This is a genomic window from Microbacterium sp. F2 (genome assembly GCF_052274505.1).
Classification (GTDB): domain Bacteria; phylum Actinomycetota; class Actinomycetes; order Actinomycetales; family Microbacteriaceae; genus Microbacterium.
Window position 1 is genome coordinate 1 of record NZ_JBNVBV010000007.1, and the last position, 56972, is coordinate 56972.

The following is a 56972-nucleotide window of genomic DNA, read 5'->3' on the forward strand; positions in this document are numbered from 1 at the left end:
AACCCTGCCCTCGACGCGTCACCGCGCCCCGATCATGCCGCCCCGGCACACCCACGGCTCATCGGTGGATCGAGGCTTAGGCAGCGACGCGCCCGTAGCCTCGATGCGAGGCCTGACGCTTTGGACCCGGTGCGGAGACGCGACGTTCTCTGGTGACCGCCGCCCCCCCAACCCTCGAAACACCCACGAAACGTGATAGCCATGAGCAATCAATGATTGCCCCGTAGCATCGCGGTGTGACGAACACTGACGAGTTCATCCTGCGCCCGCGCGTGCAGGAGTTTCTGGCGTCGGGGCGCACGGAGCTACTGATCGACGGCGACTGGCTCCCGGCATCCGATGGCGCGACCTTCATCACGATCGACCCGGCCACCGGCGCAGCCCTCGCCGAAGTTGCTCGCGGCACCGCGCCGGATGTCGACAGAGCGGTCCGTGCCGCGAAGGGCGCTCTGCGCTCGTCGGCCTGGCGCGAGATGCGGCCCGCCGACCGCGGCGCGCTGCTGTGGCGCATCGCTGACCTCATGACCGAGCACCTCGACGACCTCGCGCAGCTCGAGACGCTCGACCAGGGCAAGTCGCTGCGCACCTCGCGGTTCGGCGAGGTGCCGGCGGCGATCAATCAGTTCCGGTACTACGCGGGCTGGCCGACGAAGATCCTCGGCGACACGATCCCCACGTCGCTCTCGCGCACCCCTCCCGGCAAAGAGGTCTTCGCCTACACGCGCCGCGAGCCGGTCGGCGTCGTCGGCGCGATCGTGCCGTGGAACTCGCCGCTCATCATGACGGCCATGAAGCTCGCGCCCGCCCTCGCCGCCGGCTGCACGATCGTGCTCAAGCCCGCCGAGAACACCCCCCTCACCGCGATCTACCTCGGCCAACTCATGCTCGAGGCGGGCCTGCCCGCCGGGGTGCTCAACATCGTCACCGGCTACGGTCACGAGGCCGGGCAGGCTTTGGCGGAGCATCCGGATGTCGACAAGATCGCCTTCACGGGCTCGACCGCCGTCGGCAAACGCCTCGTGCAGTCGGCCGGCACGCGGCTTGCCCGCCTCACCCTGGAACTTGGCGGCAAGTCGCCGTCGATCATCATGCCCGACGCCGACCTGCCCGCCGCGATCGAAGGCGTCTCGCGCGGCATCTTCGACAACGGCGGCCAGGTGTGCGTCGCGAGCGCCCGCATCTACGCGCACCGGGATGTCTATGACGACGTCATAGCCGGGATGGCCGACTTCGGCACCGGCCTGCACCTTGGCCACGGCCTCGCCGAAGGCACCGACCTCGGGCCCCTCGTCAGCAAAGCGCAGGCCGACCGGGTTGCCGGCTACGTCGACGAGGGCCGCGCCGAGGGTGCGCGGGTGGTGAGCGGCGGCATCCGTGAGGCCGACACCTTCTATACGCCCACCGTGCTCACCGACGTGACCCCGCAGATGCGCCTCATGCGCGAAGAGATCTTCGGCCCCGTCGCCGTCGTCACTCCGTTCGATGACCTCGACGAGGTGGTCGAGTGGGCCAACGACTCCCCCTACGGCCTGGCCGCGAGCGTCTGGACCGAAGGCCTCAGCAACGGCCACCGCATCGCCGCGCAGCTCGAAGCCGGCACCGTGTGGGTCAACTGCCACTCCTTCCTCGGCCCCGAACTCCCCAAGGGCGGCCACAAGGAATCGGGCTGGGGCTACGAGAACGGCCCGCAGGGCCTCGAGAACTATCTAGAGACGAAGACGGTGGTGATGGTGCTGTGAGCGCAGATTCCCCGAAGCGCATATTGCTCGGCGCGTTCGAGATGATGAACCCCAACAACGGGATGCCGACCTGGACCGACCCCCGCGGCCGCGGCGACGACTGGGACGACCTCTCCTACTGGCTGGGCCTTGCGACGATGCTGGATGCCGCCGGCTTCGACTTCCTCTTCTTCGCCGACACCTACGGCTACGCCACCCTCGACGGACGGATGCCTGACGAAGTCGCCGCTCACGGCATCCAGTTCCCGGCCCTTGACCCGATGCTCGCCATCCCGGCGCTTGCGCACGCGACCAGCCAGCTCGGGTTCGTCGTCACCTCGCCAACGACGGTCGAGAAGCCCTACGGCACCGCCCGGCGATTCGCGACCCTCGACCGGTTCACCGCCGGACGCATCGGCTGGAACGTCGTGACCGGCTCGTCGCAGGCCACGACCGACGAGCTGTTCGGCGTGACGCAGAAGCTCAGCCACGACGAGCGGTACGACGCCGCAGACGAGTTCCTCGACACCTGCCTGCGGTTCTGGGAGCACTCCTGGGACGAGGATGCCGAGGTTCGCGACCGCTCCCGCGGGGTGTATGCCGACCCGGGCATGCTGCACCGCGTCGAGGTCGACGGCACCTACCAGCGGGCACAGGGCATCTTCGCCGTGCCGCCGACCCCGCAGCGGACGCCGGTGCTGTTCCAGGCTGGAACCTCCGACCGCGGGCGCGCGTATGCCGCCCGCAACGCCGAGGCCGTCTTCATCCAGGGGCAGTCGATTCCGACCGCCGCAGCCCACGTCGCCGACATTCGCGCGCAGGCCATGGCACAGGGCCGGCGCGCCGAAGATGTAAAGGTCATCACGGGGATGACGGTCACCGTCGCCCCCACCGAGGCCGAGGCCCGGGCCCTGCGCGCCGAGTACGAGGCAGTGCTGGGCCTGGATGACGCGGCAGTCATGTTCGCCGGGATCACGGGGATCGACCTCACCGGCATCGACCCCGACACGCGCGTTGCCGACCTGCACACCGACCTCGGGCAGACGCTCATCAACCGGTACGCGCGCACCGATCCCGACATCCGGGTGCGGGCGGTGCTCGACCAGTTCCGCACCAAGGCGATCCGCGGGTTCCAGATCACCGGATCGCCCGAGCAGGTCGCCGACGAGATCATCGCGATCGTCGACGGATCCGGCATCGACGGCATCATGCTCGAGCCGACGTTCGGCGGGCCGGCGTCGTACCAGGCGTTCATCGACCTCGTGCTGCCGATCCTGATCGAGCGCGGTCGCGCGGGAACCCCGGAGGGGGCGACCCTGCGCGAGCGCCTCTCGGGCTCGCCGCGCCTCGCCCCCACCCATCGCGCCCACCGCCTCACCGCGAGCGCCGCGGATGCCTCAGCCGAGGCATCCGTCACCGACCCGCTCGCGGCGACTGCCCCATGACCCCCCCTTCGTTTGCCCCAAAACGCACCGCATCCCACCAGCACACGGCGTGTTGCGGCAAACGAAAGGGAACGACCGAGACCCCAGACCAGACAACCCACCTTCGTTTGCCCCAAAACGCACCGCATCCCACCAGCACACGGCGTGTTGCGGCAAGCGAAGGGGGGCTGCAGAAACACCATAACGCCGAGACGCCACCCCCAACCCGAAGGACTGCACGTATGAAAGCCGAAGCCGTCGAGGCGGTGATCCGTGGCCTCAAGCGCGCCGGGGTCTCCGTCGCGACCTACCTGCCCGACTCGCTCCTGAAGGAGCTGTACCCCGCGCTGGATGCCGACCCCGACATCCGGACGATCCCCGTCACCAACGAGGGCGAGGGCGCCGCGATCGCCGGGGGCGTGTTCCTCTCGGGCAAGCGCGCCGTGCTCGTCATGGAGAACTCGGGACTGCGCGCCGCGACCGAACACCTCGCGCGCCTGGGCCTGGGTGCCGGCATCCCGGTCGTCATGATCATGAGCTACCGGGGCGAGCTCGGCGAGAACAACTGGTGGGCGATCCCCCACGGCATCACGATGGAGCCGCTGCTCGGGGCCCTCCGCACCCCGTACCGCATCGTGCGCGAGGTCGACGAGATCGAGCAGGCGGTCGTGGATGCCTACGAAACCGCCTACTCGTCGTACTACCACGCCGCCGTCGTCCTGGGAGGAGGGCTCGTCCGATGAGCTACAGCAGATTCGAGGCCATGGAGCTTCTCGGCAAGCGCCTCACCGACGACGCCCTCGTCATCCTGTCCCTCGGCGGCGCCGTCGACGAGTGGTACAACGCCGCCCCGCACATGCGCGAGGCGAGCCTGTTCCAGCAGCAACTCGGATGCGTCAGCGGTGAAGCCTTTGGCCTCGCCGTCGGCCTTCCCCACCGGCAGATCGTCTCACTCGACACCGACGGCGGGCTGCTCTTCAACCTCGGCATCCTCGCGACCCTCGGTAACGAGAGACCTGCGAACCTCTTCATCGTCGTGTGGGACAACGAGCAGTACCAGTCGATCGGCGGGCCCGCGACCCACACCGCGAAGGGACGCGTCGACCTCGCCGCGATCGCCCGCGGCGCCGGTGTCGAGAACGCGTTCACGGCGCACACGCTCGAGGAGTTCGACGAGCACTGCGCCGCGGGCCTTGCCGCGACCGAGCCCTACATCGTGGTCGCGAAGACCGACGGCATCCTGCAGCCGGGCATCAAGCGCAAGCACTCGGACGGCCGCGAAGACAAGTACATCTTCGTGCGCCACGTCGAGAAGATCGAGGGCATCACGATCATGGGCCCCAGCGAGCACAACTGATGGGCCGCGGCTGATGGCTGTCGTCGCTGCCCCGACCGGCGCCTACGACTATCTCGTCGTGGGCGCCGGCGCTGCCGGATGCGTGCTGGCCGCGCGATTGAGCGAGAACCCCGACGCGCGGGTGCTGCTGATCGAAGCCGGTCCCGACCACCGGGGCCTTGCCGAGGTCCTGGATGCCGCGCATTGGGACGCCCTCATCGGTGGCCCCCTCGATTACGGCTACCGCTCGGCACCGACTCCGCACGTGCTGGGGCGCGCGATCGCGATGCCCCGCGGGCGCGTGCTCGGCGGCAGCTCGTCGACCAACGCGATGCTCTGGTACCGGGGCGCCCGCGCCGACTACGACGCGTGGGCGGATGCCGGCGCCACCGGCTGGGGCTACGACGACCTTCTCCCCTACTTCCGCCGCTCCGAGACCCGGCCCGGCGGCGACCCCGCCTACCGGGGCCTGGACGGACCGGTGCGCGTCGCTCCGCTGTCTCGCGTGCATCCGATCGCGACCGCGCTGCTCGACGCCGCCGCCGCCCGAGGACTGCCCGTGCTGGATGACGCCAACGGCCCGTCGAACGAAGGCGCCGTGTTCGCCGACTACAACGCGGTTGAGGGCCCCGACGGATCGTTCGAGCGTTGGAGCACCGCCCGCGCCTACCTCGAGCCGGCGCTGACGCGGCCGAACCTCGACGTGCTCGTCGACAGTCCCGTGCACCGGATCGACCTCGACGGTTCCCGCGCGACCGGCGTCACGCACCTCATCGACGGTCGCGAAGTGACAACGTCCGCCGACCGCATCGTGTTGACTGCCGGCGCCTTCGACACCCCGCGCCTGCTGCAGTTGTCGGGGATCGGGGATCCGGCGCGACTGGCTGCGGCCGGCATCCGTGCCCACCACGCCCTGCCCGGTGTCGGCGAGAACTTCCAGGACCACCCGCTCGTGCTGGGCGTGAACTTCCGCGCCCGCGACGGGCTCGGCCCCGTGATCGGCAACGGCGGCGGCACGATGCTCAATTGGCGGAGCTCCTACGCCGAGCGCGGACCCGACCTGCACACCGTCATCGCGCACGGCTCGCGGGGCGACGAGGCCCTGCACGCACGCTACGACCTCGGCGGCGATCGAATGTTCGCGCTCGTGCCGGGGCTCTACGGGTCGCGCTCGGTCGGGTGGGTGCGCGTGCGATCGGCTGATCCTGCGGTGCCGCCCGAGTTCCAGCCGAACTACCTCGCCGACCCGAAGGATCTCGTCGCGATGGTCGAGGCGATGGATGTCGCGCAAGAACTCGTCGCCGGCCCCGCGTATGCCGACCTGCATCCGGAGCCATTGACGCCTCCGCCGTCGATGACCGATCGCGCCGAGCGCGTGCAGTTCGTGCGCGAGAACGTCGGGAGCTTCTTCCACGGCGTCGGCACCGCCCGCATCGGCACCGACGAGCTGGCCGTGGTCGACCTCGGGCTGCGTGTGCGAGGACTCGAGGGCCTCTGGGTCGCGGATGCCTCGGTCATGCCGATCATCCCGACCGCGAATACGCAGGCCCCGACCGTCGCGATCGCCGAGCGCGCCGCCGAGTTGGTGGTCGCCGGGTGAGGTGTGACCCACCTCGTCCACGCGGGCGTACTCCGCACGAAACACCGGCGCGATAGCGTTCGTACATGATCCCGATCGAGAACCTGCTGACGTTCATGCTGACGTCATTGGTGATCATCGTGATCCCCGGGCCGAGCGTGCTGTTCGTCATCGGACGCGCCATCGCTCTCGGCCGCCGCGCCGGTGTGCTCAGCGTCGTCGGCAACGCGCTCGGCACGATCCCCGCGATCATCGCTGTCGCGTTCGGGGTGGGGGCGATCGTCGCGTCGTCGGTCGTCGCGTTCACCGTGATCAAGATCGTCGGTGCGCTCTACCTCGTCTACCTCGGCATCCAGGCGATCCGCCACCGTCATGCCCATATCCCCGGCATCCAGCAGCGCCCCGCACGCACCCGCACGCTCCTGGCCGAAGGCTTCATCGTCGGGCTCACCAACCCGAAGACGATCGCCTTCTTCGTCGCAGTGCTCCCGCAATTCGTCGACCCGGCGACGGGCCCGGTGTGGGTGCAACTCCTGCTGCTCGGACTCGTCTTCGAGGCGCTGGCGCTGGCATCCGACAGCATCTGGGCGCTTGCCGCGGGCACCGCACGCGCATGGTTCGCTCGCTCGCCCCGGCGCATCTCGACGCTCTCCGCGACCGGCGGCGTGATGATGATCGGCCTCGGCGGCGCGCTCGCGCTCACCGGTTCGAAGTCCTGACCGCGACAGGGTCGGCATCCGCGTTCAGTCGCGCCTTCATGTCACTCAGCAGGCGAGCCACCCGCAATACGGCGCGACCGAAATGAAGCACCCTCAGATCAGTCGCGCCTTCATGTCACTCGACACGCCAGCCACCCGCAATACGGCGCGACCGAAATGAAGGCGCGGGTTCGCAGGGCAACGGATGCTAGGCGGTAGCAGTGTCCAGCACGGCATCCAGCGCGCGGAAGGCTCCCCGGAACTCTGCGCGCAGCCGCTCCTTCTGCACCTCATCGCAGAACGCCGCGTCGATGCCGTTGAGGGCGATCTGCTTGGCCTCGTCGGGGGTCACGCCCATGAGGCGCAGGCCCTCGGTGTACTCGCGGCCGATGTCGGTGCGAAAGAACATCGCGTCGTCGGTCGAGACGTTCACCGCGAGCCCGGCATCGATCATGCGACGGATGCGGTGGGCTTCATCGATCGTCCACCCCGAGCAGATCGTCGTCGACAGGGGCGTCGCCGCGAAGCCGATTCCCCGTTCGCGGGCGAGGGCCACGATTGCCGGGTCGTCGACGATGCGGTACCCGTGATCGAGGCGGTCGCAGCCGAGGTCATCGATGGCGACGCGGACGGCATCCGGAGTCGCGTGATCGGTCTCGCCGACGTGCGCCGTCAAGAGAAAGCCGTGCTCGCGTGCCAGCGCGTACGCCGCGACGAATCGTCCTGGGTCTTCCGTGTTCTCGGGGGTCAGATCGTCCTGCCCGAGCCCGACCACCTCGGGCCGGGGATGCGCGATCATCTCGCGCACCAGGTCGACAGCGGATGCCGCGTCAGCGCGCCGATTGATGGCGACGACGATGCGGAACCCGACGCCGAAGTCTTTCTCGGCGCGCGCCAGCCCCGCGATGATCGGGTCGATCACCTCGGCATAGCTGAGGCCGCGATCGGCGAAGTACTGGGGGTTCACGTAGTACTCGCGGTAGCGCAAATTCCCATCGGCGACGGCTGACGCAACCCCGTCATAGGCGACGCGCTCAAAGTCCTCGGGATCACGCAGCACATCATGCGCGAATCGGAATGCAACGAGAAAGTCCACCAGGTCGGCGAAGTCGAACAGCGTGTCGGGGTCCGTCGTCGGCAGCTCGACACTGTGCTTCGCCGCCAGTTCGATGAACAGCTCGGCGCTCATCGTCGACGCGAAGTGGCAGTGCAACTCGGTCTTCGGTAACAGGCGCAGGTAGTCGGCGTACGAGATCACGCGGGCCCCTCTCCGGACGTGCGAGGCGCGGCGCGCCCCGGAACTTGCTTCACGACGAGCAGTCGATAGGGCTCTCCGTCGGCTGACCACCACCGGTGCGTGGTGCCGCCGGTGTAGTAGACCGATGCCCCCGGGTCGAGATCGCACGTCTGGTCGCCGAGTTCGATGCGCACGTGGCCTTCGATCACGTAGAGGAACTCGTCTTCGGCGTGGATGAATCGCTCGCCCGGCTCCAGGCTGTCAGAGACGACCTCCATCGGATGGAACGTGCGCGCGCGTTGCGCCAGCATCCGCGCCGTCCCCGATGCGAAGCCCTCGGGGATCTCCCCCTCGCCGGGGCGGCTCACCTCGACGAACGAACCCGACTCGTCTGGTGCGTCTGCCGCAGCGATCAGCTCGATCGGGCTCGTCTCCAGCGCAACCGCGATTCGTCGCAGCGACCCCAGGCTCGGCTGGGCGAGCCCGCGCTCGAGCTGGCTGAGGAACGGATGCGAGAGTTCGGTGCGCTCGGCCAGTTGCACGAGGGTCAGGCCGCGGGTCTTGCGCAGCATCCGGATGTGGCTTCCCAGACGAGCGCCTGCTGCACGCTCGTCGAGACCGTCGGGCATGCTCATGCGGCTGAGCGTACCCCGGCCGCACTCGCGTACTCATCGATCCGTGCGAGGTAGGCGGACCGGCGCGCGGGAGTGAGCCACGAGGCGTGGAACGAGTTGCGGGCGAGCTCCACGAGATCGGATGCCGAAAGCCCTGCCTGATCTGCAAGCGCGACGTAGTTGTCACCGACGTAACCGCCGAAGTAGGCGGGGTCGTCGGAGTTGATGGTCACTCGCACACCGGCGCGAAGCAGCGAGACGATCTCATCGGACTTCATCTGCTCGGTGACGAAGGAGTTCGATACCGGGCAGCAGGTGAGGCCGATGCCGCGCTCGAGCACTGTCGCGACGAGCGCGGGGTCTTCGACGATGTTGGTGCCGTGGTCGATGCGGTCGACGCCGAACTCCAGCGCTTGTCGGATGTGCTCGATAGACCCGGGCTGGTCGATGTCGCAGTGCATCGTGACGAGGAACCCTTCGGCCCGTGCCCGCTCGAACACTGCCGCGAACTTCGCGGGCGGGTTGTCGCGCTCGTCAGAGTCGAGGCCCACGCCGACGATCCAGTGCCGATACGGCAGTGCTTCGAGCAGTGTCGACATCGCGTGCTCGGCCGAGAGATCGCGCAGGAAGCACAGGATCAGCTCCGCCGAAATGCCGAGCTCAGCCTGAGCGCGCACGATCGCTCGCCGATAGCCACCGATCACCGTCCCGAACGGGATGCCTCTACCGGTGTGCGCCTGCGGATCGAAGAACAGTTCGGCGTGCACAACGCCCTGCTCCTTCGCTTTCAGCAGGTACGCCCAGGCGAGGTCATGGAAGTCGTCAGCGGTCTGCAGCACACCCATCGCGGGGTAGTACACCGCGAGAAAGCTCGTGAGATCGGTGAAGTCATACGCAGCCTTCACGGCTGCGACATCGCTATAGGGCAGGGTCAGGCCGTTGCGCTTCGCGAGCGCGAACATCATCTCCGGCTCGAGCGTCCCCTCCAGATGAAGGTGCAGCTCGGCCTTCGGAAGCCCGCGGGCAAAGCTCGCCAGCTCGGGTGGTGCCATGATGCGCTCAGATGCCCTTCTGCGGGTGCATCGCCATGCGTGCCAGCACGACATCCTCGACGATCTGGATGAGGTTGTAGAGCACGAGCGATGCGGCGGTGACCGCCACGACGGATGCCCACAACGCTGCGAACTGCGCCTGCGGGATGAATCCGCCGATCGATCCACCAATACCGCCGCCGACCGCGAGCCATTCGGCAAGCAGCGCTCCGGTGATGGCACCGGGAACCGAGATGCGCACGGCGGCGAAGAAGGCGGGAAGCGAAGAGGGGAAGGCGACCTTGCGGAGCTTCGTGAATGCTCCCCCGCCGTAGACATCCACGAGGTCATTCATCATCGGCGGCGCGGATTTGAGACCGAATGAGATGTTCACGAGAGCCGGGAAGAGCACGACGATGCCACCGATGACGGCCACCGTCCAAAAGTCACGTCCGAAGATCAGGATGATGACCGGTGCCATCGCGATCAGTGGCACAGACCGCAGAAGCATCGCGACTGGCATCAGAGCGTGCTCGATGCCCTTGTTCAGTTCGAACGCGACGGCCGCCACGAGGGCGACGACGAGGCCCGCAACGAACCCGATCGCGGCATCCCCGAGGGTGACCGCGAGGTTGCCCATGAGCATCGCGCGGTTGGCTTCGGCGGCCGGGACGGTGAAGAGGTAGTTCCAGACGTCGACCGGGCCCTTGGCGATCAGGGGTGAGAGCTGGAGCGCCCAGAGCAGCCCGACCCAGATCACCAGAACGGCGACGATCGTCAGGAGGAAGGTGAGAGTCGACCAGCCCAGTGCACGAAGCACCGCGCGGGTGGACTGGGAACGCAGCTTGGCGTTGAGCTTTGCTGCTTCGGTCTGGACGTCGGTAGCCCCGGTGAGAGTGATTTGCGCCATCGTCAACGTCCCTTCGACCAGGGGGCGATCGCCTTGGCGATCCACCCGACGAGCGCGAACCCGAGAAGCGCGACGCCGCCGCTGAGAAGCGCCAGCGCCCACACCTGCGGTCCATTCGAGGCCTGCTGGGCGAGGATCATCGCGAGACCCACGCCGACCTCGATCTTGCCGAAGAACTCACCGAGAACCGCGCCGAGGAAGGCGGCGGGCACCGCGATCTGCAGCGCGCTGAGCGTGGCCGGGAGCGCCGCGATCAGCCGCACTTTCACGAGTTGGGTGAACTTCGATCCGCCATAGACCGTGACAAGGTCGAGGCTCGACTTGTCGGCCGACTTCAGGCCGAGAAGTGCGCCGACGACCGTCGTGAAGAACACCGACAGCGCAGCGAGCAGGATCGCTGTGCCACTGGGCTCACCGACCTTGGGAGGAGTGATGACGATGACCGCGAGCATGCCGATCGCGACGATCGGGATGCAGTACGTGAGGATCGCGAGCTGCATAGCGACGCCCTCGAGCCGCGGCACGAGAAGCACGAACGCCGACAGCAGCAGGGCCAGTCCGTTGCCCCAGAGGTAGCCGATGCCGGCCTCGGCGAGGGTCACCGCGAAGTTGTTGAGGTAGTACTGCGGCCCCGTCTCGATCATGATCTGGATGACCTGGAACGGCGTGGGAATGGCGCTGGCGCCGGAGGGCCCAACGTTCGAGAAGACGGTGGCGGCAAGGATCCACCACAGCAGGATGATGCCGATGCCACCGATGACACCGATCACCCATGGGGGAAGACGGAAGTCCTCCCACTCGATCGCGCGCCCGCGCGTGGGGTTCTCAGTGGTCATCCGCCGCTGCTCCTCCGGCACCGAACAGCAACTCGGATGCCTGGTCGACGTAGGCGTGGAACTCAGGGGTGCGCATCATCTCGGGAGTGCGCGGACGCGGGAGGTCGATGGTCATGACCTCCTTGACCCGACCGGGGCGCGGGCTCATGACCGCGACCTGGTCGGAGAGGAAGATCGCCTCCGAGATACCGTGGGTCACCAGCAGCGTCGTCGCAGGTTTCTCGGTCCAGATGCGCAACAGCTCGAGGTTGAGCTTCTGCCTCGTCATGTCATCGAGGGCACCGAACGGCTCGTCGAAGAGCAGAACCTCGGGCTTCATGATCAGCGACCGCGCGATAGACACGCGCTGGCGCATCCCGCCCGACAGCTGTGCCGGCTTGGCCTTCTCGAAGCCCTTGAGGCCGACCAGGGCGATCATCTCGTCGACGTACGCCTTGTCGACGGAGGCCCCCGCGATCTCGAAGGGGAGCCGGATGTTCGACAGCACGCTGCGCCAGGGCAGCAGCGCTGAGTCCTGGAAGGCGATGCCGAGCTTGTTCTCTTTGCGCAGTTCCTTCGGGCTCTTCCCGTCCACGCGGGTTGTTCCGCTGGTGGGCTGTTCGAGACCGGCGAGGATGCGCAGGATCGTTGACTTTCCGCATCCTGAGGGTCCGAGGAGGGAGAGGAAGGTTCCCTGCTCAGTGTGAAGGTTGGCGTCTTGCAGCGCCGTGACGGTCTTTCTTCCGGTGGTGAAGACCTTGTTCAGTCCGGAGATCTGCAGGCCGGTGCCCAGGGACTCGCCCTGGGCACCGGTCTCGGCAGAGCCCGTCGTGAGTACTGAACCGGATGCGGTGGGTTCGGTCACGATGGATTCTCCTTGCGTGTTTCTGATCAGCCCGCGTAAGCGATCAGGTCGGGGTTCTCGGCGTAGACCTCTTCGAGCAGCGACAGGTCGAACAGGTCGGCTGCCTCGAGCTCGATGCCGGCGCCGGCGAGGCTGGCGAGGGTCGCTTCCTGCAGCTCCGGAGTGATCCAGAAGAGGCCGAACTCCTCGGTGTCGGGCGAGACGACGAGCTCCTCGGACTGCGCGATCGAACCGGCAATCGAGTTCTCGGGGTTCAGGTCGAGGTCGGCTCCGTAGATCTCGTAGGCCAGGCGAGCGCCCTCTGCGGGGTCGTTGACCGCGTCGGTCCAGCCCTTGATCTCGGCGACCAGGTACGCCTTGAGCTTCTCGCGGTCGTTCGCGATCATGTCGTCGGTCGTGGTGATGGTCTCGGCAACGAACGGCAGGCCGTTGTCAGCGAAGGGCAGGTTGGCGACATCGAAGCCGGACGCTGCGACCGTGATCGCCTCGTTGGTCAGGTAGGCCATGAAGCCATCGACCTCGCCGTTGGTCAGCGGCGCCGGGTCGTACTGCACGGGCACGATCTCGAGCTCGGACTCGTCGATGCCGTTGGCGGCAAGCAGAGCCTTGAACAGGGCGGTGTTGGAGTCCTGAACACCGATCTTCTTGCCCTTGAGGTCTTCGGGCGTGGTGATGTTGCCGCCGTCTGCCAGCGAAAGGATCGTGAAGGGGTTCTTCTGGTAAACCGAGCCGATGATCTTCAGCGGCGCACCTTCGGCTGCGACAACCGAGCCGATCGAGACGGCGTCGGAGAAGGCGACATCAGCCGTGCCCGAGATGAGCTCGGCAGCACCGGTCGAAGGACCAGGCGTGAGCGTGACCTCGTCGAATCCGGCCTCGGTGTAGTAACCGTTCTCCATGGCGAAGAAGTCGCCGGCGAACTCTTCGTTCTTGATCCAGCTGAGCTGAACGGCAAGGGTGCCGAAGCCTTCCGCAGCGTCGCCGCTGCTGGATTCAGCCGGGGTGGACTCGCCACCGCTGGCGCAAGCGCTCAATGCGAGCGCCGACACGGCGACGGCTGCGACGGCCATGGCTGACCGGCGCACGATTCGGGAGGAAAGAGATGTCATGTGCTGCGTCTCCTGATTGCGGATGAATGGGACACTCGGTGACGCACGACTACGGGACTCGTCGGGTCGTCGAGTCCGACCGTACGAGATGTAGATTTCATGAACACTCGCCGGACTGTTTCGTCCGCGTTACCGAATGCGCGGAAGCGGCGAACAGCTGCGTGATGCAGGCAGCGCGCTCAGCGAGGCACGACGGTACCGGCGCCGGGTGCGCAGGCGATGCCCTCTTCCGCGCCCGGCTGTGACCTCGGCACGTCGGGTGTTGACAGTGCGGGATGCACTGGCCCGGTCGCGTCCCGCAGAGCTTCACCGCGTCCACCCGAGCGCACCATCACGATCTCGGCCAGGATCGACAGCGCGGTCTCCTCAGGGGTGCGGCCTCCGAGGGCGAGGCCGATCGGGGAACGCAGGCGCTCGGTCTCGGCATCCGTTACTCCGGCTTCGGCGAGCCGGCGAGCGCGGTCGTCATGGGTGCGGCGGCTGCCCATCGCGCCAACATACGCGGCGGGACTGCGCAGGGCGATCGTGAGCGCGGGCACATCGAACCGAGGGTCGTGGGTGAGCACGCAGATCGCCGTGCGCGCATCGATCGGGGTGCGCGCGAGGTAGTCGTGAGGCCACTCGTGCACGACCTCGTGCGCGTCGGGAAAGCGCGTGGGGGCGGCGAAGGCATCCCGGGGGTCGCAAACACTGACCTCGAATCCGGATGCCGCGCCCAACCTGCTGAGGGCGACCGAGAACTCGACGGCCCCGATGATGATCAGGCGTGGTGCATGCGGGAACGGGACGCCCAGCACCTCGAGCGGGTCGACGTCAGTTCCGTACCGAAGGGTCAGGGCGTGGTCATCGGTGCGAAGGCGCGCCAGGTCGGCGACGAGAGCGCCACGGATGCCGGGATCGGTCACTGCGGCGGCATCCACGCTCTCGCGGGCAAGCAGAAGCTCACCGGTGCCGGGTCCGGCCGTGAAGATGCCTAGCGCGCACGGCTCGCGCCGCAGGATGGCGGCGTGAAGGTCGGTGATCGCCGCAGCTGCCGGCGTGCCAGGAAGAACGGGGAGCACCAGGACGTCGATGACGCCGCCGCAGCTCAGGCCCGCCTCGAACGCGGTCTCGTCAGAGATGCCATAGCGGACGCGGGTGGACTCGCCAGTCTCGATCGCCTGGACACATAGGTCGTGCACGTCGCCGTCGACGCAGCCCGCCGAGACGTTGCCGAAGACGACGCCATCGGCATCCACAACCATCGCGGCACCGACTTCGCGCGGCGAGCTCGCCTGTGCCGATACGAGCACCGCGAGCGCGAACTGACGCTCCTCGGTGACCCAGGCCGCAGCCGGATCGAGGATCTCTCGCATGCTCACCTCCCGGACTCCTGCCTATCATCCGGGTGTTTCTTCGAGATTGCGACAGCAGCTTCGGGCCGAACGCACGTCCGAACGTCGGTGGCGCGGCGTAGCCTCGGGGCGTGAATCGCACCGTGCTGACCGAGCGCCTGCGCGCCGTGGATGATCAGCTCGCGCGGCTCGACGCAGATGCCGCGTCCTTGCGCGCCGACCGCGCTGACGCGACAGCCGACGACGAGCACGACCCGGAGGGGTCAACGCTCTCGGGCGAGTGGCAGCGCGTGGAGGCACTCCGGGACGCGGCGGTGCGCGACCGCGCAGCGGTGATCGATGCGCTGGAGCGCGTGGACGCGGGCACCTACGGCAGCTGCATCCGGTGCGGGCAGCCGATTCCGGCGGCGCGGCTCGAGGTCATTCCAACGGCGACGATGTGCGTTCCGTGCGCCTCGGCCTAGCGCGGGCCACTCCGGCGCGGGCGGCTCAGCGCGGGTGTCCGAACTGGGTAGCGCGGGCCGGCAGGTCGGCGTGGATGCGGGCTGACGCCTCGGCAGCGAGCGGGTTCGTCGAGACGCCGTTCTCGCTCGCGAGCACCCCGCCGACATAGACCTGCTTCAGGTTGCGCAGGCTCATCGAGAGCACGTACGTGCGCACGGGGTGCCACAGCGGGCCGACATCCGGCATCCGTGGGTCGACAACGACGAAGTCGGCGAACTTGCCGACCTCGAGGCTTCCGACCCGGTCGGCAACGCCCAGAATCTCGGCGCCGCCCAGGGTGTGAAGACGCAGCACCGTCTCGGGAGTCATCGACAGCGGGTCCTTCGTGCGGGCCCGCTGCATGAAGATGCCGGCGCGCATGTTGCCCCAGGGGTCGGCGAGGTCGGTGCAGGCCTGGTCATCCAGGCCCATGCCGACACGGATGCCGAGCTCGAGCATCTCGGGAACGAGCGCGACACCCGACGCGAGTCGTCCGTTGGAGGCCGGCTGCCATGACATCGACGCCCCGCCCTCGGCCGTGGCGCGGATGATCTCGGGCGTGGTCTGGATGAAGTGACCGAACATCATGTCGGGACCGAGGGCTCCGGCATCCTGGTACATCGCAAACTTCGCCTGCTGCAGCGGCACGGCCTCAGGCGACTCGAGGAAGTGCGCCTGATTGGTCACTCCGAACCGGCGCATCGCCTCGACCTCGAGCTCGGCAGCCTCAGGGCGCGGCGACCACTGCACCTGGCCCATGATCGAGGCGCCAAGCGCGAGGGTCGGGTCCATCGCGCGGGTGTGGGCGACCTCGGCAGCGAAGCGGGCGAAGATCTCGTCGTCAGTGCCGGTGGAGACATCCATGCCGATCGCGTCGACGAACCGGAGGCCCGCGTCGCGGCATCCGTCAGCCTGACGTGTGTGGTACTCGACGGGCCGGAGCGGCGCGTTGCCGCCGAGGCGCTTGCCGCCGACCATCGATTCCCACGCCTGCAGCGGGTCGGTGAAGTTGTAGGCGGTCGTGACGCCGTTGGCGAGGAAGTCAAGCGAGCCGTGCAGGGTCGACCAGTACATGTCGTCGGGGGTCAGATTCGCGGTGAACCCGAGCATCGAGTCGCACCAGCCGTAGAGGGTCTCGTTCGCGCCGAGCCCGCGCAGTCCGCTCGTGAAGAGGTGGCTGTGGCTCGAGACGAACCCGGGAGCGACGAACGCGCCGGCGACGTCGAGGGTCTCGTCGGCGGTCGTTCCTGCGGGCGGCTGGCCTGCTCCGGTCGCGGCGATGATGCCGTCTTCGACGAGCATCCAGCCCTCGTCGAGGTAGCCGAGGTTGTCCGCGCCGGCGGCGACGGTGATGAGTCGGGCGCCTGTCACAAGTAGGGATGCCATAGGTTCTCCGGTGGTGCGAGGGTGTCGCAACGCTACAGCTCCCATGTTTCGCCGCTGCTACGCCCGCTGGCGCCAGCATCCGCGCAACCCTCGACTCGCCAGGCCATCCGTCCAGTCGCGCGTTCCCGCGGTTTCACTCGCCCAGAACCCACACAACGGCGCGACCGAACCGGACGGTGGCTCCGCATGCACGCAGGCCATCCGTTCAGTCGCGCGTTCCTGCGGTTTCACTAGCCCAGAACCCACACAACGGCGCGACCGAACCGGCGCGGGTATCTTCTCGAGCCGTGGGTACCCACGGACGCCGCGCCTCCGTCGACTCCTCCACAAACCGACTCTGCACGCATCTCTCCCCGATGGGATCGTGCGGCCACCCCGGCAGACGCCCGAACCTCACGGTTGAGAAGTGCGCCCCAGCGAATTGCCCATGGACCTTGGCACTGCGTTCTCGGTGAAGCATGCCCGCCAACGCGGAGTCACCCCGTCCCGCCTTCGCGCGTCCGACCTCGATATCCCGTTCCGGGGCGTTCGGCAGTTACGCGCCGACCCGCCCGACACGGTCGAGACCCGTCTGCTCGATTCGATGGATGCCTACGCGCAGCGCATGACCGAGCACGAGTTCTTCAGCCACATCTCGGCCGCCGTCCTGTGGGGGATGCCACTTCCCCGGCGGATGCTGCGCGCCAGCACGCTGGACGTTGCGGTGATCTGGCCGCGGCGAGCACCAGCGTCCCAGGGTGTGCGCGGACACGCGCTGCGTCCGTGGATGTGCGAAATCGTGCGACATCCGGAGTTCGGAGTCTCCGTGTCGTCACCAGCAGCGACCTGGGCCATGTTGTCTTCGCGCTACCGATCGGTCGATGATGCCGTGGTTGCCGGCGATGCGGTGATTCGCGACAAGATGCACCGTGATGATCCGCCCCCGCTGACCACTCTCACCTCCCTCCAGCTCGCGGCGGACGCGGGCCGGCGCATCAGAGGTGGCATCCTTCGCGATGCCCTGCCCCTGATCCACCCGCGCTCCCGGTCACGCCCGGAGTCGGTGATGCGCTTACTGCTCGGCCGTGCCGGTCTCAGCGGGTTCTTGCCGAACTTCGACGTGTTCGACGGAGATGTCTGGATCGCGCAGGTCGACTTCGCCCTCCCGCGCATCCTTCTCGCACTCGAGTATGAGGGCGAACACCACCTCACCGACCCCGTGCAGTGGGCAAAGGACATCGCGCGCGTGGAACGTCTGATCGAGCTCGGCTGGCGCGTCATCCGTGTAACCAAGGCAGACGTGTTCGGGGCCCCCGAGCTTCTCGTGCGTCGCATCCGTCGAGCCGTTGACCAGGGTCGCTGGCATACGTGACCTGCCTCGCTGCGCAGCTTCAGTCGCGCCGTCCTGCGCGCCCGTGGGGCGACACTCCACACCAAGACGCGACCGAACGTGTCAACCTCAATTTCAGTCGCGCCCTCTTGTGAGCTCACGTCCGCCAAACCCGCATATCGGCGCGACCGCAGCAGCACCCCGTGTTCGGTCGCGCCGAGATGCGAGTGTGAGCTGACGCGACCCGCAGGAAGGCGCGACCGAAAGTAGTGACCCCACTTTCAGTCGCGCCAAAAAGCGGGGTGGCGCTCGAGAAACCCGCAGAAAGGCGCGACTGAAAGTAAACCCGGACGTCAGGGACGATCGGCGGCCAGCTGGAGCACGGATTCGGTCAGGGCACGGATGCCGAGGGCAACGTCTGCCGCGCTCACTGCTTCATCGGGGTGGTGGCTCACGCCGTCGGGGTTCCGCAGGAACAGCATCCCGACATCCGTGATCGAGCCGATCGCCATGGCGTCGTGCCCGGCGCGGCTGAAGATCACGGGCGGCTCGTCGCTGCGGCGCGGGGCGGCGTGGACGATGCCCTCGCGCACGACATCCTGCAACAGGAGCCCACACCGCACGGCCGGCGCGTTGTGCACCTCGCGCGCCTGCCATCGCAACCCTCGGCGGCCCATGATGTCGTCGAGTTCGCGGCTGATTTCGTCCCAGACGCGGTCGCGTTCACCATCCAGCTCACCGCGAAGGTCGACACTCAGGTGCGCCTCCCCGGGCACGACGTTGACCGCGCCGGGAAACGCCTCAAGCTGGCCGACGGTCCCGATGATGTGGTGTTCGCTGCGGCAGATCCGTTCGACGGCGAGCGCGGCCTCGCTCGCACCGAGGAGTGCATCACGCCGCATGTCGTAGGGCGTGCCGCCGGCGTGGCGGGCTTCGCCCTCGACGGTGAGCTGGAAGCGGCGGGCGCTGGCGATCGATGACACCACGGCGAGCGGTTCGCCGGCGCGATCGAGCTCGGGACCCTGCTCAATGTGCGCCTCGAGGTAGGCGACGAGATGGTCGGGTCTGCGCGCGGCTTCGCCGATCCGACCCGGGTCGAGTCCGAAGTCGCGGAAGGCCTCGCGCAGGGTCACGCCGTCTTCATCGGCGAGCGTCCACCAGGCGTCGTTCCAGGTACCGGCAACGGCAGAGGATCCGAGCAGCGCCTTGCCGAACCGCGTGCCCTCCTCATCCGAGAAAGCAGCGACCTCGACAGCGAACGGCAGCGGCACCCGGGAGACCCCGTCGCTTTCCTGGCGCAACAGGCGAACGACTTCGAGGGCCATGAGCACACCGATGATGCCGTCGAACCGGCCTGCGTCTTTCACGGTGTCCAGGTGCGAACCGATCATGAGGGCCGGCGCTGAAGGATCGGGATCGGTGCTGCGCTCGATGCGGCCAAGCTGGTTGCCCGCGGCATCCTGCCAGGATCGCAGCCCGACCTCGCGCATCCACTCGGCGGCGAGCCGGTTGACCCGGGCATGCTCGGGCGAGAGGTACACGCGCTCGATCTCTCCCGGCTGCGCGCTCACGCGTGCCAGTTCGTCGCAACGCGCCATCACCCGGCGGGCGGCGGCGGCGATGCGATCGGGGGATGCTTCGAGGAGGGGCATGCGTCAGCTTCCTGCCAGAGCGTCGGATGCGGCATCCACGCCGGCACCGGACGGCACCGCGGCACCGAATCGGCGGAGTACGGCCTCGAGCGCGACGAGGGTTTGCAGTACGGCGTCCGGGCGCGCGTTGTAGCCCATCGTGCCGATGCGCCAGACCTTGCCGTGAAGCGGCCCGAACGAGGTGCCGATTTCGATCCCGAAGTCCTCGAGCATCGCGGCGCGCGCCGTGTCGCCCGGCACACCCTCGGGGATGTAGACCGCGACGACGTTGCTCATCTTGTGCGAGACGTCGCCGAAGACCCGCAGGCCCATCGCCTCAACACCGGCGAGCATCGCGGCCCCGACGCGGCGGTGACGGGCGATGACGGCATCGCGGCCCTCGAGCAGCAACAGGCGCGCGCACTCGCGGGCGGCGTAGAGCATCGAGGTCGCCTCGGTGTGGTGGTTCAGACGCCGTGGCCCCCAGTAGTCGAGGATCATGCCGAGATCGAAGTAGTTGGAGCGCACGAAGTCCGGCGACGACGGGTCACCGGGTTCCCGGATGCCGGCCTCCACCTTCTTGCGCGACGAGATCACCTCGACGGCGCGGTCACTGAGAGTGATCGGCGCCGACCCCGAGGGTCCGCCGAGGCATTTCTGCAGGCCCGCGGTCGCGGCATCCAGCCCCCACGCGTCGGCCTCGAACGGGTTGCCGCCGAGGGACGCGGTCGCGTCGGAGTAGAACAGCACGCCGTGGCGGGCGCAGATCTCGCCGATCTCATCGAGGGGCTGCAGCATCGTCGTGGACGTGTCACCCTGCACGAGGGCGAGGAGGGTGGGCTTGACCCGAACCACCGCTTCCTCGATCGCTGAGGGCGTGAAGACCTGCCCCCATTCCGTCTCGATCGTGTGCACCTCGGCCAACGCCCGCTCGGAGATCTCGGCGAGCAGGTGCCCGAACCGCCCGAAGATGGGGACGAGCACACGGTCCCCCGGACGAATGAGCGAGAGGATCGCCGCCTCGATCCCCGCGCGCGAGGTGCCGTCGATCAGCAGTGTCGCGTCGTTGGTCGTGCCCCAGACGCCGCGGTACAGCTCCTGGGTCTCGGTCATCGTCGCCGTCATGAACGGGTCGTACTGGCCGACCAGCGGCGCCGACATCGCGCGCAGCACGCCGGGGTAGGCATCCACGGGCCCGGGGCCCATGAGGAGCCGGCGCGGCGGGTCGATCGGTCCGGGGATGGTCGACAGGGGTTGGTCGGTCATGTCAGGGTCCTTTCGGCCGGGTCGGTCGCGACGAGAGCCGCAAGCCGCCGGGCCAGGCGAACAAGGGCGATATCGGTGCCCGCGCGCGAGATCAGGCACACCCCGACGGGCGCGGGGCCGAGGGGCGAGCGCACCGTGAGCAGCGGGATCGAGAGCGCAGGCAACCCCGCGACGGCGGCGGGGGTCGTCATCCGCAGGGTCGAGAGGCGCGTGGCGTCGATCTCGGCGGGAGCGGCAGTGCGTGCCGGCGCGGGGCCCGGGACGGTCGGCAGCAGCAGCACGGCGTCACGAACGAGGTGGTGCAGGCTCTCACGCAGCGGGGCGAGCGCCCCGCGAGCGTCGGCCTCCGCCGCGGGAGAGACCGACGCGGCAAGCCGAAAGCGCTCGGCGACGGCCGGTCCCACTGCGCCGGGATGCTCACGCAGCCACTCGCCGTTGTTGCGCCACGCCTCGGCGCCTTGCACCGTCCGGAAGGGTGCAACGTACTCGTCGAGGTCGCCGATCTCGACCCGCGCCAGACGCGGGGGATCATCGGATGCCGCGAGCCGCGCGACCAGAGAGTCAAAAGCCTCACGGGTCGGCGCATCCGCGGCATCCAGCACCTCGTCGGGCACGATGAACCGCCACGGCAGGTCATCGCCGGACTCGCCGTAGACGCTCTCGGTGGAATCCGACCCGTCGTAGCTCAGGCACCACTCGGCCACCCGCTGCAGGGTCGCGCCGTCGCGCGTCAACCACCCGACGGTGTCGAAGCTCTGCGCGAGAGGGAGCATCCCCTGCCGGGGCACGAGGCCGTGCGTCGTTCGCAGACCCCACAAGCCCTGGTACGACGCAGGGACGCGGATGGATCCTGCAGTGTCGGTCGCGAGGCCGACATCCGCCTGCCCGAGGGCCACGGCACTGGCCGGCCCGCTGGAAGAACCACCGGGCAGAGCCCCCGGCAGCGCGGCGTTCGGCGGCGTGCCGTAGTGGGCGTTGTCACCCGCGATCGAATAGGCGAACTCGTCGGTGCGCGCGAGTCCTCGGACCGACGCTCCGGCCCGGATGAGGTCGGCAAGCGCGGGAGCCGTGGTCTTCTCTGCCCGCGCCTCACGCAGGTAGGTGGGGTTGCCGGCGCCGATGCGGAAACCGGTCAGGGCGAAGAGATCCTTCACCGCCACGGTAAGGCCCGCAAGCGGCCCCTCCCACGCACCCTGCCAGAGCGGGTCGCCGACGCTGCGCCAGATCGACCGATCGAACGCGGGAGTGCGGGGCGTCACGTGGGCCGCCGTGATCAGCCACTGGCCGTCGATGCGCTGCCACACCTGGGTCTGGATGCCGCGCCCTCCGCCGTGAAAGCGGGATTCAGCGACCAGGAGCGCGATGCCGGGACCAAGCGGCCGGTACTCGAGGCGCTCGATCGTGCGCGGGGCGACCCCGCCACGGGTGACGCGGAACGCGCTGATGGCGTCGTGGCCGACGAGCAACCCGGCACCGTCAGCACGGATCGTCTCGGGACCCGGCGCGAACGCGGCATCGAGCGCGTCGAGGTCATTTGTGAGGATCGCGCGCTCATAGGCGTCGAAGGCGGTGAACAGGTCGTCGGGGATGTCGTCAGGAAAGCCGCTCGGCGGCAGGGTCGCCTCAGCCACGGTCCACCTTCGCGAAGTCGGCCTCACGGATGCGGGCATGCACCCCACACACGACATCCACGACCTGGGAGATGTCGAAGTCGGTGGCTGCCGACAGGTAGGCGTACGCGAGGTGTTCATCGAGCCCCCAGCGTGCCTCGATGAGACTGACCGCGGCGCGCACGGCGTTGCGCATCGCGACGTTGAGGTCGACATCCATGCCGGTGGGAACGAGATACTCGTCGGTGCGAACGAGGGGGCCAGCGAGCTGTCCGAACTCGGCGAGCGCGACCTCGCGCGGGATCACCTCGAATCGCAGCGTCGCACGCAGGGATGCCTCCAGCGCGGTGAGCGCGACCTCACCATCTCCCTGTGCGAAATGCGGATCACCGACGTACGCAAGCGCGCCCGGAACCTGAACCGGCAAGTAGAGCACCGACCCCTCGGTCAGCAGCTTGATGTCGATGTTGCCACCGTGCGGGCCGGGGGGAACCGAGTGTGGGCGCTCGTCGTCGGCGACCGCGACCCCCATGATCCCAAGGAAGGGTGCAAGCGGGAACTCGATTCGACCCTCGCCACCCTCGGTCACCGGGAGCACGCCGACGAGGCCCTCGGGCCGCTCTTCGACCGGAGTGAAGACGCTGACGTTGTGCGCGCCGCGCGGCAGTTCCCCGATCAGGGCGCCCTTGCCGTGACGGTTCGAGATCACGCCGTACGGCACGCGGGGTGCGAGGCTGACCACGGTGATCTTCAGCAGATCGCCAGGTTCGGCATCCGTCACCCGAATCGGCCCCGTCACGACATGCGGGCCGTCGGTGTCGGGGTTTCGCGTGAGCGCCGAGGCCACCTCGACGGCGTCGTCGAGCACCGCCTCGCGGGGGATGCCGTGGCTGCCGAAGTAGGCCACCGGGTCGGTGCCGTGGTCATCGAGGATGCCTTCGTGGCTGACCGTGTCGATGGTCACCGTCTCGCCGGATGCGACCGCGAGCACCGCGGTGTCGGTGACACACGGCAGGCGCCCCCACATCACGGTCTCGGGTGTGGAGCGCAGGTAGTGGTCACCGGGAATCTCGCCGACACCGGGTTGGAGGATCGGGAAGGGGAAGGTGGTCATCGGGCTCCTTCGTCCGAAGCGGGATTGGTGGCCAGGATCTCACGACCGTGACGGCCTGTGATCCCCCGGTTCGCGGTGTAGGCCGTCTCGCCGTGGACCCAGGTCGTGCGTACGGCGCCGCGCAGCAGCGCGCCGTCCCACGGCGAAAGCTTGTTGCGATACTCCAGGTCAGCGGCGCGAACGACGGATGCCGCATCCGGCGCGAACGCGACCAGGTGCGCGGGAGCGCCCTGCCGAATCACACCGCGGCTGCGGATGCCGGCGATTGCGGCAGGCCCGGTCGTGAACCACGGGATCACGGTCTCGAGCGGGATGCCTCGGCGGGATGCCTCGGTCCACACGGCACGCAGCCCGGTCTGCACCCCCGAGATCCCGCCCCACGCAAGGCCGAGGTCGCCGTCTTCGCGCTCCTTGAGATCGCGAGTTGCCGGGGAGTGGTCGCTGACGACCGCGTCGATCGTGCCGTCGAGCAGGCCTTGCCACAGCAGGTCCTGGTTGTGGCCGTCACGCACGGGCGGGCAGCACTTCACGGTGCCCGATCCGTCGGGAAGATCTTCGGCGCGCAGGGTCAGATAGTGCGGGCAGGTCTCGGCGGTGAGCCGGATGCCGGCGGCCTTCGCCTCGCGGATGACATCGAGCGCGTGCCCGTCCGAGACGTGCACGATGTGGGCGCGCGCTCCGGTGCGGCCCGCGGCAGCGGCGACAGCGGCGATCGCCGATTCTTCGCTGATCGGGGGCCTGCTCGCGAGGAACCGGGCATAACTGCGGCCGATCGCCGGATCGTCGTGCAGGTGCGCCGGGTCTTCGGCATGAACGATGAGCAGCCCGTCGAAGGCCGCAAGCTCGGTCAGCGCGGATTCCAGGGCGGCGGCATCCAGGTGCCCGAACTCGTCGATCCCCGAGGGCGAGAGGAAGCACTTCACCCCCACCACCCCGGCCGTGAACAAGGGACGCAGCGACCCGAGGTTCTCTGGCACGGCGCCACCCCAGTACGCGACATCGACGGCGAGCTTGCCGGCCGTCGCGGCGCGCTTGGTCGCCAGCGCCTCAACGGTCGTCGTGACCGGCAGCGAGTTCAGCGGCATATCGACGACGGTGGTGATACCCCCCGCCGCAGCGGCGGCGGTACCGGTTTCGAAGCCCTCCCAGTCGGTGCGGCCCGGTTCGTTCAGGTGCACATGCGAGTCGACGAGGCCCGGTAGGAGCACCTCGTCGTCAGAGAGGATGAGGTCGGCATCCGGGTCGTACGGAGCAATCCCCGCAATGAGGCCATCACGGACGAGGACGGTCGCGGCGGAGAAGCCGCCGTCAAGGAACAGCCGGCGTGACGCGAGGGCGATGGCCGGGGACGACATGCCGTCACCGTATGATCCGCGCATTTCTCGCATGTTACCTGTACCAACATTTCGGATCACGTCTGCCGTCGTGCCGGGTCGAGCGCGTTACGGTGTCCGCATGGAGCTGACGCACTTCAATGACCTGCCCGAGGCCGAGGCGATCGAGGTCGTGTCGGTGTGGGCGCGCGTCCCGGCCTGGGCCGAGGCCGTCGCAGACGCGCGCCCGTTCTTCTCCGTCGACGAGCTCGAGGCCACGGCAGCACGACTGGCCGGCACGTGGCGTCTTCCCGAACTGGATGCCGCACTCGCCCACCATCCCCGCATCGGCGAACGTCCGCGCGGCGAGGGCGCCGAAGCCGCCGCCTCGCGACGCGAGCAGTCAGCCATGACGGATGCCGCGGCATTCGTGGCCGAGCAGATCGCCGCCGGCAACGCCGAGTACGAGGCCCGGTTCGGGCGGGTGTTCCTCATCCGTGCCGCCGGGCGCACGCCCGACGACATCCTGGCCGAGCTGCAGCGGCGCCTGGACAACACCCCTGACGCCGAAGTCGATGAGGCTCTCGACCAACTGCGCCAGATCGCGATGCTGCGCCTTCGCGCCGCCATCGAACCCGACCCCTCGAGCGGAGAGTGACACCGTGACAGCGCACCTGACCACCCACATCCTGAACACGACCAGCGGAACCCCCGCTGCTGGCGTCGCAGTCACGCTGCGTGACGCATCCGGCGACACCATCGCTACCGCTGTGACGGATGCCGACGGTCGCGCGGGGCTCGGCCCCGAGCTGCTGGCTTCGGGAACCTACGCGCTCACCTTCGACACCGGCGCCTACTTCGCAGCTCTCGGCACCGACTGCTTCTATCCGAGCGTGACGGTCGACTTCACGATCACGGACGCCCGCCACTACCACGTGCCCCTACTGCTGAGCCCGTTCGCGTACTCGACCTATCGGGGCAGCTGAGGCCCCGTAACGCGGCCGTGACACACGCTCCCTAATGTTCGTCACATGAAGATCATCATCATCGGCGCAGGCATCGGCGGCGCCAGCGCCGGGATCGCGCTGGCACGACAGGGCCACGACGTCGTCATCTACGACAGAATGCGCGAGAACAAGCCGGTCGGTGCCGCGCTGTCGCTGTGGTCCAACGGGGTGAAGGTCCTCAATTGGCTCGGGCTTGCCGACGAGGTCGCCGCCCTCGGCGGCCGCATGGACGACATGGCCTACCTCGACGGACTCACCGGTGAGGTCATGTGCCAGTTCTCGCTCGAGCCGGTCACCGCACAGACCGGACAGCGCCCGTACCCCGTCGCGCGAGCTGAGCTGCAGGCACTGCTCATGGAGACCGTCGGGATGGACCGCATCCACCTCGGGCGCAAGGCGGTGTCGGTAGCCGACGACGGGCAGACCGTGACGGTGACCTTCGACGACGGCTCGACCGACAGCGGTGACCTGCTGATCGGTGCCGACGGTGCGCGCTCGATGGTGCGCGACTACGTGACCGGCGGCGGCATCGAACGCACCTACTCGGGCTACACGAACTTCAACGGCCTGGTAGCGCAGGATGCCGCGATCGGGCCCGCGAACCAGTGGACGACCTACGTCGGCGACGGAAAGCGCTGCGCCGTCATGCCGGTAGCCGGCGACCGGTTCTACTTCTTCGTCGACATCCCCCAGCCGGCCGGGCACGCCGCCGAGGCCGGTGAGCCCCTCGCCGCGCTGCGCGAAGCGTTCGGGCACTGGGCGCCCGGCGTGCAAACCCTGCTGGAGGCGATCGACCCGGCATCCTCACTCAACCGCGTCGAGATCTGGGACATCGACCCGTTCGACACGTGGGTGAAGGGTCGGGTCGCAATCCTCGGGGATGCCGCTCACAACACGGCGCCCGACATCGGTCAGGGCGCCTGCTCAGCGCTCGAGGACACGTTCGCTCTCGCGATCTCACTGGCAACGAACACGAACTCCGTCGAGGACGCGCTGCGCCGCTACGAGCGCTCGCGCACCGAGCGGGCGGGTGATCTCGTGAACCGAGCCCGCAAGCGTGCCGCCGAGACGCACGGATTCGTGCCCGGTGCGACGGAGGCCTGGTACGAGAGCCTGCGCGGCACAGACGGAACCGACATCATCCGTGGCATCGTCGGCAACATCGAGGGCAGCCCCATCAATCTCGGCGTCGGAACCCTCTGACCCGGGTCGGGCGGCGCGATCGCCAGCGCGAGGCATCCGGGCCGGATCATCCATCCGTTCAGTCGCGTCGTCGTGCGGGTGTGCGCGCGACCGACCCGCACGACGGCGCGACCGAAAATCCGGGCTCTCCTTTCGGTCGCGCCATTGCGCGGGTGACGGCGCCACACACCCGCAACACGGCGCGACCGAACAACTGGCCCGGGTCGGGCCACTGCGAAGAACTAGACGACGAAGAGGGAGTGGACCTCGCCCGCGACGGCGCGACCATTCAGCGCATCGAGCTCCATGAGCACCGTCGTGCCGATCACCTCGGCGCCCAGCGTCGTCATGAGCTCACGCGCGGCCGCGATCGTGCCGCCGGTGGCCAGCACGTCATCCACCAGCAGGATCCGTGTGCCCGGCGCGAGGTCGTCATGCGCTTCGATGGCAGCCTCGCCGTACTCGAGGGCGTACGAGACGGATGCCGCGGGCCGGGGCAGTTTTCCGGCCTTGCGGATCGGCACGAGGCCGACGCCTGCCTCGGCGGCGATGACACCCGCGAGCAGGAACCCCCGAGCCTCGATTCCGCCGACCACATCGAACCCGCCAGCGAACGGCTCGATGAGCGCACGCGTGACGGCGCGCAGGGCAGCGGCATCCGCGAGCAGCGGAGTGATGTCGCGGAACTGGATGCCGGGACTCGGGTAGTCGGGGATCGTCCGGATCAGGGACTCTGCGCGGTCGAGAGCGGCGGTGTCGGGCACGCGGACAGACTACGGCTTACGCGCGTCGCGCGCGTGTCCGACCGCCGCACGCGCGGGTCGCCCGAGATCAGCATGCAAGCGCTTACATCGGTGCAGTATGGTGTGCTCCATGACTTCTGCAGAATCCGTCGCTGCCCCCGCGCTCTCTCGCGAGGCGGCGCCCGGCGGCGAGTGGTGGCGCACCGCCGTTATCTACCAGATCTACCCCCGCTCCTTCGCTGACCAGTCGGGTGACGGCATCGGCGATCTGCGCGGGGTGACGAACCACCTCGACGACCTCGCAGCCCTCGGCATCGACGCCATCTGGCTGAGCCCCTTCCAGCGCTCGCCCCAGAAGGATGCCGGCTACGACGTCGCCGACTATTGCGACGTCGACCCGCTCTTTGGCACCCTTGCCGACTTCGACGAGATGCTCGCGCAGGCGCACGCGCGCGGCATCCGGATCATCGTCGACCTCGTTCCCAACCACTCATCAGACCAGCACGCCTGGTTCCAGGAGGCCGTTGCTTCTCCCGCAGGCAGTCCCGAACGGGCGCGCTACATCTTCCGTGACGGCAAGGGCGCGAACGGCGAGCTCCCGCCCAACAACTGGGAGTCGGTGTTCGGCGGCGGCGCCTGGACGCGCCTCACGCAGCCCGACGGCACGCCGGGCCAGTGGTACCTGCACCTGTTCGACGCCTCGCAGCCCGATTTCGACTGGTCGAACCCCGAGGTGCGCGAGGAGTTCCGCCGCATCCTGCGCTTCTGGCTCGACCGCGGCGTCGACGGATTCCGCGTGGATGTCGCGCACGGGCTCGTGAAGAAGGAGGGTCTTCCCGACTACACCCCGCCCAAGGATGCCGGCTCTATGGGTGGCGGCGAGAGCGCCGTCCCCTACTGGGGCCAGGAGGGTGTGCACGAGATCTATCGCGACTGGCACGCGCTGCTTGCCGAGTACGACGGCGACCGGGCCCTGTGCGCGGAGGCCTGGCTTCCCTCGATCGCCCAGACCGCGCTGTGGGTTCGGCCCGACGAGATGCACCAGGCGTTCAACTTCGAGTACCTCGAGACGCCGTGGGATGCCGAGAAGCTGCGCCTCGTGATCGCCGATTCGCTGGCCGGCTACGGCGCGGTGGGGGCCCCGAGCACCTGGGTGCTCTCGAACCACGACGTGGTGCGTCACGCATCGCGCCTGGCCCTGACTGCCGAGAATCCGCAGGGCGCCGGCATCGGTCCGAAGTCCCCGGGCAAGCCGATCCCCGAGGTCGGACTGCGCCGCGCTCGCGCTGCGACCACGCTGATGCTCGCTCTTCCCGGATCGGCCTACCTCTACCAGGGCGAGGAACTCGGCCTCCCCGAAGTCATCAACCTGCCCGACGAGGCACGCCAGGACCCGACCTGGTTCCGCACGAACGGTGAGCGCTACGGGCGAGACGGATGCCGCGTCCCGCTGCCGTGGACCTCGGACGGGCCAGCCTACGGCTTCAACGACACCGGCGAGTCCTGGCTACCGCAGCCCGCCGAGTGGGCTGGCCTTGCCCGCGACGCTCAGCGCGACGACCCCGATTCGACCCTCACCCTCTACAAGAGCCTGCTCGCCGAACGGCGGGCGCGCGGCCTCGGGGCGGGGGCCCTCGAGTGGGTCGACGGTCTCGGCCCGGATGTCGTGGCCTTCCGCAACGGCTCGATCACCGTGGTCGCAAACCTCAGCGACAAGCCCATCGAGCTTCCGTCAGGCATTGTCGTCGTTTCCAGTGGCCAGCTGACCGGCAGGATACTGCCGGTCGACCAGGCGGTGTGGCTGACCGGCGAGTAAGCCGCGAGGGTCGTCATGGTCGGAATCGATGAGGTAGCCCGCGCGGCAGGGGTGTCGACCGCGACCGTGTCCCGCGCGCTCAGTGGCAAGCACAACGTGTCGGACTCGACCCGCGAACGCGTCCAAGAGGCAGCGCAACGCCTGGGCTACGTCGTCTCCTCGTCAGCGTCGAGCCTGGCATCCGGGCGCACCCGCAACATCGGCGTCGTCATCCCCCACCTCGACCGGTGGTTCTTCAGCACCCTGCTCAGCGGGATCGCCGAGGAGGTGACGCGGGCTGGGTACGACATCACTCTCTACAACGTGACGCCCGACCGCGAGCACCGCCGACAGGTGTTCGACACCTTCCTGCGCCGGCAACGCGTCGACGGGGTGATCGCTGTTGCACTGGAACTCGGCGAGCACGAGTCGCGGGCGCTGCACTCGCTCAGGATGCCGGTGATCGCGATCGGCGGACCCAACGAGCTGCTTCCGACGCTCTCCATCGACGATGTGGGGCTCGGTCGCCTCGCCACCGAGCATCTGCTCGCGATGGGGCACCTCGATATCGGTCACATCGGAGCCGACCCCGAGTTCGACATCGACTTCCACATCCCGTCGAGCCGCAGGCACGGTTTCGAGTCCGCGCTGCGGGCAGCGGGCATCGATCCGCGACCGGAGCTGTTCGAACCCGGCGACTTCACGATCGAGGGCGGCTTCCGCGCAGCGAAGCAACTCCTGGGCAGGCCCGGAGCATCGCCCACCGCCATCTTCGCGGCATCCGATGAGATGGCTATCGGGGCGATGCTCGCCGCTCGCGACCTCGGATACCGCGTACCCACAGACCTGTCGATCGCAGGGATCGACGGTCACGAACTCGGCAGATTCTTCGACCTGACAACCGTCGACCAGTTCCCTGCGGGGCAGGGCGCGCGTGCCGCTGCGACGATCCTCCACGAGATCGAGCAACCGGCCGGTAGCGTCTCCGACCGGGAGGAACTGCCCTACGAACTCGTCGTCCGGGGCAGCACCGCACGCATCGGCACCTGACCGCGGGGCTTCTGCAGCTTGCGCGGGCGCCCGCGCAGGCGTAATCTCGCCCGCCGTGACACTTGACGCGCCCGAATCGGGCGTACCCGAGACGCCCGTCGCGAAGCGCATCCTCCTGGGCCAGCCGCTGTCCTCCGACGCGATGGACGAGCACCTTCTGCCGAAGAAGATGGCACTGCCCATCTTCGCCTCTGACGCGCTGTCGTCCGTGGCCTACGCGCCGCAGGAACTGCTCATGATCCTGCTGACCGGCGGGCTCGCGTTCCTGGCCTTCTCGCCGTGGATCGCCGCCGCCGTCGTCGTGCTCCTGAGCGTCGTCGTGATGAGCTACCGGCAGCTCATCAAGGCTTACCCGTCCGGTGGCGGCGACTACGAGGTGGCCCGCACCAACCTCGGCGAGGTGCCCGGTGTCGTCGTTGCAGCCGCCCTGTTGGTCGACTACGTCCTCACCGTGGCGGTGTCGGTGGCCTCGGGAGTCGACAACATCATCTCTGCCCTCCCCGGGCTCGACCCGGCGCGCGTCGAACTTGCCGTCGGCTTCGTCGTCGTGATCGTGCTCATCAACCTGCGGGGCGTGCGCGAGGCATCCCTCGTCTTCGCGATCCCCACCTATGTCTTCATCGGCTCGGTGGTTTTCATGATCGGCACTGGGCTCGTGCGCACCGCACTCGGCGACCCGCCGGTTGCGTCGTCCGCTGAGTTCGCGGTGCAGGCAGAGAGCCTGCCGCAGGCTGCCGTCATCCTGCTCGTTCTGCGCGCCTTCTCGAGTGGATGCTCGGCTCTGACCGGTGTCGAAGCGGTCTCCAACGGAGTCCCGGCGTTCCGTCGACCCAAGGTGCGTAACGCCCAGACCACCCTCACGATGATGGGCGGCGTCGCGATCCTGATGTTCGCGGGCCTCACGGCACTCGCCCTGGTCTCGGGAGTCCACTACGCCGAAGACCCCTGCACGCTCGTCGGGTTCGACTGCGAGAATCAGCCGCAGCCAAGCCTCATGGCACAGGTCGCTGCCGCAACGTTCGGCATGGGGTCGATCCCCTTCTACCTCATCCAGGCTGCTACCGCGCTCGTGCTGCTGCTGGCTGCGAACACCGCCTTCAACGGCTTCCCACTCCTCGGGGCGGTCCTGGCCCGCGACGGGTACGCGCCGAAGGCGCTGAACACCCGCGGCGATCGACTCGTGTTCTCCAACGGGATGCTGGTGCTCGGTCTCATCGCCATCGCCGTGCTGGTCATCTACCAGGCCAACCTCACGACACTCATCCAGCTGTACATCATCGGGGTCTTCGTCTCGTTCTCGATCGGCCAGATCGGCATGGTGCGGCACTGGCGCCGCACCCTCCGGGCCACCACCCGCATCGAAGCGCGGCGAGATCCGGCATCCGGCCTCGAGCGCCGCGGCGCGATCACGGGCCTGATCATCAACACGACCGGGGCAACCTTCACCGCCGCGGTGCTGATCATCGTGACCGTGACGAAGTTCACGCACGGGGCCTGGCTCGTCTTCCTGGCGATCCCGATCCTTGCCACCCTGATGCTCGGCGTGAACCGGTACTACCGCGACGTCGAGCACGAGATCCGGATGGATGACGAGATCCACTTCGGCTCGGACGGCGATGTTGCACTCGTCATGGTCAGCCGGCTGCAGAAGCCGGTGGCGAAGGCGCTCGACTATGCGATGGCCGCGCGCCACGACAAGACCATTGCGCTCCACGTTGCGACCGATCACGAGGATGCCGACGACCTGCAGGAGGAGTGGAAGGCGCACGGAGTTCCCATCCCCCTCGTCATCATCGATTCGCCCTACCGCACCTACGCCGGCCCGATCGGCGAGTTCATCCGGCGCTACCGCGAGAAGAACGGGCCGGCCGTGATGACGGTGTACCTGCCGCAGTACATCGTCGGGCACTGGTGGGAGACGCTGCTGCACAACCGCCGCTCCCGGCGGCTCGCCCAGCAGCTCATGCTGATTCACGGCGTCACGATCACGCTCGTGCCGTGGTTGCTCGACTCCTCGGAGTTGATCTACGGTCGCCGGTCGCGTCCCCTGCCCGGCCAGGAGCGGGCGGGGCGCCCCTACGATCCGGTCGAGAACTTCGAGCACGCCGAGCACTCGAGCCTCGAGCGTCCCCAGGATTAGCGCGCGGCATCCGTCACCCCGGAACCGCCCACCCGATCCGCCGACACGTACGGCGCGTACGCTGGAGGGGTGACCGTTCCTGCCGTGACCCCGCTGGATCTCGCCGCCATCCGCGCCGACTTCCCCTTGCTCACGCAGGAGGTGAATGGCCACCCGCTCGCCTACCTGGACTCTGCCGCGACGAGCCAGAAGCCGCAGCAGGTGATCGATGCCGAGGTCGAGTTTCTGACCCACACGAACGCCGCGGTCCACCGCGGTGCTCACACGCTCGCAGCCGAGTCCACTGACGCGTTCGAGGATGCCCGTGAGGCGGTCGCCGCGTTCGTGGGCGCCGGCGAGGGGGAGCTCGTCTGGACTTCCGGTGCCACCGCCGGCATCAATCTCGTCGCATACGCGATCGGGAATGCGACCCTCGGGCGGGGCGGCGAGGCTGCGCGGCGCTTTGCCCTGCGCCCCGATGACGAGATCGTCGTCACGGAGTCCGAGCACCATGCGAACCTCATCCCGTGGCAGGAACTCGCTGCCCGCACGGGTGCGCGGCTGCGCCACATCCCGGTGCTGGACGACGGACGCCTCGACATGGATGCCGCCGCCGAACTGATCGGCGACCGCACCCGGATCGTCGCGTTCCCGCACGTGTCGAACGTGCTGGGCATCATCAACCCCATCGACGACCTCATCGCTCTGGCTCGCAGCGCCGATGCGATCACGGTGATGGATGCCTGTCAGTCAGTGCCGCACCTCAGCATCGACCTCCCGGCGATCGGCGTGGACTTCGCCGTGTTCTCGGGCCACAAGATGCTCGGCCCGTACGGCATCGGCGGACTTTACGGCAAGCGGGAGCTGCTGAATGCACTGCCTCCGTTCCTCACCGGCGGGTCGATGATCACGACGGTCACCCTCGATGAGGCGCAGTACCTGCCCTCGCCGCAGCGCTTCGAGGCCGGGACGCAGCCGGTCTCGCAGGCCGTGGGCCTTGCCGCCGCCACCCGCTACCTGAAGCGGCTCGGGATGGACGCGGTCCACGCGCACGAGGTCGAGCTCGAGCAGCGCATGCGCGACGGGTTGCGCGAGATTCCCGGCATCCGTCTGCTCGGAGACACGGATGCCGCGCCGCGCGTCGGACTCGCCTCCTTCGCCGTCGACGGTGTCCACGCTCACGACGTGGGGCAGTTCCTCGACTCACGGGGTGTGGCAGTGCGCGTGGGTCACCACTGCGCGCAGCCCCTGCACCGCCGGTTCGGCCTCACGGCATCGGTCCGAGCCTCGGCATCCGTCTACACGACCCCCGATGAGGTCGACCGATTCCTGGACGCAACCCGTGGCGTCCGCGCATTCTTCGGAGCATCCTGATGAGTCTTGAATCCCTGTACCAGGAGCTGATCCTCGACCACTCCAAGCGTCCGCACGGCTTCGGTCTTGCCGAGGCCGATGACCACACCGGCACGAGCTATCAGCGCAACCCGATCTGTGGCGACGAAGTGACGCTGCGGGTGCGCGTCTCGGACGACGGTCAGACGATTCGCGATGTGACATGGGAAGGCCAGGGCTGCTCGATCTCGCAGGCGTCGGCATCCATGCTCGTCGACCTCATCGACGGCGTCCCGCGCGAGAAGGCAGCTGAACTGATCGACGGTTTCCGCGAGGCGCTGCGCTCGCGCGGCACGATCGAGCTCGACGAGGACGTGTACGAGGATGCCGCAGCCCTCTCGGGCGTCTCGAAGTTCAGCGCCCGCGTCAAGTGCGCGATGCTCGCCTGGGTCGCCCTCGAAGAGAGCCTCGCCCAGACATCCTGAGGATTTCGCATCCACCCTCAACGCCGAAGGGTCGCAACACGCCGTGCGCTGCACGGTGGCAGCGGCGCGTTGCGACCCCTCGCGTGAGACGGATGCCGCAAGCGGCGACTCAGGCCGGCAGGAGCTCCCGCTCCAGGCGGGCGTAGCTGGTCTCCATACCCTCGGTCATGCCCGTGGCCAGGACCATGTCGCGGGTGTCCTTGTCGGGGTACTCGATGAGGAGCGTGATGAGGGTCGCGCCATCCTCTTCGTAGAGGGACATGTCGTTGGTCGTCGACGGGAAGTCGGTGCCGGTCATGTGCTCCGTGGTTACCGCACGCCTCGGAGCCTCGCTCACGAGCGTCTCGCCATCGAAGCCGAAGGTCTCACCCTCGACGCCCTCTTCAGGCGTCCACTCGTAGCGGTAGCGCCCGCCGACCGTCGGATCGATCTCGCACACCGTCATCCGCCAGCCATCAGGGCCCAGCAACCACTTCTTCATAAGCTCGGGCTCGGTGTGGGCCCGCCACACGAGATCCCGGGGTCCGTCGATCAGCCGCGTGATCCGCACGTGCGTATCGCTGAGGATCTCGGTCTGCGTGCCCTTGCCCTGCGCGTACTCCCGCAGGTCCTGCAGCACCGCGTCGAGTTGGTTGATCGCGAGCGTCGACCCTTCGACGGCACCGAACTCGACGACCTGCTCCAGGGCGTCGAGCGAGTCGAAGTAGGTGATGTTGGTGAGTCGCGAGCCCTCGGGCGTCGCCTCGAAGAGGAACTCGACGCGCATCGTGGGCATGCCTTCGAGCACGTCGCCGTCACCGTTGAGGAACGAGTCGAGCACCTCGAATCGGTGTGGCGCATCGATCGCGGTGAACTCCCAGCCGCCGCGCGACACCTCGCCCTGCGGGCTGGTCATCTGGTACTGCGCGCGGCCCCCGGGGGTGAGGTCGAACGACGTGAAGGTCGCCGGCCACCCCGGAGGGCCCCAGAAGCGGTCGAGCTGGGCAGGCTCGGTGAACGCCTGCCAGAGGCGCTCGACGGGCGCGGCGAAGTCGCCGACGAGTGTCATCGTGAGTGCGTCGGGGTCGGTGGTGACAGTGGTGACGGGCATCGTCAGTTCCCTTTCGTGGTGATGGATGCCGATGGGTCGGATGGCTCGGCGAGCAGGTCGTCGAGTCGGTCGATGCGCGCACGCCACAGGTCCTCATAGCGGGCGAGGAGCGCTTTCGCTCTGGCGATCATGATCGGATCGGCGCGAACGAGGCGCTCGCGTCCCTCCGCTCGCTTGATGATGAGGCCGGCCTCTTCGAGGACGGCGACGTGCTTCTGGACCGCCGCGAAGGACATGTCGTAGTCCTGCGCGAGCGCCGAGACCGAGTGCTCGGACTCGATAGTCCGGCGCAGGATGTCGCGCCGCGTCGCCGCGGCGAGCGCGTGAAACACGCGATCGATCTCGTCATCCGTGAGGTCCTTTTGTACAACCATTTGGTTGTACGTTAGAGCGTGCGAACGCCGCCGTCAACCCCGGAGATGTCGGGAACGGGTTTGCGTGACACAACGGCTCTTTACCTGACATACGGCATGAGCTCGATGACACGGAATGTCACTTACTCCGCGAGTCGCGCGTGTCACCCGCCTCTCCGCATATAGACCGGTGCCAGGAGGTCCCGGTGCGTCCAGTCGAAACTGCGAAGCAGATCACGGTGCGGCGTCGCTCGCCGTACACGGAGGCCCACTGGCTGCCCCGCTCAATCGACGACACGGTCCGATCCCCCGTTCGCCAGGACTACGCGATCGTCACACGAGACGTTGGAGAGCGGGACTGGGCGTCGATAAATCCGAGGCGTGTTCGCACATCGAAGGGTGTCCGGCACCGCTTCACCAACTCGATGTACTTCTGGCAGCGGACGCGTAGCCATGTCTGGTGCGAGTCTCAGGAGGAGCGCTGGGAATTGCTATGGCTCGACTTCGGTGCACAGGTGGAGCGCCTTTGGGCGCAGCCGATGGCGATCGCCTTTGGGCACGGTTCGCGCCTAGCGGGATATTCGCACGTTCCCGACTTCCTGGCTCAGTTCACAGACGGTAGCTACGGGCTGTTCGATGTCCGCCCGGAGGAAAGCCTGAAGCACGCGACGCGTCTACAGTTCGACGAAACTGCTAAGACCTGCGAGACGCTCGGCTGGCACTACCGAGTTCTCACCGGTCACGACACGCTTGCGACGCGGAACCTCGACTGTTTGTCTGCATCGCGCCATGAGCGCTGCGCGCCGGTCCCTGAGATCGAAGCGCTGATCCTCGATGCCGCCCGGGGCGGGCGCACTCGACGCGAGTTGTGCGAGATCGCGTCTCCGGAATGCCCACCGCTGGCGGCAGCTTGGGTCGACAACCTCGCGTGGCGCCGTCTTCTCCACCTGGATCTAGGAGCTGTCTTCAACAGCGACACCGTGTTCACGTCGTCGGAGCGCGTTCTGGAAGGGGGGAGATCCAATGCCTGAAGAGCACAAGCTGCGGCTGGGCGACATCGTTGAGATCGACGGGGAGTCGTGGGCGTGGGAAGGAGTGCGTCGGGGTACCGAGGCCAAGTTGCGCCGCGAGGGAACCGCCGACGACTGGATGGTCATCTCGGTTCCCGAGTTACTTGCTCATGCGGGCAGCTCGAAGCGTGATGTGGATCTTCCGCTGCGGATCGCTGGCGGCGATTGGCCAAGTGACGTACTCGACATGGAGAGGCACTTGCTGGAAGCATTTCGGGGTATCCCGATGGCCCCGACTGCAACCGGGCCGCGCCCGCAGTATGACCCTGCCATTACGACACAGGAGCAGCGGATTGCGTCGAAGATCGCGGAGACGGCCGGCACGTCATTGGCCCGCTCGCGGAAGGCGCTGTTCAACTTCTGGAAGGTCTATCAATCGCACGGTGTGGCGGGGCTGGACGCCCGGATGCACAGACGGGGCAAGCGAAGACTTGTGATCGCGAGGGCAGATCCGCGACTGGTCGCCGTCATCGACCGTGCGCTGGACGATCGCAGGGATATGCCGACTACTACTCGACGCCACTGCGCGTTGCTGGTGCGTCGGATGCTGGAGAGCATGTACCCGGGCGACCCGGTCTGCGATATCACTGACACCACGCTGCAGGGTTACATCAATGAGCGAGACGCGGGTCGGTACAGCTTCGATAAGGCCACCACTCGGCGCACGGCCGCGAACAGTCCGGATCGCCAACACTTCTCCGGCAGCGCCTTCCGACTCGGAGCGGTGTGCGAGATCGACTCGACGCTGCTGGATGTGCAGGTGTGGGATGACAGGGGCAACACCTACCGCCCCACTGCGACCGTGCTTTTCGATGTCGCGAGTCGAGTGCCTCTCGCATGGGCGATCCACGCTAACTCGCCGAACGGATTCGATCACTCACTTCTGCTGGCTCGTGCCATCGTGGGGCGCCGTGCGATTCCAGGGTCCGCTGCCGCGGTGCTTTCCGGATCCGCAACTCTTCCCATTGAGCTGATGAAGAGAGTGAATCCGTACCTCGACGACGACTCGTTGGCTGTGCCCTGGATCTTCCCTCACGCGATCACGATCGACGGAGGCGCCGACTTTCGCTCTGCGACGTTTGAGGCTGCGTGTCGCGCGTTCGGCATCACCCTGGTGCTGGCGCCCCCGAACGCCGCTACGGTGAAGCCGCATGTCGAGCGCAACTTCGGAACCACATCGACCAGCTTTGCGACCTGGCTGGCCGGCGCGACTGGCAGTTCGGTCGCGAACAGGGGTAAGCGGGATAACCCGACGCTGACGCTTGACTCGGTGCGGCTTGCGTTCGAGACATGGATCACGACGGTCTACTTGAACACACATCACGGCGGGTTGAAGTCGCCGCTGTTCCCGGGGCGGGAGTGGACTCCCAACCAGATGTACGCAGTACTGTTCGAGGTCGGCCCGGGCGTGCAGTTGCCGTTCCGCGCGGAGGACTTCTTCGCCCTCCTGCCTACAAAACCCCGCGTGATCAGCAGCGAAGGCATCGAGTTCAACAACCGGACCTACGACTCGCCGTTGCTGGCCGAACTGCGCGACCGCTCGTTGACAGGTGCGGCCACCGGCTCAACCCGGGCGCGGAAGTTCGACATCAGTTACGACCCTTACAACTCCAACGCCGTGTGGGTGCGCCACCCAGAGACCGACGAGTGGATCGAGTGCTGGGACACCGCGCTCGACGACAAGGCGGCGTGGATGGTCGCCGAGGCTGCAGTCAAGCTGGTCGAACGATTCGGCTCCGGTGACCCAGGCGAGACCCCGAAGAGGACGGAGCTCCTGGATGTCATGGAGAGGCGGGAGCGCAGCGACAAGCGCGCCCGCAATCGCAACCTTCGCGACAGGGCCACCGGCGCAACGGCGCCCTATATGTCCGATTCCGGCGCGACGGACCCGGAGCCGATCGACCTGGACGGATGGACCGACCCTGCCGATGTCGGTGACATCGACTGGGACTCGCCGGAGTACGACATCGTCACGGTGAAGGAGTTCTGAAGGTGATCGTCCAACCTCTGGTGCTACACCACGCGCGCAAGACCACCCTGCTCGGACTGCGTGAGGCGTTCACCGCTCTTCCGCCCCCGCCTCCCCCGCTGTCGTTCGCCGAGTACTCCACCCTGCCGACGAGAGGGCGGGCTGCGTACGATCAGGCCCGGGACGACTAGAGCGGCACCGGGAGGCAGAGGCGATCGTACTCCGTGTAGTGCAGACCTTCTCCAACGGAGTACCCGTTGTTGAGAATGTTGTGGTGTGAGAGTGTCGCACCTTTGGGGAAACCGGTCGTTCCCGATGTGTACTGGATATTGATCGGCTGGTCGAACGTGAGTTCCGCGGCCCGGTCGCTCAGCCGGCCGACGTCCTCGGTGGTGCCGGGTTGGAGGAGTCGCGTCCAGCCGGGTGATCCAACGAATACGACGTCGTGGTAGTTGATCTCGGCGAGCATGGCGGCGTAGTCGGTGTCGCGGAAGTTGGTCGCGCTGATCATCAGCCGCATGGTTGATTGCTTGATGACGTAGTCCAGCTCTGTCGTGCGATACGCCGGGTTGACGTTGACGAGAATGGCGCCGATTTTCGCGGTTGCGTACTGGACGAGAACCCACTCTGCGGAATTGGGCGACCATACGCCGACCCGATCGCCTCTTGCGATTCCAGCCTTGATCAGGTTGGCAGCCAGCGCCTCGACATCGTGGAGCAACTCTGCGAACGTCCAACGCCTCCCACTGAAGGTCTCGACAAGCGCTTCTCGCTCAGGGAATTCCTGTGCAATCTGGTCGAGGAGTACCCCGATCGTCTGCCCGAGCAAAGGTGAGGTGCCGGTGCCGGACGCGTAAGAGATGAGTGCTTCATTGCTCATTCGCACATCATCGACGGACTCTCGCGACCTCATCACCCCCATACAGGGGTGGATTACCGATCTCAAAACTGTGACAGTTGACCGCAGTAGAGAACGGGAGTATTCAGAGTGGAATCCGTCCTATCGTCATCCCTCGCGTCGATGCGGCGCGAGACCGGATTGCCTATCGCCTTCGGGGGCGAGGTCTCCGCGAACGGCACACGGATGGTGATCAACGAGTCTGTGGGAAACGCGAGTCGCGCGCTCAACGGGCTCGTGATTCGTGCCGGGCACGGACTTGGAGGCAAAGCGCTGCGCGGGGCGAAGATCGCGGCCGTCGCCGACTACCTATCGGAACCCAGCATCACCCACGAGTACGACCACGCCGTCGCTGCTGAGCGCTTGCGATCCATCGTCGTAGTGCCCGTTGTCGTCAACGGAACGGTGCGGGCAATGCTGTACGGGGCACTCCGTGTGCCAGCGGAACTGGGCTCGTCCGTCTTGCGTGGAGTGCGCGAGATCGCTCGCAGGGTCGAGTTCGATATCGCCGTCGCCGACGAGGTCGCCCGGCAACTACGCACTCTTGAGGCTGCGACGATCACGGAAGCGGCGCGTTCCTCACCGGCCGATCCCGACCGGGCGGCGGTCAGCGCCGCTTATGCGGAACTGCGTGCTCTTGCCCGCGAAACCGATGACCGCGATCTACGCGTTCGCCTCGCGCGAATCTCGCACGGTCTGTCAGGCGGGCAGGCAGTCCATCGCTCACGCGTGTTGTCTCCCCGTGAGATCGACGTGCTCTCCCTCGTTGCGGTGGGCTACACGAACAAGGAGATCGCGGACCGCCTCGGAATCGAGGCAGAGACGGTCAAGAGCTATCTGCGGTCGATCATGCACAGACTGTCCGCGCACAATCGCACGCAAGCCGTCGCGCTCGCCCGGGCAATCGGCGAACTCCCCTAAGCGGACTACTTCGGTGCATCTCGCCACGGCGGAGGGACTGGACCACCTGCTGGCCCGGCCCACGCCGGCCCGGTGCAACAAGAGCGAACCCCCAGCGATCGCCGACGCTGGGGGTTCGCTCCTTCATCCTGGCGCGATCAGGGCGTGCTCGCACCGTCGTGCTGATCGGCTCCCTGCGGCTTGCGCGGTAGCGCCTTTCGAACTCCGACATTGCCACCGACCCGCGGCTTGTTCATCCCGTCTTCACGAGGGAGGCCATGAGCGCGGCCTGAAGCTGCACACCGACGAATCGGCGCGCGCTGTTGCCGCCATCGATGACTCCCGCCATGTAGAAGAAGCCGTGAACCAACCCGTTGAATCGGACTGAAGTTACCGTGTTGCCTGCCTCCGCCATTGCCTGTGCGTAGGCCTCGCCCTGGTCCCGCAACGGGTCATACCCCCCTGTGATCACTGTCGCGTCGGGGAGGTTGCTCAGATCTGGGTTCAAGCCCGGCGACGCCAACACATCGCGCCGGTTTTCGCCTGCGTATGTCGAGTAGCAGTACTCGCTATCGCGGGCCGTGAGGAAGTAACCTTCCGCGAACTCCTCGAAGCTTCCGGTGAGGTCAGTCGATAGCTCGGTCGTGGGGTAGATCAGCGCCTGGTGCACGAGCGCGGGTTGGTGCCCTCGAAGCTGCTGCGCAGTGACTGCTGCGAGAGTGCCGCCGGCGCTGTCTCCCGCGACGGCGACGCGCGAGACGTCTATCGGCAGCGCAGAGTCTCCACGAAGCACGGCCTCAGTTACCGCGAGAGCATCCTGAATCGCGGCGGGGAATGGCGCCTCCGGCGCCCTTCGGTAGTCAACGCTGACTACGAGGGCACCTGAGTACTTCGCCAGGTCGCGTGCGGTCGTATCTGCGATTTCGAGATCGCCGAGAACAAAGCCTCCGCCATGGAAGTAGATCACGGCTGGCGCGTCATGCTCCACAGGGGTAGCGCTGTACAGCCGCACGGGAACGCCGGCAATCGTCGTGTCCTCGACATATGGAAGTTCCGTTGTCGCACCTGTGAGTGGGAGCGCGTTGCTGAGGTCGGCGCGGTTCTGTTCAACTGTCTGAGTGTCCGCCGGCGGTGAGCCTGCGACGATGTCGAGGAACCTTCTGGCATCAGGGTGCACTGTCATTGTGTCTCCTTCATTTTCATTTGCGCGAGTCGGCAAATCATGACAACCGAAGCTAGCAGGTTTTCCCCTGAATAGCAGGGCTTGTGTTCGCCGGATACCCCGGCGGCGGGTGAGTTTGCTGTTGGGTGAGATTCGGCAGTGCGCACCTATGGCTAGACCGCCGCGATCGCGTCGATCTCGATTGTTGCTCCGTTGTACAACGAGTGCACACCGATGACGGTGCTCGCTGAGGGCTCGGCCACTTGCACAATTGCGTTTCGAGTCCGGCGCCACATGGCGAGCTTGTCTTGATCGAGCTGTGTGATGTAGACGTTCACGCGAACGAGGTCTTCGTAGGTCGCTCCGCCTGCCGCGAGTGCGCGCTCGAGTTCTGCATAGGTGAGCTCGATGGCGCGAACGAAATCGCTGGGGACCGAACCGTCCGCTTCGAATCCGACCTGGCCGGAGATGAAGAGAAGGTCACCTGCGGTTACTCGGACACTGTCCGAGATGCCAGGTACGACGGGCGCTCTCGTATGCGCAATTCTTCCGTTCGCCATTCATTTCTCCTTTGGATGCGGTCGAATGGGCTCGATCTTGGGTAGCGCGGATCGCCTAGTCTCCACGGCCATATACGACGTAGAACGGAACCAGCGATTCGGGCAGCATCGACTTTCTGTCGAGCACGAACCATTTTCGGTTGTGGTACACGAGCGGGTTCGGCTCCTGGCACGGTCCGTCCGCCCTTCGTGGACTTGCCCCGATGGCTTCTACGACGACGAGCGTGGCGTCCCTCACTTCGAACCGGTCCGCGACTCGTCCCCGTATCCACGAGTTGGCTCGCGGGTAGTATGGTTCCCCCGATGGGAGCCTGTCCCATTCGATGTCTTCACCAAAGCGCTCAGCTCCGCTGCGAGCGCCCAGTTTGGCAAGCTGAACCTGGTCCGACGCCAGCATGTGCACGATCAGGGTCTCGGCGCGCGCGATGGTGGGGGTGCTCGACGAGCGCGCCGAGGCGGAGAAGACCAGCGTTGGCGGATCGATCGAGACGGAGGCTACCGAACTGACGGTCATCGCTACCGGTCCGTCACCTGCGTCGGCGGTGACAATTGCAACCCCGGCGGGGTGGTGGCGAAAGGCGTAGGTGAACTCCTCCGCGGAGATGTTCTGATCGGCTCGTTCTCGGGACATCGATTGTCCTTCTCGCTGGGTCCGCGCGCCGATTAGACGATCGGAAGCACGAATCGTGCTTCCTCTTCGCGTCCGCACAGCACCTTTCCGTATGCTTCGTACCCACTCATCCCGAGGGTGTGTCCATGGCGACTCGCCGTTGCCTGATCCCGCCATATGCGCTGGAGAACGGACGCTTCAGCGAAGCCCGCAGACCCGTGCGCGGTCATCAGTTCGTGGATCATGGTGGTGATGGTCTCGACCACCCACCCGGCCTTCGCGCGCATCTCGATCCGCTCGGCATACGGCGCATAGTAGCCTCGCTCGGCGGCATCGTAGATCTGATCCGCCACCTCCTCCGCCACCCGTTCGGCTGCGTCCAACTGGAGCGCGGCCTTCGCGATCTGTACCTGGAAGGAGGCGGAGTCTGATTGCTTCTCATAGCCGGTGTAGGCGATGGCCTTCGTGTCCGCCTTCGCGATCACAAAATCGAGTGCCGCGCGGCCCATCCCAAGGTGGGGTCCAACCAGCTTCATGAACAGCGACGGAACGAACACCGTCTGGTAGGTCTGTTCGGGATTGTCGCCAAGGTGTTGGCCGTCGACGGCGGCAGTGAGCGGCAAGATGCGATGGTCTGGGACGAAGACGTTCTCGGCTACTTGGATGACGCTGCCGGTTGACTTCATCCCAGCGACGAACCAGTTGTCCTCCAACGTCAGGTCAGTGGTCGGGATCAGCGCGAGGCCAGCATCGACCACTTCCCCCGCGTCATTCTTCAGAGGGATGCCGAGCAGCGACCAACCTGCGTGACGGCTCCCGGTCCCGTACGCCCATCGGCCGGTGACTTTGAGCCCGCCGGGCACCTGCTCCGTGTCGGATGTCGTCGCGAGAACGATCGATATGAAGGAATCCACACCGCCCTCCCCGCCCCAGACATCCTGCTGCGCCTGCTCGCTCATGAGGCTCAGAACCCAGGCGCCCGAGTCCAAGATTCCGCAAACCCATGCCGTGCCGCCGTCGCCCCGTCCGATCGCCCGCGCCACGGCGTTGCACTCCCGCGTGTTTGCCGCAAGACCGCCGAACTTGGTCGGGGCGGAAACGCTGAATGCGCCGGTCTTCGCGACGGCAGAGAACATCTCGTCGGGGATCCGCCGCAAGTCCTCGCCGGCCCTACCTCCAGCCGCAAGCGCCGCACGCATGTCATCAATGCGGTCGATAACAGCGGCAACTTCGGGCCGAATACCTGCGTCTGACATCAAGTGACTCCTTCGTGGTCGACACTGGTCGCTGACAATCTCCAACTCATTGCCTGCTCGCTCATCATCGAGGGAGTGCAGCGACGTCATCACCCCCATTCAGGGGTGGGCCGCTGATCAGGTGCGTCCGCTCGGCGAATGCGCGAGGGACACCCTCGGAGGCGAGATGGCCAGACATGATGTCGTCGGAAGGCCGGACACGGTGCGCCGGTCCAATCAGGCGCGTGAGGATCGCGCAAACAGAACACTGCATGTGAACGGGCGCGACGCGGCAGTCGAGTGGGTGACCGAGGCGAGACGAATTCCGTGCCCACGCCGTGCCCACAACTGAAACGATCCCTGACGGCCCCTCTCCGGCGGTCCTATGCGACTCGGGTGGCGTCGAGCTGAGCCTGGATGGCGTCGAGGATGAGGGTGAGGCCGTTGTCGAATTCGCTCGGATAGGTGTAGTCGCCGCTGCTCAGCAGTTCGGTCAGCGACCGTGAGAGGTTCGGGTAGGCGCCCGGGTCGGGTGAGACGGTTGCCGCGAAGTCAGCTTCTGCGCCCGGGTTGGGCTGGAACGGGAGATTGGTCTCACTGAGCGCAAAGCCGTAAACGAAGGCGTCCACGGTTGAAAAAGCGAGCGTCGCCAGTGGAGCGGTGAAGCCGGCGGCGAAGAGCCATCCGAGGACCCTGTCGTGATGAGTCAGCAGGGCCGCGCTCGGCGCAGGCCGTGATTCGATCATCGCGATCGACCACGGGTGTGCGACGAATACGGCGCGGGCGGATCGAGCGCGCGTTTCCATTGCCTCTCGCCATGGCGCATCTGGCGGAGGAAGATCGATCTTGGCGATGGCCCATTCGGCGAGCGCGTCGAGGAGAGCGTCTTTGCTCGATACGTGGTGATAGAGCGACATGCCCTCGACTCCGAGCTCGCCGCCCACGCTGCGCATCGAGACACCAGCGAGACCGGACCGGTCGGCGACGGCAGCCGCCGCGGCGATCACGCGTTCCCTTGTCAGGGTCCCTCGTCGGCTCACTGTGACATCTTTGCGTAACTTACGGTCGTAAGAGTAGGATCGGGCGGCAAGTCTTACATGTGTAAGTTTTATCGCTGGGAGCCCGCATGATCGTCGATCCTTCTTCCCCGTTCCGGCCGCTCGACCCGAGAGTCCGGCTCGCCGCGCTCTGGACGAGCGTCATGTTCCTCGTCGCGTTCGTCGACATCTTCGCGTTCTACCGCGCTGACCTCCGAGAGCAGATCGAGGCAGGACGCGCTTTCGTATTCACCATCAACGAAGCCTTCATGTTGGGCATCGTTCTGTACGTCGCAGTGCCCTCACTGATGATCGCCGCGTCGGTACTGATCCCGCGCACGGTCAATCGGTTGATGCAAATCGTGGTCGCGGCAGTGTTCGCCCTCACGATCATCGGCGCTGCGATCGGCGAGTGGAGCTACTACCTCGTTGCCAGCGGCATCGAGCTCGCACTCCTCGCAGGGGTCATCGCCGTCGCGGTCCGATGGAAGGACACTCCACTGGTCGCGGCGCGAGACCTCGCGGCAGCCCGAACCTCCCGGGACGCGCGAGGGTGAGCCCGCGAGTGACCCGCTCACGACAAGCGCGCACGTTCCTCACCATCACCTTCAGCGCTGTCCTGCTGCTGTGCCTCCCGGCGCTGCTCGGCGTCGATGCCGACTACCTGGGGGTTGCCACGCCTCTTGCGCAGTGGATTCCCGCACTTGCGGTCATTCTTGCGGTCAGACCCGTGCGCGGCAGCCGAGCCCTACGAAGCTTGTGGCGCGCCTCACCCTTCGGCGGGGCACGCACCTGGATTGTCATCGGGCTCACCACGGCCGCCATCCTCGTTGTCGCCGCGGCGCAGATCGTTGTGGGCGTCGCCGTGGGCGTCGTCTCGTGGTCACCCGATCCCGCCCTCGGCGAAACCGCTTTGCTTGTTCTCCCCGTGGCGCTGCTCGCCTTCCTCTCCGCAACAGGTGAGGAGTTCGGCTGGCGGGGATTCCTCTGGACCCGCGTCCGAGGGAATCGTGGGTTCTGGTGGACCGCCCTCGCTGTCGGTGCCGTCTGGGCGGCCTGGCATCTCCCACTGCTCGTCGCATACGGCGCTCAGGGGGACCTGTCCTGGCGAACCGTGCTCGGAACGACGGTCGACCTCTTGGTGGCCTCACTCGTCCTCGGCGCCGGGCGCGAGCTTTCCGGGAGCGCGTGGCCGGCTGCATGGGGCCATGCACTGGTCAATTCCGTCCTCGTCTTCGCGTCGACCGCCTTCGTCACACCCGCGACGCAACTTCCCGATCCAGCGTTCTGGGTGTATAAGGCTCTCGGCTGGGCGGCGTGGGTGGGCGCGGCGGCGGGGATGCTCGCTCTTCGAAGGCGCCTCCTTATCGCACCCGCGCGAGACGTCACCGGGCGCAGCCTCGACGAAACCGAGGATGCGCTGCTGGAAGCGCTGCGCACGAGCGATGTCGACGCCCTGCGCGCTTTGCTTGCCGAGGATCTGCGTTTCCGCCTGCCCGACGGTTCGGTGGTCGATCGCGCAGCCGATCTGCACGCACACGCGTCCGGAGCACTGAGGTTTCTGCAGATCGACGAGACGCACCGAACGACGGACCAGCAGAAAGGGAAGGGAAGCACAGTGTCGAGATCACGCGTTCACGTTGTCGACCGCGGGCGCTTCGCGGAGGCGACGATGACCTATCGCCGTTCGTGGGCGATCGTCGGGGGCCGCTGGCAGGTCGTCGCGGGCAGCGCCGAGGTTGTGAACGACGAGGAAGCGGTGGCACTGTGACTACTTACGCTGAAACAACTCCTCCACCCACTGCGAGCAACTCCGATCTCCAGTACACGGTGCGGCAGGTGCTGGGGATCTGGGCCGCTGCGGCGATCCCGATGGCATCACTTGCGGCAGAGTGGGCGAACGACTTCATTCAGCGAATCGACGCGGCAATGACCAACGAGACAACCTGACGTCGGGCCCCTCGCGAGACAACATCCGCGGCCGCGGCCGCTGCCTCGACATCCGCCTCCGCGGCATTCTCCTCCTCGTCTTCGGCCGCATCCCCGGCGTTGACGTCGTCTGCGGCGCCTTCCTCGGCCCACGGCGCCCTCCGCGGCGTCTTCGCTCTCCCCGGATTCCTTCACATCGCCCGCGGGCAAAGAGCGGATCGAAGTGACCGTCGTCGACGAACCACTCAAAGCCAGGTCTATAAAGCGCGTCGGACGCGGGTCGCTCTACGCCCGACTCGAGTTCGAGCAAGGCGTCTCGGGAAAGTGTCACGACAAGGGCGGCTCGATGCTCTCAACGCATGCCCGTTACGCGTGACATCCAGTGTCATCCCACCGCGTTACCGACAGGAGAGTTGCTGAGTTCGCGCGTTTCCGCGGTGCGACCGTCGGGCGTCGCCGATAGGGTCATCCCGTGCCGACCCCCTGGGAATCGCTCCACTTCGTCCGCGGCGCGGCCGAAGCAGACGAACCAATGGGGTCGAAGGAGAAGTGGTGGGTCGAGCTGCCGACGTTCGGCGACCGACAGTGGTTGCTCAAGCTCGCGCGACTCGACGAGCTCGATGGGACTGTCAGCGGAGAAGATTGGGCCGAGTGGACTGTCCACCAATTGGCCGAGCAGCTCGGCGTTCCGAGCGCGACTATCCGCCCAGCAATCCTGGAAGGTCGGCGCGCGATCGTGTCCAGGTCAGTGCTTCGGGACAGTCTCGAGTACCTCGATCATGGCAACAGCGTGCTGTCAGCACGGTTCGCCGACTACGACCAGTCAATCCAGGGCGAGAACCAGGGCTACACGGTGGCGGCCGTCCAGCATGCGCTCGAGGAGGTTGGGCCGCCGGCCGACATCGACTGGCCAGGTGACTTCACTGCCTTTGACGTGTGGACCGGCTATCTGCTTATGGATGCTTGGGTCGCCGGACGCGACCGCCATCACGAAAACTGGGCGGTCATCCTCCGTGGGGGTGAGCGCCGTCTGGCACCTTCCTTCGACCATGGAAATGCGCTCGGCTTTCAGGAGCGGGACGAGCGACGTGTCCGGATGCTGGGCGACGAACCCCACATGATGCGCTGGGTGGAGCGCGGGACCAGCCACCACTTCGCAGGAAAGCCCAAGCTTACGGAACTCGCATGGAGCGCTCTTCGCCTAGCATCGCCGGCAGCTCGCCGCTTTTGGCTCGACCGACTCGACTCAATCTCAGAGGATGAAGTTCGTTCCGTCGTCTCCCAGGTCCCCCGCGCGATAATGTCTGAGGTCACCCATACATTCGTAGTTCGACTGTTGGCGACGAATCGAAGGAGGTTGCTCGATGGCTACTCAGGCACTTGACCGAGATCAACTCGACCTCACGGCGAGCCGCAAGACCCTCATCCTCGTCTGGCAGAACCCCGTGTCCCGACTCTTCGTGAAGGTGGGCCAGCTCGACGCACTCCCCGCTGGCCGATTCGCTTTCCAGTATCTCCCGGGCGCATGGGATGACCCCGCGTTCGTCCCGCTGCTTGAATATCCCGATCGTGACACTGGCTATGTCTCTGACGAGATCCCGGCGTTCTTCGCGAATCGGATCCTCTCTGTCGACCGCCCACACTACGACCGCTACTTGAGCTGGCTCGGCATTGAGAATCTCAGTTCAGACGACGTCCCTTTCGAAGTCTTGGCCCGCACTGGCGGCGGCCGGGCAACCGACACCTTCCACGTCGTCGAGCTCCCTCTCACCAAAGCTGGTCAGCTCACGAGCCGGTTCTTTGTTTCAGGTGTTCGACACTTCTTTGGATCGGATGCCGCCATCGCGACCCTCCAGAACGGTGCGACGCTCCGCCTCGAGCTCGAGGAAGGCAACGAGGTGAACCCGAAGGCGGTTCTCGTCAATACCCTCGACGGCCAGAAGTTTGGCTACGTTCCGGACTGGCTCTGCGCAGATGTCCACGCTCGGATCAAGGACGGCTGGTCGATCACAGCGATCGCAGAGCGGGTCAACCCGGACGCGCCAGCACACGTTCGCGTGCTCTGCCGCCTCGACGCCTTCCGCGACTAGCGATTGCCCGGAGCGGTTCTCGTGCGTCGCAACTCGGTAAGCGTGACGGGACGGTCGACCCAACCGTCTTTGTAGGCTCTCGGGTCGAGAAAGTACCACGCCCCCCCCGATCGCACCTCGAAGGCTCGCCTGACGTGACATCCAGTGTCATCCCGCCGCGTTCCCGGGATATGACCGCCGTCCACTCCGGGTGTGGCCACTCGGTCGTCGACAGCTCCACCCCGACGACCTAGCCTGACCACACGGAGTCGCTCAGATCGCGCGGGACCCTTCCGCGCGATCCCGGATCGGATCGAGAATCGCCTCCGCAGCCCAGGTCGCAGCGTCGGCGATGTCGCGACCACTCATCCCCAGCTGTCGGCGCATTGCCACCCAGGTCGCCGCCGAGTCGAGGTGACACAGTGCTGCGACAATCTGCTGTCGCTCGTTCTCTCCCAGAGAAGGGACCTCGTGCCTCAGGAGCGCGCTGAACGCCTCGCGATACGGGGCAGGCTCGGCACCATTGACGCCGCGCATCGAGGTCTCGGCGACCACGTAGGCCAACTCGGGGCGCCGATCATACGCCGCCATTGCCTCGCGAATCGCGATCGGGACATCGAAGATGGACTCGCACTCCGGGCGGGTGAAGGCCGTCCTTTCGATCCACGCGGATGTCGCAAGCAGCAAGTCCACGCGCGTGGGGTAGTGACGGAAGACCGTGCGCTCCCCGACTCCCGCCCGCAGCGCGATGACGCGAAAGGACACGTCATCCGTGCCCACTTCCTCGATCAGCTCGGCGTATGCCGCGAGGATCGCCGACTGCGTGGCAGACAACTCGGCATCCGCGTCGGTCGCGGACACTACGCCGCCCTGCTCGCCTTCGTCTCGCGCGGGAGGACTTGACCCATCGCGAACTCGAAGGCCTCGAAGGTCTGCTCTCCACTCATGTCGAAGCCCGTCCGCATCCGCGCCCAGAACTGCGCGGAAGCGAAGTAGCGGGCGTTGGCGGCGATCCGCAGCGCGTCACGTCGGTTCAGACAGGGGACCGACTCCTGCAGCATCACCATGATTGCGTCGGTCATCGGCGTAGCCTGCTCGTCGCCCATCGGGGAAAGGGAGGCACCCCGGGCCGCCACGAAAGCAAAGGCCGGCTCCGCGGCATACGCGGCAAAGCGGCTCCGCACGGCTTCCCGGAACTGCGCGAACGTGTGGAACTCGGCGATCCGAAAGTGCTCCTCCTCGATCCAGCGACCCAGCGCATCCAGAAGGTTCGACCTCGTCGGGAAGCGGCGGTAGATGGTGCGCTCTGACACGCCGGATGCTTCGGCGAGATCGAGGTACGTGATGTCCTCGAATGTCCGATGTCGCAGCAGGGTCGCCGCGCAGGCGAGGATCGCACCAGAGGTGTCGATCGTCTCGTCAACGACCACTGTCGCGCTCTCCTCTCGTCGGCGGCGGCTCCGGCGGTAGGACGTATCGGTCCGAATCGTCGAGGGTCAGAGCCAGCGACGAGACGTATTGCACCTCGCCCCGAGGCCCCAACTCAGCCGACATCAGCATATCCGGCCGCTCAAAGGTGTACCCCGTGACGTGGCAACGAAGTCGCTCTCCGGAAGGATTCCCGTCCGCATCCAGAATCGGCGTCGGGATGCCGTCTGAGGACCGGCGCAGGTAGTACCGACCCCGCGTCGCGATCGCCATGAGCGGGGTCACGATGAGAGCTACCCCAATAGCAATCAGCACCGAGAATGGCTGCAGATTCGGGCCGAACGCCCCGGCAAAGGTCAGCAGCGACAGCAGGGAGGCGAGGCTCACAGATACGAGGCCGACCGGGTTCCAGTCGTGCAGCATGCCCCGCCGGAACTCGGGGTAACGCGGCGAGATCTTCAGGATCAGCTTGTTGATGACGATGTCGGCCGAGATCGTCACGAGCCAGGCCATCACAACGTTGGCGTACAGACTCAGGACGAACGAGATGAGGCTGAAGACATCCATGAGCATGAGGGCAAGCGCGATGATGAGGTTGAACAGCACGAACACCGTGCGCCCGGGATATCGCTTGCGCACCCGGGTGTACACGTTCGACCAGGCCAGCGACCCGGAGTAAGCGTTCGTCACATTGATCTTTATCTGAGCGATCACGATCAACAGCAGGACGAGGGCCAAGGCGAGCCAGTCCGGCACGAGCGACTCGTACATCCCCAAGAACTGAGCGACCGGCTCGACTGCTCGGTCGCCGATCATCGGATCGACCTTGGTGACCAGATAGACCGCCAGGAACAGTCCGATGAGCTGCTTGGTCCCGCTGAAGACCACCCACCCCGGCCCGCTGAAGACAAAAGACACCCACCACGAGCGCGAGTTTCGCGCGGTGCGCGGCGGCATGACCCGGATGTAGTCGATCTGCTCGGCAAGCTGCGGGGTCAGCGCGAAGCACACCGCAGCGCTGGCAACGATCGCGCTGAAACTGACCTCGCCGTCCGAGAGTCCCGTGAACTCGACGAACTCGACGACCGACTCCGGTTGGGTACCGACGATCCAGATCAGGGGAAGCAGTGCCAGCGCCAACCACAGCGGCGTCGTCCAGAACTGCAGTCTCTCCAGCGCCCGCATCCCGTAGATCACGATCGGGATTACGACCACGGTCGAGATGACATACCCGAGCGGTAGCGGAATCCCCACCGCCACAGCGAGTCCCTGCGCCATGATCGCGCCCTCGAGCGCGAAGAAGATGCAGGTGAATCCTGCGAACACGACGGTGGTGATGATCGACCCGTAGTAACCGAAGCCGGAGCCGCGTGCGACGAGGTCGAGGTCGAGGTTGTACCGCGCCGCGTAATAGGCGACGGGAAATCCCACCGCGAAGATGATCACGGATGCCAGCAGGATGCCGAGCATGGCGTTTGCCGTCCCGTGCTCGAGCCCGATACTGGCGCCGATAGAGAAGTCGGCGAGAAAGGCGATCGACCCTAGTGCGGTGCCTCCGACGGACAGGGCGCTCCACCGGCGGAAGGAGCGCGGAACGTAGCGGAAGGCATAGTCCTCAAGACTGTCTTCTGCAGCCGCTCGCGCGTCGCCCGCACGGTTCAGGGTCCGCATGCCCAGCGCACCCACTCTCACCTCCGAGATGTCGTCTGCTTCGGATTGTGCCGAGAGTGTGTTTCACCGGCGTTGCCGCGAGGAATCGATCTGAATCAGATCGCCATCGCGGCGCGTACATCGTCGATCGCCGACGCCCCACCCTCACCGCTCATCGTGATTCGACCCGACTGCAGCACGTAGTACGTGCTCGTCGACCGCAGCGCGAAGCCGACATGCTGCTCCACCAGCAGGACCGAGAGATCGCCACGACGCGTGAGGTCGATGATGACCCGTTCGATATCCGCGACGATATTCGGCTGGATACCCTCGGTGGGTTCATCGAGCACCAAGAGTCGTGGCTTGGTCAGCAGGGTACGAGCGATCGCCAGTTGCTGGCGCTGACCGCCCGACAGAAGACCGGCCCTTCGCCCCAGGAGTTGTTTGAGGACCGGGAACAGGTCGAACACCTCGTCGATGTCGGAGTTGCGCTTTGCCACCAGCTGGAGGTTTTCGAGCGTGGTCATCTGCGGGAAGGACTGCTGCCCTTGCGGCACGTAGCCAAGGCCGCGGTGCACCCGCTTCGAGGGCGGCATCTTGGTGACATCCTCGCCGTCGATGAGTACCTGCCCACTCATGACCGGGATCAGACCGGTCGCCACCCGCAGCAGGGTGGTCTTGCCCGCACCGTTATGACCCATCACCGAGACGGCGGAGCCGGTCGGAATCTGGATGGTGACGTCATGGAGCACCTTGGTGCGCCCATAGCCTGCGGTAACACCCGTGATCTCGAGCATCAGTGGCCCCCCTCGCCTTCTACGGCGGCGTCGGCGGCCGTCCCCAGATAGACCTCCTGGACCCGCCGGTCCGCCTGCACCTGCTCAACAGTCCCGGCAGCCAGGAGCTTGCCCGAGTGCATCACGGTGACCCACTCCGCGTAGTTGCGCACGAAGTCCATATCGTGCTCGATGACGATAATGGTGCGCTCGTCGCCGATGCGCTGCAGCAGTTGTCCGGTTTCGTCCCGTTCGTCGGCATTCATGCCGGCCACGGGTTCGTCCAGGAACATGACCTTCGCGTCTTGGACGAGGAGCATGCCGATCTCGAGCCACTGCTTCTGCCCGTGCGCGAGGATGCCGGCAGGCTTGTCGCGAAGCCCGGACAGGCCGATCGTTTCCAGCGCGGACTCCACGTACTCGGGCACTCCCCGCCGAGCAAGAGGAAGTCCCCAGGCTCGGCGATGGAGACCGCCCGCGATATCGAGGTTCTGGAGCACCGAGAGCTCGTCAAAAACGGTCGCGGTCTGGAAGGTTCGCCCCACGCCGGCACGCACGATCTTGTTTGCCTTCATCGAGACGAGATCCATCCCGTTGTAGGTAGCGGTTCCGGTCGCGGGAACCAGACCGGTGAGCGCGTCCACGAGAGTCGTCTTGCCTGCTCCGTTCGGCCCGATGAGAAAGTGGACCTGCCCTTTGAGCATGAGCAGATCGACATCGTCGACTGCCTTGAACCCGTCGAAGCTGACCGTGAGGTGGGACACGGTCACGGAGGTTTCACCATCGGGGACGAGGACGCCCGAGTCGGATGCTGCGGGCGACGTGCTCGCGTTCTCACTCATGCTTTCGCCTCGCCTTCGATCGGCAACGGCGCGGGTGCAGAGGTGCGGTCACGCGCCAACAAGTCTTTGACCCGCCCCACCAGGGAGGCCAGGCCGTTGGGGAGGAAGAGGGTCACGACGACGAAGAGCAGACCGAGCAGGTACACCCATCCGTCGGGCCAACTCGAGGCGAGGCTGGATTGACCCCATCCGATCGCCATGGCACCGAGCACCGGGCCGAACAGGGAGGCACGGCCCCCGAGTGCGACACCCGCGATCATGAGGATCGACGCGGAGGCCCCAATCTCTTGCGGAGTGATGATCCCGACCAGGGGGACGAACATCGCGCCCCCGATGCTGGCCATGACCGCGGCGATGACGAAGGCGGCGAGCTTGACGTTGGCCGGGTCATAACCCAGGAACCGCACGCGCTCCTCGGCGTCGCGGGTCGCCAGCAGCAGCTCGCCGAAACGGCTGCGGTAGAGCTGCCACACCACGACCATGCAGACGACGAGAAGACTCGCGGTGATGAGGTAGACCATCACCTGGTTGGCGGGATCCTTCAGGTTGTACCCGAAGAACGACGTGAAGCCGCTGAGGCCTGTGTCACCTCCGGTCTCGCGGATCGTTGAGCTGATCCAGATGGCGAGCGCGACCGCGAGCGCCTGAGTGAGGATGGCGAAGTAGGCGCCTTTGACGCGGCGCTTGAACAGCGCAAAACCAAGGATGCCGGCCACGATGATCGGCAGCACGAGGATGGCCAGCAGAGTGAACCAGGGGCTGCGGAAGGGCTCCCAGAAGACAGGGAGCGGGGCTAGCGGGTCGTAGAGGATCATGAACCCGGGCAGCGCGTCCGGGCCGGCAGTTTCGAGTGTCAGGTGCATGGCCATGGCGTAGGCACCGAGGCCGAAGAAGACTCCCTGCCCCATGACGAGCATCCCGCCGCGTCCCCACGCCAGTCCGATCCCGACGGCGACGATCGCCCAGGCGCAGTACTTGCCGAGGTTGTTGACCCAGTGCATCGTCAGGATCGACGGCGCCACCGCGAGGAGGATGACGGCGAAGATGCCGATGCCGATGAGCGAGTACCAGGGCTTGAGCTTGGTCAGGATGGTCATGCCAACCCCCTCGTGCGGACGGTGAACAGACCCTGCGGGCGGATCTGCAGGAAGACGACGACGAGCACGAAGGCGAGCACCTGAGCAAGGCTCCCGCTGGTCAGGTCGGCGAAGAAGGCCATCGCAATGCCGATCGCGAAGGCGGCGATCACGGTGCCCTTGATCTGCCCGATACCCCCAGCCACGACGACGAGGAAGGCGGGAATGATGTACTGGGTCCCCATCTGGGAGTTGGTTCCCCCGATGAGGGAGGCTGCGACACCCGCGACTCCAGCCAGTCCCGAGCCCACGAAGAACGTGATGCGGTCCACGGTCCGGGTGCGCACCCCGACGGTCTCGGCCAGGTCGCGGTTTTGCACCGTGGCGCGAATCCGGCGCCCGAACGAGGAGTACTTGAGCCAGGCGGCGAGGATCGCCACGCACGCCGCCGCGAGCCCGATGGTGAACACCTGGCGCAGTGGCCAGGCGTAGCCGAAGACGTTGATCTGGCCCTGGAGCCAGCCGGGGTTCTCCACCGGCACTCCCTGGGCGGGGAAGATCTGCAGGGCAGCCTGTTGCAGGATGAGTGCCACACCGACGGTGACCAGCAGTGTGTCAAGCGGGCGACGGTACATCCACTGGAGAATTCCGGCTTCCAGCAGAAGGCCCAAGAGCCCGGCGACGACGAAGGCGACGGGCAACGCGACAGGGATAGAGATGTTGCTGTCGGGGATGACGAGCTGAACGAGGAATGTCGTGAAGGCGCCGACCATGATGAACTCGCCGTGCGCCATGTTGATCACCCCCATCTGGCCGAAGGTCAGGGTGAGGCCGAGTGCTGTCAAGAGCAGCAAGGCGCCCAGCGCGGTGCCGTTGAGCAGCGGCGGAATCAGTGCATCCATTCGAGTTCACTCCCTTCTGTTCTCGCGCGTGTTCATGGAAGAGCCGGTGCTGCGGGGCCCCGGACAGGCCGGGACCCCGCAGTGCCTTGTGTGTGTCAGCCCGCGGCTGCCACGAGGGCGTTGCGCACGTCCTCGGGGAACCAGGAGTACTGCTCGAGGTACGGGTCGGGCTCGATGAACCCGTCCGATGCCCAGACGATGTCGAACTGGTTGTCGGCGTTGATGCGTCCGATGTGGCCCGGCTTGGAGATGTGGTGGTTCTCCCCGTTGAGGGTCACGACACCCTCGGGAGCGTCCACCGTGATCTCGTTGTCCAGGGCAGCCTGGTTGATCGCGTCGACGTCGAAGGAGCCAGCGGCTTCAACGAGGGCCTTGTAGAGGTAGAGCGAGATGTACGCGGCCTCCATGGGGTCCGAGGTCACGCCGCTGCTGCCCGGGTAGGCCTGCCAGGCCTCGATGAACGCCGGGTTGTTCGGGGTGTCGAGGGACTGGAAGTAGTTCCACGAGGCGTAGTTGCCGGTGACCTCGTGACCCATCGCGGGAGCTTCTTCTTCAGCGATCGAGACCGAGATGATCGGTGTCTCTTCGGGAGTGAGGCCCGCGTCGTAGTACGCCTTGATGAACCCGACGTTGGAGGAACCGTTGATCGTGTTGAAGATGTAGTCGGGGTCAGCCTCGACGATCTTGGCAACCTGGGTCGTCCAGTCGTCACGATCCAGCGGCACGTACTCTTCGCCGACGATCTCGATGCCGAGCTCCTCTGCGTAGAGCTTGATGATCGCGTTCGCGGTGCGGGGGAAGACGTAGTCCGATCCCGCCAGGAACAGGGTCTTCACTCCCTGCGATGCCAGGTAGTCCATGGCGGGAATGATCTGCTGGTTGGTCGTGGCACCGGTGTAGTAGATGTTCGGTGAGGACTCG

General features: G+C 66.7%; 56 protein-coding genes (1 of these 56 running past the window's edge). 25 read left to right on the forward strand and 31 right to left on the reverse strand.

Annotated elements, in window-relative coordinates; all coding sequences use genetic code 11:
* Positions 1 to 236 precede the first annotated feature (236 nt).
* The 6 genes from ACQVDU_RS12170 (at position 237) to ACQVDU_RS12195 (ending at position 6776) form a co-directional block, all read left to right on the forward strand.
* Positions 237 to 1739 (forward strand): aldehyde dehydrogenase family protein, encoded by a 1503-nt coding sequence (locus tag ACQVDU_RS12170; protein ID WP_443477271.1) that lies wholly within the window; start codon positions 237 to 239, stop codon positions 1737 to 1739.
* Positions 1736 to 3163, forward strand: coding sequence for an NtaA/DmoA family FMN-dependent monooxygenase (locus ACQVDU_RS12175; RefSeq protein ID WP_443477272.1), 1428 nt, complete (start codon positions 1736 to 1738; stop codon positions 3161 to 3163). Before ACQVDU_RS12170 ends, ACQVDU_RS12175 begins: the two co-directional genes overlap by 4 nt.
* A gap of 221 nt (positions 3164 to 3384) precedes the next feature.
* Positions 3385 to 3885, forward strand: a complete 501-nt coding sequence (locus tag ACQVDU_RS12180; protein ID WP_443477273.1) for a thiamine pyrophosphate-binding protein — start codon at positions 3385 to 3387, stop codon at positions 3883 to 3885.
* Positions 3882 to 4499, forward strand: coding sequence for a thiamine pyrophosphate-dependent enzyme (locus ACQVDU_RS12185; protein WP_443477274.1), 618 nt, complete (start codon positions 3882 to 3884; stop codon positions 4497 to 4499). Before ACQVDU_RS12180 ends, ACQVDU_RS12185 begins: the two co-directional genes overlap by 4 nt.
* 13 nt (positions 4500 to 4512) lie before the next feature.
* Positions 4513 to 6078 (forward strand): GMC family oxidoreductase, encoded by a 1566-nt coding sequence (locus ACQVDU_RS12190; RefSeq protein WP_443477275.1) that lies wholly within the window; start codon positions 4513 to 4515, stop codon positions 6076 to 6078.
* A 65-nt stretch (positions 6079 to 6143) separates the two neighbouring features.
* On the forward strand, positions 6144 to 6776 hold the full coding sequence (locus tag ACQVDU_RS12195) for a LysE family translocator (protein ID WP_292712833.1): 633 nt from the start codon (positions 6144 to 6146) through the stop codon (positions 6774 to 6776).
* Between the two features lie 187 nt (positions 6777 to 6963).
* On the opposite strand, the gene add is transcribed toward ACQVDU_RS12195, so the two are convergent.
* The 8 genes from add to ACQVDU_RS12235 all read right to left on the reverse strand — a co-directional run bounded on the left by add (position 6964) and on the right by ACQVDU_RS12235 (position 14691).
* The gene (gene add / locus ACQVDU_RS12200; protein ID WP_443477276.1) at positions 6964 to 8013 is read right to left on the reverse strand and encodes an adenosine deaminase; all 1050 of its coding nucleotides are present in this window, start codon (positions 8011 to 8013) and stop codon (positions 6964 to 6966) included.
* Positions 8010 to 8627, reverse strand: a complete 618-nt coding sequence (locus tag ACQVDU_RS12205; RefSeq protein WP_292712831.1) for a helix-turn-helix domain-containing protein — start codon at positions 8625 to 8627, stop codon at positions 8010 to 8012. Before ACQVDU_RS12205 ends, add begins: the two co-directional genes overlap by 4 nt.
* Positions 8624 to 9658 carry an adenosine deaminase gene (locus ACQVDU_RS12210; protein WP_443477277.1) on the reverse strand — a complete coding sequence of 345 codons (1035 nt, stop codon included), beginning with the start codon at positions 9656 to 9658 and terminating at the stop codon, positions 8624 to 8626. Before ACQVDU_RS12210 ends, ACQVDU_RS12205 begins: the two co-directional genes overlap by 4 nt.
* A gap of 7 nt (positions 9659 to 9665) precedes the next feature.
* Positions 9666 to 10547 carry an ABC transporter permease gene (locus tag ACQVDU_RS12215; RefSeq protein ID WP_443477278.1) on the reverse strand — a complete coding sequence of 294 codons (882 nt, stop codon included), beginning with the start codon at positions 10545 to 10547 and terminating at the stop codon, positions 9666 to 9668.
* Between the two features lie 2 nt (positions 10548 to 10549).
* On the reverse strand, positions 10550 to 11383 hold the full coding sequence (locus ACQVDU_RS12220) for an ABC transporter permease (protein WP_292712827.1): 834 nt from the start codon (positions 11381 to 11383) through the stop codon (positions 10550 to 10552).
* A complete protein-coding gene (locus ACQVDU_RS12225) occupies positions 11373 to 12155 on the reverse strand; it encodes an ABC transporter ATP-binding protein (protein ID WP_292729345.1) in 783 nt (260 codons plus the stop codon). Before ACQVDU_RS12225 ends, ACQVDU_RS12220 begins: the two co-directional genes overlap by 11 nt.
* Before the next feature lie 98 nt (positions 12156 to 12253).
* Positions 12254 to 13336, reverse strand: coding sequence for an ABC transporter substrate-binding protein (locus ACQVDU_RS12230; RefSeq protein WP_443477279.1), 1083 nt, complete (start codon positions 13334 to 13336; stop codon positions 12254 to 12256).
* A 179-nt stretch (positions 13337 to 13515) separates the two neighbouring features.
* The gene (locus tag ACQVDU_RS12235; RefSeq protein ID WP_443477341.1) at positions 13516 to 14691 is read right to left on the reverse strand and encodes an XdhC family protein; all 1176 of its coding nucleotides are present in this window, start codon (positions 14689 to 14691) and stop codon (positions 13516 to 13518) included.
* A 110-nt stretch (positions 14692 to 14801) separates the two neighbouring features.
* Here ACQVDU_RS12235 and ACQVDU_RS12240 point away from each other — a divergent pair, with 110 nt between their 5' ends.
* Entirely contained in the window at positions 14802 to 15134 is a 333-nt protein-coding gene (locus ACQVDU_RS12240; protein WP_443477280.1) for a TraR/DksA family transcriptional regulator, read from the forward strand.
* A gap of 25 nt (positions 15135 to 15159) precedes the next feature.
* On the opposite strand, the gene ACQVDU_RS12245 is transcribed toward ACQVDU_RS12240, so the two are convergent.
* The gene (locus ACQVDU_RS12245) at positions 15160 to 16539 is read right to left on the reverse strand and encodes an amidohydrolase family protein (protein ID WP_443477281.1); all 1380 of its coding nucleotides are present in this window, start codon (positions 16537 to 16539) and stop codon (positions 15160 to 15162) included.
* Positions 16540 to 16966: 427 nt separating this feature from the next.
* Between ACQVDU_RS12245 and ACQVDU_RS12250 the strand changes: the two genes are divergently transcribed.
* Positions 16967 to 17890, forward strand: a complete 924-nt coding sequence (locus tag ACQVDU_RS12250) for an endonuclease domain-containing protein (RefSeq protein WP_292712817.1) — start codon at positions 16967 to 16969, stop codon at positions 17888 to 17890.
* Between the two features lie 311 nt (positions 17891 to 18201).
* On the opposite strand, the gene ACQVDU_RS12255 is transcribed toward ACQVDU_RS12250, so the two are convergent.
* The 5 genes from ACQVDU_RS12255 to allB are packed head-to-tail and all read right to left on the reverse strand — an operon-like array spanning position 18202 to position 24824.
* Positions 18202 to 19500 (reverse strand): allantoate amidohydrolase, encoded by a 1299-nt coding sequence (locus tag ACQVDU_RS12255; protein ID WP_443477282.1) that lies wholly within the window; start codon positions 19498 to 19500, stop codon positions 18202 to 18204.
* Positions 19501 to 19503: 3 nt separating this feature from the next.
* The gene (locus tag ACQVDU_RS12260) at positions 19504 to 20745 is read right to left on the reverse strand and encodes a pyridoxal-phosphate-dependent aminotransferase family protein (RefSeq protein WP_443477283.1); all 1242 of its coding nucleotides are present in this window, start codon (positions 20743 to 20745) and stop codon (positions 19504 to 19506) included.
* Positions 20742 to 22376, reverse strand: a complete 1635-nt coding sequence (locus tag ACQVDU_RS12265; protein ID WP_443477284.1) for an AtzH-like domain-containing protein — start codon at positions 22374 to 22376, stop codon at positions 20742 to 20744. Before ACQVDU_RS12265 ends, ACQVDU_RS12260 begins: the two co-directional genes overlap by 4 nt.
* Positions 22369 to 23469, reverse strand: coding sequence for an acetamidase/formamidase family protein (locus ACQVDU_RS12270; RefSeq protein ID WP_443477285.1), 1101 nt, complete (start codon positions 23467 to 23469; stop codon positions 22369 to 22371). Before ACQVDU_RS12270 ends, ACQVDU_RS12265 begins: the two co-directional genes overlap by 8 nt.
* The gene (gene allB, locus ACQVDU_RS12275; RefSeq protein WP_443477286.1) at positions 23466 to 24824 is read right to left on the reverse strand and encodes an allantoinase AllB; all 1359 of its coding nucleotides are present in this window, start codon (positions 24822 to 24824) and stop codon (positions 23466 to 23468) included. The genes ACQVDU_RS12270 and allB overlap by 4 nt, the downstream gene beginning before the upstream one ends.
* 100 nt (positions 24825 to 24924) lie before the next feature.
* Between allB and uraD the strand changes: the two genes are divergently transcribed.
* Genes uraD through hpxO form a run of 3 tightly spaced genes read left to right on the forward strand, consistent with a single transcriptional unit; the run spans position 24925 to position 26992 of the window.
* A complete protein-coding gene (gene uraD / locus ACQVDU_RS12280; protein WP_443477287.1) occupies positions 24925 to 25440 on the forward strand; it encodes a 2-oxo-4-hydroxy-4-carboxy-5-ureidoimidazoline decarboxylase in 516 nt (171 codons plus the stop codon).
* 4 nt (positions 25441 to 25444) lie between these two features.
* Positions 25445 to 25768, forward strand: coding sequence for a hydroxyisourate hydrolase (gene uraH / locus ACQVDU_RS12285; protein WP_443477288.1), 324 nt, complete (start codon positions 25445 to 25447; stop codon positions 25766 to 25768).
* Positions 25769 to 25813: 45 nt separating this feature from the next.
* Positions 25814 to 26992 carry an FAD-dependent urate hydroxylase HpxO gene (gene hpxO / locus ACQVDU_RS12290; protein ID WP_443477289.1) on the forward strand — a complete coding sequence of 393 codons (1179 nt, stop codon included), beginning with the start codon at positions 25814 to 25816 and terminating at the stop codon, positions 26990 to 26992.
* Between the two features lie 221 nt (positions 26993 to 27213).
* Here the strand turns inward: hpxO and ACQVDU_RS12295 are convergent, their stop codons facing one another.
* Positions 27214 to 27735 (reverse strand): adenine phosphoribosyltransferase, encoded by a 522-nt coding sequence (locus ACQVDU_RS12295; RefSeq protein ID WP_300590574.1) that lies wholly within the window; start codon positions 27733 to 27735, stop codon positions 27214 to 27216.
* 109 nt (positions 27736 to 27844) lie between these two features.
* On the opposite strand from ACQVDU_RS12295, the gene ACQVDU_RS12300 reads away from it, so the two are divergent.
* The 5 genes from ACQVDU_RS12300 (at position 27845) to sufU (ending at position 34495) form a co-directional block, all read left to right on the forward strand.
* Positions 27845 to 29530 carry a glycoside hydrolase family 13 protein gene (locus ACQVDU_RS12300; protein ID WP_443477290.1) on the forward strand — a complete coding sequence of 562 codons (1686 nt, stop codon included), beginning with the start codon at positions 27845 to 27847 and terminating at the stop codon, positions 29528 to 29530.
* A gap of 15 nt (positions 29531 to 29545) precedes the next feature.
* Positions 29546 to 30559, forward strand: a complete 1014-nt coding sequence (locus ACQVDU_RS12305) for a LacI family DNA-binding transcriptional regulator (protein ID WP_443477291.1) — start codon at positions 29546 to 29548, stop codon at positions 30557 to 30559.
* A gap of 43 nt (positions 30560 to 30602) precedes the next feature.
* Positions 30603 to 32699, forward strand: a complete 2097-nt coding sequence (locus tag ACQVDU_RS12310) for an APC family permease (protein WP_443477342.1) — start codon at positions 30603 to 30605, stop codon at positions 32697 to 32699.
* 69 nt (positions 32700 to 32768) lie between these two features.
* Positions 32769 to 34052 carry a cysteine desulfurase gene (locus ACQVDU_RS12315; protein WP_228179292.1) on the forward strand — a complete coding sequence of 428 codons (1284 nt, stop codon included), beginning with the start codon at positions 32769 to 32771 and terminating at the stop codon, positions 34050 to 34052.
* Positions 34049 to 34495, forward strand: coding sequence for a Fe-S cluster assembly sulfur transfer protein SufU (gene sufU / locus ACQVDU_RS12320; RefSeq protein ID WP_228179322.1), 447 nt, complete (start codon positions 34049 to 34051; stop codon positions 34493 to 34495). The genes ACQVDU_RS12315 and sufU overlap by 4 nt, the downstream gene beginning before the upstream one ends.
* 109 nt (positions 34496 to 34604) lie before the next feature.
* Here the strand turns inward: sufU and ACQVDU_RS12325 are convergent, their stop codons facing one another.
* Together ACQVDU_RS12325 and ACQVDU_RS12330 are read right to left on the reverse strand one after the other, a co-directional pair.
* On the reverse strand, positions 34605 to 35585 hold the full coding sequence (locus ACQVDU_RS12325; RefSeq protein ID WP_228179293.1) for an SRPBCC family protein: 981 nt from the start codon (positions 35583 to 35585) through the stop codon (positions 34605 to 34607).
* Positions 35586 to 35587: 2 nt separating this feature from the next.
* Positions 35588 to 35959, reverse strand: a complete 372-nt coding sequence (locus tag ACQVDU_RS12330) for an ArsR/SmtB family transcription factor (RefSeq protein ID WP_228179294.1) — start codon at positions 35957 to 35959, stop codon at positions 35588 to 35590.
* A gap of 218 nt (positions 35960 to 36177) precedes the next feature.
* Between ACQVDU_RS12330 and ACQVDU_RS12335 the strand changes: the two genes are divergently transcribed.
* The 3 genes from ACQVDU_RS12335 to ACQVDU_RS12345 are packed head-to-tail and all read left to right on the forward strand — an operon-like array spanning position 36178 to position 39168.
* Positions 36178 to 36969: a TnsA-like heteromeric transposase endonuclease subunit gene (locus ACQVDU_RS12335; RefSeq protein ID WP_279304172.1), complete on the forward strand. Its 792-nt coding sequence runs from the start codon at positions 36178 to 36180 to the stop codon at positions 36967 to 36969.
* Positions 36962 to 38998, forward strand: a complete 2037-nt coding sequence (locus tag ACQVDU_RS12340; RefSeq protein ID WP_036294965.1) for a Mu transposase C-terminal domain-containing protein — start codon at positions 36962 to 36964, stop codon at positions 38996 to 38998. Before ACQVDU_RS12335 ends, ACQVDU_RS12340 begins: the two co-directional genes overlap by 8 nt.
* 2 nt (positions 38999 to 39000) lie before the next feature.
* Positions 39001 to 39168, forward strand: a complete 168-nt coding sequence (locus tag ACQVDU_RS12345; RefSeq protein ID WP_228179297.1) for a hypothetical protein — start codon at positions 39001 to 39003, stop codon at positions 39166 to 39168.
* Here the strand turns inward: ACQVDU_RS12345 and ACQVDU_RS12350 are convergent.
* Positions 39165 to 39857 (reverse strand): AMP-binding protein, encoded by a 693-nt coding sequence (locus ACQVDU_RS12350; RefSeq protein WP_228179298.1) that lies wholly within the window; start codon positions 39855 to 39857, stop codon positions 39165 to 39167. The two genes, ACQVDU_RS12345 and ACQVDU_RS12350, sit on opposite strands and share 4 nt — an antisense overlap.
* A gap of 108 nt (positions 39858 to 39965) precedes the next feature.
* Here ACQVDU_RS12350 and ACQVDU_RS12355 point away from each other — a divergent pair, with 108 nt between their 5' ends.
* Positions 39966 to 40796 carry a helix-turn-helix transcriptional regulator gene (locus ACQVDU_RS12355; protein ID WP_195692599.1) on the forward strand — a complete coding sequence of 277 codons (831 nt, stop codon included), beginning with the start codon at positions 39966 to 39968 and terminating at the stop codon, positions 40794 to 40796.
* A gap of 232 nt (positions 40797 to 41028) precedes the next feature.
* Here ACQVDU_RS12355 and ACQVDU_RS12360 read toward each other — a convergent pair whose 3' ends face one another.
* From ACQVDU_RS12360 to ACQVDU_RS12380, 5 genes are all read right to left on the reverse strand, one after another.
* Positions 41029 to 41958 (reverse strand): alpha/beta hydrolase, encoded by a 930-nt coding sequence (locus ACQVDU_RS12360; RefSeq protein WP_443477292.1) that lies wholly within the window; start codon positions 41956 to 41958, stop codon positions 41029 to 41031.
* Positions 41959 to 42110: 152 nt separating this feature from the next.
* A complete protein-coding gene (locus ACQVDU_RS12365) occupies positions 42111 to 42497 on the reverse strand; it encodes a RidA family protein (protein WP_195692601.1) in 387 nt (128 codons plus the stop codon).
* A gap of 55 nt (positions 42498 to 42552) precedes the next feature.
* Positions 42553 to 43128 (reverse strand): flavin reductase family protein, encoded by a 576-nt coding sequence (locus ACQVDU_RS12370; protein ID WP_228179300.1) that lies wholly within the window; start codon positions 43126 to 43128, stop codon positions 42553 to 42555.
* Between the two features lie 32 nt (positions 43129 to 43160).
* Positions 43161 to 44363: an acyl-CoA dehydrogenase family protein gene (locus ACQVDU_RS12375; RefSeq protein ID WP_228179301.1), complete on the reverse strand. Its 1203-nt coding sequence runs from the start codon at positions 44361 to 44363 to the stop codon at positions 43161 to 43163.
* 362 nt (positions 44364 to 44725) lie between these two features.
* The gene (locus tag ACQVDU_RS12380) at positions 44726 to 45382 is read right to left on the reverse strand and encodes a TetR/AcrR family transcriptional regulator C-terminal domain-containing protein (protein ID WP_195692603.1); all 657 of its coding nucleotides are present in this window, start codon (positions 45380 to 45382) and stop codon (positions 44726 to 44728) included.
* Between the two features lie 86 nt (positions 45383 to 45468).
* On the opposite strand from ACQVDU_RS12380, the gene ACQVDU_RS12385 reads away from it, so the two are divergent.
* The 5 genes from ACQVDU_RS12385 (at position 45469) to ACQVDU_RS12405 (ending at position 49398) form a co-directional block, all read left to right on the forward strand.
* Positions 45469 to 45936 (forward strand): DUF6326 family protein, encoded by a 468-nt coding sequence (locus tag ACQVDU_RS12385; protein WP_195692604.1) that lies wholly within the window; start codon positions 45469 to 45471, stop codon positions 45934 to 45936.
* Positions 45937 to 45944: 8 nt separating this feature from the next.
* A complete protein-coding gene (locus tag ACQVDU_RS12390; RefSeq protein WP_165801280.1) occupies positions 45945 to 47150 on the forward strand; it encodes a CPBP family glutamic-type intramembrane protease in 1206 nt (401 codons plus the stop codon).
* On the forward strand, positions 47147 to 47329 hold the full coding sequence (locus tag ACQVDU_RS12395; RefSeq protein WP_133177950.1) for a hypothetical protein: 183 nt from the start codon (positions 47147 to 47149) through the stop codon (positions 47327 to 47329). The genes ACQVDU_RS12390 and ACQVDU_RS12395 overlap by 4 nt, the downstream gene beginning before the upstream one ends.
* Before the next feature lie 451 nt (positions 47330 to 47780).
* Complete coding sequence (locus tag ACQVDU_RS12400) at positions 47781 to 48692, forward strand: hypothetical protein (protein ID WP_443477293.1); 912 nt, start codon at positions 47781 to 47783, stop codon at positions 48690 to 48692.
* Positions 48673 to 49398, forward strand: a complete 726-nt coding sequence (locus ACQVDU_RS12405; protein ID WP_443477294.1) for an HIRAN domain-containing protein — start codon at positions 48673 to 48675, stop codon at positions 49396 to 49398. The genes ACQVDU_RS12400 and ACQVDU_RS12405 overlap by 20 nt, the downstream gene beginning before the upstream one ends.
* A 252-nt stretch (positions 49399 to 49650) precedes the next feature.
* Here the strand turns inward: ACQVDU_RS12405 and ACQVDU_RS12410 are convergent, their stop codons facing one another.
* The 8 genes from ACQVDU_RS12410 to urtA all read right to left on the reverse strand — a co-directional run.
* On the reverse strand, positions 49651 to 50238 hold the full coding sequence (locus tag ACQVDU_RS12410) for a helix-turn-helix domain-containing protein (protein WP_443477295.1): 588 nt from the start codon (positions 50236 to 50238) through the stop codon (positions 49651 to 49653).
* Positions 50238 to 50807: a TetR/AcrR family transcriptional regulator gene (locus tag ACQVDU_RS12415; RefSeq protein WP_300592022.1), complete on the reverse strand. Its 570-nt coding sequence runs from the start codon at positions 50805 to 50807 to the stop codon at positions 50238 to 50240. The genes ACQVDU_RS12410 and ACQVDU_RS12415 overlap by 1 nt, the downstream gene beginning before the upstream one ends.
* Complete coding sequence (locus ACQVDU_RS12420) at positions 50797 to 52476, reverse strand: purine-cytosine permease family protein (RefSeq protein ID WP_292729675.1); 1680 nt, start codon at positions 52474 to 52476, stop codon at positions 50797 to 50799. The genes ACQVDU_RS12415 and ACQVDU_RS12420 overlap by 11 nt, the downstream gene beginning before the upstream one ends.
* A 95-nt stretch (positions 52477 to 52571) precedes the next feature.
* Complete coding sequence (gene urtE / locus ACQVDU_RS12425) at positions 52572 to 53252, reverse strand: urea ABC transporter ATP-binding subunit UrtE (protein ID WP_300592020.1); 681 nt, start codon at positions 53250 to 53252, stop codon at positions 52572 to 52574.
* A complete protein-coding gene (gene urtD, locus ACQVDU_RS12430; protein ID WP_300592018.1) occupies positions 53252 to 54073 on the reverse strand; it encodes an urea ABC transporter ATP-binding protein UrtD in 822 nt (273 codons plus the stop codon). Before urtD ends, urtE begins: the two co-directional genes overlap by 1 nt.
* Positions 54070 to 55170 carry an urea ABC transporter permease subunit UrtC gene (gene urtC, locus ACQVDU_RS12435; RefSeq protein WP_443477296.1) on the reverse strand — a complete coding sequence of 367 codons (1101 nt, stop codon included), beginning with the start codon at positions 55168 to 55170 and terminating at the stop codon, positions 54070 to 54072. The genes urtD and urtC overlap by 4 nt, the downstream gene beginning before the upstream one ends.
* A complete protein-coding gene (gene urtB, locus ACQVDU_RS12440; RefSeq protein ID WP_292729664.1) occupies positions 55167 to 56051 on the reverse strand; it encodes an urea ABC transporter permease subunit UrtB in 885 nt (294 codons plus the stop codon). The genes urtC and urtB overlap by 4 nt, the downstream gene beginning before the upstream one ends.
* Positions 56052 to 56146: 95 nt before the next feature.
* Positions 56147 to 56972, reverse strand: the 3' portion of a protein-coding gene (gene urtA / locus ACQVDU_RS12445; RefSeq protein ID WP_443477297.1) for an urea ABC transporter substrate-binding protein. 473 nt of this gene lie beyond the right edge of the window; the window shows 826 of its 1299 coding nt (coding positions 474-1299); its start codon lies beyond the right edge, outside the window — the gene reads right to left on this strand; it ends in the stop codon at positions 56147 to 56149.

Coding starts and splice junctions, on each gene's coding strand:
- ACQVDU_RS12250 (WP_292712817.1), top strand. CDS start 16,967: ATGGACCTTGGCACTGCGTTCTCGGTGAAGCATGCCCGCCAACGCGGA.
- urtC (WP_443477296.1), bottom strand. CDS start 55,170: ATGACCATCCTGACCAAGCTCAAGCCCTGGTACTCGCTCATCGGCATC.
- ACQVDU_RS12305 (WP_443477291.1), top strand. CDS start 29,546: ATGGTCGGAATCGATGAGGTAGCCCGCGCGGCAGGGGTGTCGACCGCG.
- ACQVDU_RS12350 (WP_228179298.1), bottom strand. CDS start 39,857: ATGAGCAATGAAGCACTCATCTCTTACGCGTCCGGCACCGGCACCTCA.
- ACQVDU_RS12185 (WP_443477274.1), top strand. CDS start 3,882: ATGAGCTACAGCAGATTCGAGGCCATGGAGCTTCTCGGCAAGCGCCTC.
- ACQVDU_RS12215 (WP_443477278.1), bottom strand. CDS start 10,547: ATGGCGCAAATCACTCTCACCGGGGCTACCGACGTCCAGACCGAAGCA.
- ACQVDU_RS12180 (WP_443477273.1), top strand. CDS start 3,385: ATGAAAGCCGAAGCCGTCGAGGCGGTGATCCGTGGCCTCAAGCGCGCC.
- urtD (WP_300592018.1), bottom strand. CDS start 54,073: ATGAGTGAGAACGCGAGCACGTCGCCCGCAGCATCCGACTCGGGCGTC.
- ACQVDU_RS12245 (WP_443477281.1), bottom strand. CDS start 16,539: ATGGCATCCCTACTTGTGACAGGCGCCCGACTCATCACCGTCGCCGCC.
- ACQVDU_RS12235 (WP_443477341.1), bottom strand. CDS start 14,691: ATGCGAGAGATCCTCGATCCGGCTGCGGCCTGGGTCACCGAGGAGCGT.
- ACQVDU_RS12375 (WP_228179301.1), bottom strand. CDS start 44,363: ATGTCAGACGCAGGTATTCGGCCCGAAGTTGCCGCTGTTATCGACCGC.
- allB (WP_443477286.1), bottom strand. CDS start 24,824: ATGTCGTCCCCGGCCATCGCCCTCGCGTCACGCCGGCTGTTCCTTGAC.
- ACQVDU_RS12255 (WP_443477282.1), bottom strand. CDS start 19,500: ATGCCCCTCCTCGAAGCATCCCCCGATCGCATCGCCGCCGCCGCCCGC.
- ACQVDU_RS12260 (WP_443477283.1), bottom strand. CDS start 20,745: ATGACCGACCAACCCCTGTCGACCATCCCCGGACCGATCGACCCGCCG.
- ACQVDU_RS12360 (WP_443477292.1), bottom strand. CDS start 41,958: ATGACAGTGCACCCTGATGCCAGAAGGTTCCTCGACATCGTCGCAGGC.
- ACQVDU_RS12330 (WP_228179294.1), bottom strand. CDS start 35,959: ATGGTTGTACAAAAGGACCTCACGGATGACGAGATCGATCGCGTGTTT.
- ACQVDU_RS12405 (WP_443477294.1), top strand. CDS start 48,673: ATGGCTACTCAGGCACTTGACCGAGATCAACTCGACCTCACGGCGAGC.
- ACQVDU_RS12385 (WP_195692604.1), top strand. CDS start 45,469: ATGATCGTCGATCCTTCTTCCCCGTTCCGGCCGCTCGACCCGAGAGTC.
- ACQVDU_RS12340 (WP_036294965.1), top strand. CDS start 36,962: ATGCCTGAAGAGCACAAGCTGCGGCTGGGCGACATCGTTGAGATCGAC.
- urtB (WP_292729664.1), bottom strand. CDS start 56,051: ATGGATGCACTGATTCCGCCGCTGCTCAACGGCACCGCGCTGGGCGCC.
- uraD (WP_443477287.1), top strand. CDS start 24,925: ATGGAGCTGACGCACTTCAATGACCTGCCCGAGGCCGAGGCGATCGAG.
- ACQVDU_RS12370 (WP_228179300.1), bottom strand. CDS start 43,128: ATGTCCCGAGAACGAGCCGATCAGAACATCTCCGCGGAGGAGTTCACC.
- ACQVDU_RS12420 (WP_292729675.1), bottom strand. CDS start 52,476: ATGCGGACCCTGAACCGTGCGGGCGACGCGCGAGCGGCTGCAGAAGAC.
- ACQVDU_RS12190 (WP_443477275.1), top strand. CDS start 4,513: ATGGCTGTCGTCGCTGCCCCGACCGGCGCCTACGACTATCTCGTCGTG.
- urtE (WP_300592020.1), bottom strand. CDS start 53,252: ATGCTCGAGATCACGGGTGTTACCGCAGGCTATGGGCGCACCAAGGTG.
- hpxO (WP_443477289.1), top strand. CDS start 25,814: ATGAAGATCATCATCATCGGCGCAGGCATCGGCGGCGCCAGCGCCGGG.
- ACQVDU_RS12270 (WP_443477285.1), bottom strand. CDS start 23,469: ATGACCACCTTCCCCTTCCCGATCCTCCAACCCGGTGTCGGCGAGATT.
- ACQVDU_RS12195 (WP_292712833.1), top strand. CDS start 6,144: ATGATCCCGATCGAGAACCTGCTGACGTTCATGCTGACGTCATTGGTG.
- ACQVDU_RS12230 (WP_443477279.1), bottom strand. CDS start 13,336: ATGACATCTCTTTCCTCCCGAATCGTGCGCCGGTCAGCCATGGCCGTC.
- ACQVDU_RS12325 (WP_228179293.1), bottom strand. CDS start 35,585: ATGCCCGTCACCACTGTCACCACCGACCCCGACGCACTCACGATGACA.
- ACQVDU_RS12205 (WP_292712831.1), bottom strand. CDS start 8,627: ATGAGCATGCCCGACGGTCTCGACGAGCGTGCAGCAGGCGCTCGTCTG.
- ACQVDU_RS12365 (WP_195692601.1), bottom strand. CDS start 42,497: ATGGCGAACGGAAGAATTGCGCATACGAGAGCGCCCGTCGTACCTGGC.
- ACQVDU_RS12210 (WP_443477277.1), bottom strand. CDS start 9,658: ATGGCACCACCCGAGCTGGCGAGCTTTGCCCGCGGGCTTCCGAAGGCC.
- ACQVDU_RS12300 (WP_443477290.1), top strand. CDS start 27,845: ATGACTTCTGCAGAATCCGTCGCTGCCCCCGCGCTCTCTCGCGAGGCG.
- ACQVDU_RS12220 (WP_292712827.1), bottom strand. CDS start 11,383: ATGACCACTGAGAACCCCACGCGCGGGCGCGCGATCGAGTGGGAGGAC.